Raw genomic sequence first — 50,342 nt, forward strand, 5'->3', positions numbered from 1 at the left:
CGCCGGGGTCCCCGAGTTCCTCGACACGGCGCGCCTGTTCGACATGGACAGCCTCCTGGAGGCGGGATCCACGGGCGTCGACATCCTCACGGGAATGCACGCGAACCAGCACCTGCCGCAGCTCATCGGCTACGTGCGCGAGTATGAGATCACGGGGGAGCGGCGCAGCCTGGACGCGGCGACGGGACTCTGGGAGCAGATCGTGCCCGGCCGCACCTTCGCGCACGGCGGCACGGGCCAGAGCGAGCTCTGGGGGCCGCCCGATACCGAGGCCGGCAACATCGGTCACCGCAACGCCGAGACGTGCGCGACCTACAACCTGCGGAAGCTGGCGCGCGCCCTCTTCGCGCACACACTCGACGCCCGGTACATGGCGTACGTCGAGCGCGCCTCGCTCAACCACATCCTCGCGTCGCGTCGGGCCGTCGACTCCGACACGAGCCCCGAGGTGACCTACATGTTCCCCGTCGACCCGGGCGCGCTGCCCGAGTTCGACAACATCGGCACCTGCTGCGGCGGCACGGGCCTCGAGAACCACGTCACGCACCACGACACGATCTTCTTCCGTGCCGCGAACGGCAACCCTGAGCTGTGGGTCAACCTGCTCGTGCCCGCTCGGCTGTCCTGGGTGGAGCACGCCGTCGACGTGGCGATCGACGGCGACCACCCGTGGGTCGGGCGGACGACGCTGCGTGTGGATCCTCGCAATCCGGAGGGGCTCGAGGCCGCGATCCACGTGCGGATCCCGGCGTGGTCGAGCGGTCCGGCGTCGGTGACGGTCGCCGGCGCGACATGGGCCGCCGACGCCGCTCCGGGCGAGTACGTCGCGATCCGGCGCACGTGGCGGCGCGGCGACACCGTCGAGATCGATGCGCCGATGTCCCTCCGCGCCGAGGGCGCGATCGACGACCCCACGCTGCAGAGCGTGCATCTGGGGCCGAGCCTCCTCGTGGCCCGAGACGAGGCGACCACGACGCGCGAGCTTCCCCTGCTCGGGAGGCGCCGCGTCGACGGATCCGTGCGGGCGGATGACGCCGGCGACCCGGGAGAGCGGCTGCGGGAGCACGGCGCGATCGACATCGCCGGTATCCGGTACGAGCCGGTCTGGACGGGCTCCGACGCCCGGTACCACATGTACGTGCGCGACCGTTCGGACGAGATCGCCTTCGTGGGAGTGTCGACCGGGGTCCCCGCACGCCCCCGCGCGGACGGGCGCACGCTGCTCGACGACGTGTGGGCGGAGCCGGCGCCGCGCACGCGAGAGGCGTTCCTCGACCGCGTCCTGTCGTGCGTCGTGGCGGCCAGAAGCGAGGGGCTCCTGACGCGCGACGAACGCGAGCGCGTCCTCGACGGCGCGGCGCGCGCCGAGGTGGCCGGGCCGCTCGACGTGGGCGAGGTCCGCGTCGTCGCCGGAGCCGACGCGGCCTGGCGCTCCATCGGCGATCGCGGCGTCGAGTGGGTTCTCCCCGAGGGAGCCGGCGACGCGGCGATTCCGCCGGCCGTGCGCATCGACGCCGATGCGCCGCCCGCGACCACGGGGTGGCACACGAGCGAGCCGACCGTGCGCGTCGATGCGCTCGACCTCACGGGGGTCGGGTCGGAGACTCCTCGTGTGGAGGTGCGTATCGACGACGGCCCGTGGCGCGCGTACGACGGCCCCTTCGTCGTATCGGCGGAGGGCGCGATCCGCGTCGAGGCGCGGGCCACGTCCGGGTCGGGGTCCGTCGGGTACGCGGCGCGCGACTTCGCCGTCGACACGCACGCCCCCGCCGTGGAGCCGCGCGTGCGGGTGCTGGGCGCGAGTGCGGAGATCGACTTCCGCGCGCACGACGACGTCTCGGGCGTCGAGAGGATCCAGTGGGGCGGCGAGGGGACCTTCTGGGCGACGTTCCAGGAGGCGTTCGTGCGCAGCCTGTCCGACCGTGAGCAGATCATCGAGTTCTCGGCCACCGACCGCGCCGGGAACGAGGGCGCCCGAGAGCGTCTCGTCCTGCCGCCGCGCGGCGCGGCGGGCGCGGATTCGGGTGGGTAGCGCGCATCGCGCGCACCTGTGACTACAATTGCAATTGTACTTAACGACAACGGCGCCTCGGCGCCAGGAGAAGGGGAAGTCATGACCAGCAACAAGCCGTGGCTCGGGGTCAACCTCGCGACGACGCTGCCGTTCCACGAGGACTACTCGGTGGCCTACGACGCGTACGCCGATCACGTCCAGGCCATGTCCGCGGCCGGCGTGAACGGGATCATCCCGAACGGCTCGCTCGGCGAGTACCAGACGCTGACCGAGGAGGAGCGTCAGCGTGTCGTGACCACGGCGTTCGAGGCGGCCCCCGAGGGCGTCAACGTCATCCCCGGCGTCGGCGCGTACGGCGCGTTCGAGAGCGTCCGTCACGCCGAGCACGCGGCAGAGAACGGGGCGCCCGCCGTCATGCTGCTTCCCCCCAACGCGTATCGCGCGAGCGACGACGAGGTCATGGACCACTTCCGTCGCGTCGCGGCCGTGGGCCTGCCGGTCCTCGCCTACAACAACCCGATCGACACCAAGGTCGACCTGCGCCCCGACCTGCTGGCGCGCCTGTACGACGAGGGCCTCATCGTCTCGGTCAAGGAGTTCTCGGGTGACGTGCGCAACGCGTACGCGATCCGCGAGCAGGCGCCCGGCCTCGACGTCTCGATCGGGTCCGACGACGTCGTGCTCGAGCTCGGGATCAACGGCGCCGTGGGCTGGGTGGCCGGCTACACCAACGCGATCCCGCACTCGACGATCGAGCTCTACGAGCTGTCGACCTCGGGCGACCCCGAGAAGTGGAAGCGCGCGCACGAGATCTACCGCGACCTCCACGCGCTGCTGCGCTGGGATTCGAAGCACCTCTTCGTGCAGGCGATCAAGCTCTCGCAGCAGGTCGCCGGAACCGCGCCCGCCGGCATCACGACCCGTCCGCCCCGCCTGGCGCTGCCGGAGCAGATCCGCGCGCAGATCATCGCCGACACCGAGGCCGTCCTGGCCAAGGGCTACCGCTGAGCGACACTGACCACCATGCGAACGACACACCTCTACCACGCCGTCGACTCCCACACGGAGGGCATGCCCACCCGTGTGATCGTCGGCGGCGTGGGGACCTTCCCCGGCGACACGATGGAGGAGCGCCGGCAGTGGTTCATGGCGAACAGCGACGACCTGCGCACGCTGATCGTCACCGAGCCGCGCGGCCACAGCGCGATGAGCGGCGCGATCCTGCAGCCGCCCACGCGCCCTGACGCCGACTTCGGCGTGCTGTACATCGAGGTGTCGGGGTGCCTGCCGATGTGCGGCCACGGCACGATCGGAGTCGCCACCGTCCTCGTCGAGACCGGCATGGTGCCCGTCGTCGAGCCCGTCACCACGATTCGCCTCGACACCCCGGCGGGCCTCGTCGTCGCCGAAGTGGCCGTATCGGACGGACACGCGGAGAACGTGACGATCCGCAACGTGCCGTCGTTCGTCGTCGGGCTCGACCGCACGGTCGACGTGCCCGGCCTCGGCGAGGTCGCCTACGACCTCGCCTTCGGCGGCAACTTCTACGCGATCGTCGAGCTCGAGGCGCTCGGTCTGCCGTTCGACCGCGCGCGCAAGGACGATCTCCTGCGGGCGGGGCTCGACATCATGGCCGCGGTGAACGCGGCGGGCGCCCCGGTGCACCCGACGGATCCGGGGATCCGCGGATGCCGTCACGTGCACCTCGTCGCGCCCGGCTCGACGGCGGCGCACTCGCGTCACGCCATGGCCATCTCACCGGGCTGGTTCGATCGGTCGCCGTGCGGCACGGGCACGAGCGCGCGCATGGCGCAGCTGCACGCGCGGGGAGAGCTCGCGCTCGGCAGCGACTTCGTGAACGAGTCGTTCATCGGCACCTCGTTCACCGGAAGGCTGATCGAGGAGACGATCGTCGCCGGGATCCCCGCGGTCGTCCCGACCATCACGGGTCGCGCCTGGGTGACCGGCACGGCGCAGTACATGCTCGACCCCACCGACCCGTTCCCGCACGGTTTCGAGCTGTGACCGCCATTGCGGTGTCGCGCGTCACATCCTGGAAGGATCGATGTGACGGGGGAAAGCCGGCCGGCACCCGCCGCTCGTCTACGTTCGGGGAGGACCAGTCATGACCACCACAGCAGGTCGCAACGTCGTTCGTCTGCCCAAGCAGCCGAACATCCGCGAGACGGTGAAGATGGCGCTGCAGTCGGCCATCATCAGTGGCGAGATGGAGCCGGGGCGGGTGTACTCCGCGCCGAGCCTGGCGGAGGAGTTCGGAGTGTCGGCCACGCCGATCCGCGAGGCGATGCTCGACCTCGCGCGGCAGGGCCTCGTCGTCGCGATGCCCAACCGGGGCTTCCAGATCACGCAGCTGTCGGAGAAGGACCTCGTCGAGGTCACTCAGCTGCGCCTGATGCTCGAGCCGCCCGCGGTCGAGGCGGCGACCGCGAACGTGCCCGCCGAGGCGCTCGTCGGGCTCCGCGAGCAGTGCGACGCCATCCTGCGCCACGCCGAGTCGGGTGACCTCGTCGCGTACCTCACGGCGGATCGCGAGTTCCACCTCGCGCTGCTGGCCTACGCGCAGAACGATCGTCTCGTCGATCTCGTCGCCTCCCTGCGCTCGCAGACGCGCCTGTTCGGGCTGTCCGAGCTCTACGCAGAGGGGCGCCTGCCGGCCTCTGCCCGCGAGCATCACGCGATGATCGACGCCATCGAGGCGGGCGACGGCGCCCGCGCACGCGAGATCACCCACGCGCACATCGAACACGTGCTCACCGACTGGTCGGACCGCGACCGGCGATGACGCAGGGGCAGACCACATACGACCTCGTCGTCATCGGCGCGGGAATCATGGGCGCGGCGACCGCGTACTTCGCCGCCCGCGCCGGGCTCTCGGTCGTCGTCATCGAGCGCGGATCCATCGCCTCGGGCACGAGCAGCAGGTGCGAGGGCAACATCCTCGTCTCGGACAAGGAGCGCGGCCCCGAGCTCGAGCTCGCGCTCTACTCCCGGCAGGTGTGGCGCGAGGACCTCGCGGAGCACGCCGACGACTGGGAGTACCAGGACAAGGGCGGCATGATCGTCGCCGAGACCGACGCGAGCATGCAGAACCTGCTCGCGCTCGTCGAACACCAGCGCGCACTCGGCATCGACGCCGACGTGCTGCACGGCGAGCGCGAGCTGCACGCGCTCGAGCCGTACCTCGCCCCCGACCTCGTCGGCGGCGCGTTCTATCCCGGCGACGCCCAGGTGCAGCCGATTCTCGCGACGCATCATCTCCTGCGCCTCGCGCGTGACGCGGGCGCGGAACTGCGCACCCACACGCCGGTTCTCGCGATCGAGACCGGTCGGGGGCGCGTGACGGGCGTGCGCACGCCCGACGGCGTCATCGGCGCGGAGGCCGTCATCAACTGCGGCGGTGCGTGGAGCGCCGACGTGGCCGCCCTCGCGGGGGTCGAGCTGCCGGTGCTGCCGCGGCGCGGCTTCGTGCTCGTCACCGAGCCGGTGCCCATCACGATCCATCACAAGGTGTACTCGGCGGGATACGTGGGCGACGTCGCCAGCTCGGATCCGTCGCTGCAGGTCTCGCCTGTCGTCGAGGGCACCCCGAGCGGCACCATCCTGCTCGGCGCGAGCCGCGAGCGCGTCGGCTTCGACGAGTCGTTCTCGATCGAGGCGGTCTCCCGCATCGCGCGGGCCGGGGTCAGCCTCTTCCCGGCCCTCGCCGACCTCAAGCTCCTCCGCGCGTACTCCGGCTTCCGCCCGTACTGCCCCGACCACCTCCCGGTCATCGGGCCCGACGCCCGTCTCCCGGGGCTGTGGCACTCGGCGGGGCAGGAGGGCGCGGGCATCGGGCTGTCGGTCGGCGTCGCCAAGGTGCTCGCCCAGGCGCTCGTCGGCGCGCAGACCGACCTCGACCTCACCCCCTTCCGGCCTGAGCGATTCGAAGGAGACGCCGCCGCATGAGTCCACAGGAAGAGCGGGCGACGTCGCTCACGTTCGACGGGCGCCGCGTGCCGTTCCGCCCGGGGCAGACGATCGGCGCCGCGCTCATGGCGCACGGCATCTCGTCCTGGCGCACCACACGTCGCGAGCGCACCGAACGCGGTCTCTTCTGCGGCATCGGCGTGTGCTTCGACTGCCTCGTGACCGTCGACGGCGCACGGGCCGAGCGCGCGTGCATCACACCGGCTGCGGGCGGGCAGGTCGTGACGAGCGAGGATCCCGATCGCCCCGTGCGGCGGCCGGAGGCTCGCCATGACTGAGGCGGGAGCGGCGGATCTCGCGATCGTCGGAGCCGGTCCCGCGGGGCTCAGCGCCGCCGTGACGGCCGCCGACGCGGGGCTCGCCGTCACCGTCGTCGACTCCGCGCGGCAGACCGGCGGCCAGTTCTGGCGGCACCCGGACGAGCGCCATCTCGACAGCTTCGAGCGACCGGAGTCGACGGGCCACCACCACTGGTCGACGTATCGCACTCTGCGCGATCGGTTCGACACGGCCGTCCGCGAGGGACGGATCCGCCACGTCCGCGAACGCCAGGTCTGGCGCGTCGAGCGGGCGGAGGGCGGGGGAGCGGTGCTGCACACGACCGCCGTCGCCGGCACCGAGCAGTGGGCGCCGGCGCAGCGCGCGATCGCCGCACGCCGCGTCCTGCTCGCCACGGGCGCCTCCGACCGGCAGCTGCCGGTTCCCGGGTGGACGCTCCCCGGCGTCATGGCCGCGGGCGGCGTGCAGGCGCTGCTGAAGGCCCATCAGGTCTCGGCGGGCCGACGCGCGGTGGTCGCCGGCACCGGCCCCTTTCTGCTGTCGGTCGCGGCGGGGCTCGCCGAGGCGGGCGTGGAGGTCGTCGCGGTCTGCGATGCCAACGCCCTCACGCGCTGGGCGCGGACGCCGCTGCGCGCCCTGCAGGAACCCGGCAAGCTGCTCGAGGGAGCCGGCTACGCCGCGACGTTCGTGCGCAGGCGCATCCCCCTCCGCACCCGCACGATCGTCGCCGAGGTGCGCGGGTCGGGGCGCGCGAGCGAGGTCGTCCTGCAGAAGGTCGACGCGACGGGTCGCACCGTGGACGGCACGGCCCGCACCGTGGCCGCAGACCTGGTGGCGCTCGGGTGGGGCTTCACCCCGCAGCTGGAGCTCGCCGTCGGACTCGGGGTCGACACGCAGGTGGATGTCGACGGATCCCTGGTGGTCGCGGTCGACGACGCGCAGCGCACCTCGATGCCCGAGGTGTACGCCGCGGGCGAGGCCACGGGCATCGGCGGCGCCGTGCAGTCGTGCGCCGAGGGCGAGCTGGCGGCGCTCGCCGTGGCGAACGACCTCATCGCCTCCGAGCCCGGCAGGCGCGCCGCACGCCTGCGCCGTCGCATCGCACGCGGACGCCGGTTCTCCGTCGGGATGCATCGCGCCAGCCCCGTCCCCGCGGGTTGGGCCACCTGGCTGCGCCCCCAGACCACCGTCTGCCGCTGTGAGGAGGTGTCCGCCGCCGAGGTGAGCGAGACCGTCTCGTGCCTGGCGGCCGACGACCCCCGCGACGTGCGCGTCACGGCCCGCCCTGGCATGGGATGGTGCCAGGGGCGCATCTGCGGATTCGCCCTCGCGAAGCTCGTCGGGCACCACACCCATGCCGAGCCCGACGCACACGACCTGGCGCCGCTCGCGAAGCGACCGATCGGGATCCCCGTGCGCCTGGGCGACATCGCCGACCTGACCTGAACGCATCACCAGAAGAGGAGCACACCACGTGAGCACCGACCAGACTCCGTCCGCCGACGTCGACCGGATCGTCGCCGACGCGGCGATCGCCTCCGCCGAGTGGAAGAAGACCCCCTCTGACGCGCGCGCCGCGGCCCTCGTCGCCGTCGGCGATGCGCTCGACGCGCGCGCCGACGAGCTCGTCGCCCTCGCCCAGCACGAGACCCACCTCGCCGAAGCGCGCCTCCGCGGCGAGCTGAAGCGCACCACCTTCCAGCTGCGTCTGTTCGGCGAGGTGCTCGCGGAGGGCAGCTGGCTCGACGCCCGCATCGATCACGCCGACCCCGAGTGGCCCATGGGGGCGCCTCGCCCCGACCTGCGCCGGCAGCTCGAGTCGATCGGCCCCGTGCTGGTCTTCGCGGCGAGCAACTTCCCCTTCGCGTTCTCCGTCGCCGGCGGCGACAGCGCGAGCGCGCTCGCCGCGGGCAGCGCCGTCGTCCTCAAGGCGCATCCCGGGCACCCCGAGCTCTCGGCGCTCACCACGCGTGTCGTGAGCGAGGCACTGGCCGCGGCCGGGGCGCCGCCGGCACTGTTCCAGACCATCTTCGGAACCGACGCCGGGGTGCGGGCGCTCCGCGCGAGCGAGATCAAGGCGGCCGCCTTCACCGGATCGATCGCCGGAGGGCGCGCCCTGCTCGACATCGCGAACGCGCGCGACGAGCCGATCCCCTTCTTCGGCGAGCTCGGCAGCGTCAACCCCGTGTTCGTGACGAGGGCGGCCGCCGACGCCCGGGGAGAGGCGCTCGCAGGGGACTTCCTCGCCTCGGTCATGGGAAGCGCCGGGCAGCTCTGCACCAAGCCGGGAGTGCTGTTCGTCCCCGAGGGAGCCGTCGCGGTCGAGCGCCTGACCGACGCCAGCGCGCTTCCGAGCGCGGGTCCCCTTCTGAACGACAGCATCGCGCAGGGCTTCGCCCGCTCCGTCGCACGCACGCGCGACCACGAGGGCGTCGCGGTGGCCGCCGCCGCGGACGACGCAGGCGGCACGGCGCCCGTCGTGTTCCGCACGACGATCGATCGGGTCCTCGCCGACGCCGATGCGCTCCTGGCCGAGATGTTCGGGCCGGCGGCGCTCGTCGTCGAATACGCCGACGAGGCCGACCTGATCGCGGTCGCCGGACGCCTCGAAGGGCAGCTCACGGCGACGATCATCGCGGAGGACGGCGACGAGATCGCCCCGACGCTGATCGGCGCCCTCGCACAGCGCGCGGGGCGCGTGCTCTGGAACCAGTGGCCGACGGGCGTCTCCGTCACCTGGGCGCAGCAGCACGGCGGCCCCTATCCCGCGACGACGGCCGTGGGCACGACCTCGGTCGGCACGGCCGCGATGGGGCGCTTCCTGCGGCCCGTCGCCTACCAGGGGCTTCCCGATCACCTGCTGCCGGATGCGCTGAAGGAATCCAATCCGCTCCGCATCCCGCGGCGGGTCGACGGTGCGATGCAGCTGGCAGATCGCTGAGGGCTCGTGCCGGACGACGCGCCCGGGTTGATCCACCCGGGCGCGTCGTCTAACATGGATCTTTGGTGTCTTGCGCCTGCGTACGAGCGCGCTCAGACGCCGATCCACTCATTCACCGCAGACCGGTCGGTCTGCTCAGAAGGTAAGCGAGTCTATGGCTAAAGACGGTGTCATCGAGATCGAAGGCACGGTGTCCGAGGTTCTGCCCAACGCGATGTTCCGCGTCGAGCTGAGCAACGGTCACAAGGTGCTCGCCACGATCTCCGGCAAGATGCGACAGAACTACATCCGCATCATCCCCGAGGATCGCGTCGTTGTAGAGCTCAGCCCCTACGACCTCACGCGCGGGCGCATCGTCTACCGCTACCGCTGATCGGCCCGACCGAGAAGTAACGGCCCTGCGGATCACCAGGATCCGCGAGGCACGAAGACAGCGATAGGAACATCATGAAGGTTCAGCCCAGCGTCAAGCGCATCTGTGAGCACTGCAAGACGATCCGCCGCCACGGCGTCGTGATGGTCATCTGCAAGTCGAACCCGCGTCACAAGCAGCGTCAGGGCTGACGCGCACCCGCGGTTCCGCGGGTGCCGTCACGACGGCTTCACAACTCCATATTTCGGCAGGATCAGAACCCGCATCGTCCGTGAAGGACGCGCGGGGGACACCTCGGGGCGGAGGCCCGGGCACCGATCCTGCTCCACACCTCCACTATCAAATAGGAGAGACCGCATGGCACGTCTTGCCGGCGTCGACATCCCGCGCGACAAGCGCGTGGTGATCGCACTCACGTACATCTACGGCGTGGGACGCACCCGCTCGAACGAAATTCTCGCTGCCACGGGCATCGACGAGAACATCCGCGTCAAGGACCTCACTGACGACCAGCTCATCGCTCTGCGCGACCACATCGAGGGCGCCTACAAGGTGGAGGGTGACCTCCGTCGCGAGGTCGCCGCCGACATCCGCCGCAAGGTCGAGATCGGCTCCTACGAGGGCATCCGCCACCGTCGCGGCCTGCCCGTGCGCGGCCAGCGCACCAAGACCAACGCGCGTACCCGCAAGGGCCCCAAGCGCACGGTCGCAGGTAAGAAGAAGGCTCGCTGAGGCGCGTAAAGGTTTAGGAGAACACCATGGCTGCACCGAAGTCCGCAGCGCGCAAGCCGCGCCGCAAGGAGAAGAAGAACGTCGCGCTGGGCCAGGCCCACATCAAGTCGACGTTCAACAACACGATCGTCTCGATCACCGACCCGAAGGGCGCCGTGCTGAGCTGGGCGTCGTCGGGTGGCGTCGGGTTCAAGGGTTCGCGCAAGTCGACCCCGTACGCCGCTGGCATGGCCGCCGAGTCGGCTGCCCGTCAGGCGCAGGACCACGGCGTCAAGAAGGTCGACGTCTTCGTCAAGGGTCCGGGCTCGGGCCGCGAGACCGCGATCCGCTCGCTTCAGGCCGCTGGCCTCGAGGTCGGCTCGATCCAGGACGTCACGCCGCAGGCGCACAACGGCTGCCGCCCGCCGAAGCGTCGCCGCGTCTGAGCTACTAGCCGCCGGGGTGCTGCAGATACCTGCAGCACCTCGGCGCACAGTCGTTCCACCTGCGCGCGCCGAGCGCGCGCACGAGTCACAACTCAAGACCTCATTCACCAAGTGTCAAATAGCGGGCACTTGATCGAAAGGAACACATAGTGCTCATCGCACAGCGTCCTACTCTGACCGAGGAGAAGATCTCCGAGTTCCGCAGCCGGTTCGTCATCGAGCCGCTCGAGCCCGGTTTCGGCTACACGATCGGCAACTCGCTGCGCCGCAGCCTGCTGTCGTCGATCCCCGGCGCTGCCGTCACGAGCATCCGCATCGACGGCGTTCTGCACGAGTTCAGCACGATCCCCGGTGTCGTCGAGGACGTCACGCAGATCATCCTCAACGTCAAGCAGCTCGTCGTCTCGAGCGAGCGCGACGAGCCCATCACCGCCTACCTTCGCAAGACGGGCGCGGGCGAGGTCACGGCAGCCGACATCTCGGCTCCCGCGGGCGTGGAGATCCACAACACCGAGCTCGTCATCGCGACGCTCAACGACAACGCCAAGTTCGAGCTCGAGATCACGATCGAGCGCGGCCGCGGCTACGTGTCGGCGGGCCAGAACCGCAACGAGTACGCCGAGGCCGGCCAGATCCCGGTCGACTCGATCTACTCGCCGGTCGTCAAGGTCGCATACCGCGTCGAGGCGACTCGTGCCGGTGAGCGCACCGACTTCGACAAGCTCGTGCTCGACGTCGAGACCAAGGACTCGATCCTTCCTCGCGACGCCGTCGCGTCGGCCGGCCGCACGCTGGTCGAGCTGTTCGGTCTCGCTCGCGAGCTGAACGAGGAGTCCGAGGGAATCGAGATCGGCCCCGCGCCGGTCGAGCAGGTCCTCTCGAACGAGCTGTCCATGCCGATCGAGGACCTCGATCTGTCGGTTCGCTCGTACAACTGCCTCAAGCGCGAGGGAATCAACACGGTCAGCGAGCTCGTCGCCCTCTCGGAGACGCAGCTCATGAACATCCGCAATTTCGGACAGAAGTCGGTGGACGAGGTGCGCGACAAGCTCACCTCGCTCGGACTGTCGCTCAAGGATGCTGTTCCCGGTTTCGACGGGTCCAACTTCTACGGCGGCTACGACGACGAGACGCTCTGATCCATCCGACTCTCTTCGATACTGGAGTAAATCGAAATGCCTAAGCCCACGAAGGGTGCCCGCCTCGGTGGCGGAGCCGCACACGAGCGTCTGATCCTCGCGAACCTCGCGTCGGCGCTGTTCACCAACAAGTCGATCAAGACCACCGAGACGAAGGCCAAGCGCCTCCGTCCCGTGGCTGAGCGACTGATCACGTTCGGCAAGCGCGGCGACCGCGCCGCTCACCGCCGCGCGATGTCGATCCTCCGCAACTCGGACGCCCTGTACGCGCTCTTCAACGAGATCGCTCCCCAGGTCGCCGACCGCGAGGGCGGCTACACCCGCATCACGAAGATCGGTCCCCGCAAGGGTGACAACGCCCCCATGGCCGTCATCGAGCTCGTCCTCGAGCCCGTGACGCCGAAGTCGAAGGCCGCTCCGAAGGCCGACGAGGCGCCCGCGGAGGAGCCCGTCGTCGACGAGACCGTCGCCGAGGAGACCGAGGTCGTCGAGGAGACGACCGCGGCTCCCGCAGAGGAGGCCCCCGCGGCCGAGGCCGGCGACGACGTCGCCGAGCCCCTCGAGGACGGCTCGGCGCCCGAGGGCTTCGAGATCAAGGGCAAGAAGGCCACGAAGAAGTTCTACGAGCCCGGTGCCGGCGGTTACGCGCAGGTCAAGGCCGACGTGTACTTCCGTACGGCTGAGGCGGCCCAGGCCGCCGGCTACGCGAACTGACGCGACGCCCCACACGAAAGGCCCCCGGATTTCCGGGGGCCTTTCGCGTGCACCGGGAAGTGTCGCATCCCCGGTTCAGGCGCTGTCGGTGAGAGGCGCCGAGGTGCTGCGGCGTGCGCAGTTCGCGCAGCAGAAGGACTCGTCAGAGACTTCTACGCCGTGGCCGATGATGACGCAACCGCACCGGGCGCATCGCGGAGCGGTCGCCTGGATGGCGCATTCGAAGCTGTCGAACGTGCCGGTCTGCTCTCCACGCGTGATCGTGAAGGTCTTGTCGTAGTCGTTTCCGCAGGTGTCGCAGGTCGCCATGATGCTCCGATCCGTTGAGAGTGTCGTGTGGTGCGCGCGCTTCCCCGGGGAGGGGCCGCCGGTCTGCACGGGCATCGTGCGCGCATCAGCCCGCGGGGCCCGTCTGCCGTGAGGTCACTCCTGCGACCAGCGCAGCAGCGCGAGCGGTTCGTCTGCCGCGCTGCTCGGCCGGTGCTCATCGTCGGCGAGCGGTTCCTCTTCGACGATGAGCACCCGCGCGTCCGTGAGGACGGCGGCGCGCGCCAGACCCTCGGCGAGCGGAACGCTGCCGAGCTGCGTGGTGCCCGCCGTATCGCCCTCGCCGGCGGAGACCCACGGAGGACCGTCCAGAGCCTCGATGGTGCGTTCGGACTCGCCGAGTCGCGCGTCCAGCACGAGCGTCGCGACGCGCGATTCCCGCAGCGCGTCGCGCACCGCGTCTGCCCCGCGGGCGCCGTCGGCGCCGTCGTTCGCGGACGCGAGATCCACCGCCTCCGCGATCTCACCGCGCAGCCTCTCGCCGATGGCCTCGGCGACGGCGTCGTCCACGACCGTGTCATCTGCGCCGTCCGGGCGGGTGTGGGCGGCGACGTCCACCACCCGCTCGCGCGCCGGGACGGAGAGCTGCTCGAGAAGCAGCTGGCGCGCTCGCACGTCGCCGGCGATGACGACGAACCGCGGTTCGTGTTCGCGCACCATTCGGTCGACGGCGTCAGCGATCTCGGACTGGTTGTGCTTCCAGACCTCCTCGGCGTGCGCCTGGATCCGGCGGTGCGACCACCCTCCGCCTCTCACCTTCTGCAGGTGGTGGGGCTCGCGTCCCTCGACATCCGCTTCATGCAGGTCACCGGTCCGGTGCGCGCGGCGCAGCCGCATCTCCCCACCGTCTCGCCCGGTTTCGACGAGCAGGTAGGGGACGTCCGCGGCGCGATGGCGCAGGAGCGGCAGGACCTCCGGCACGTGCCCATGCCGGAGCAGCGGTGCCCCGAGCCTCGCTCCGGTGAACTGCTCGTCGACCTCGATCGTGCCGTGCCGCACCAGGAGGTAGTGCGCGGAGGGTGCGGGCACGCCCTGGTCTGCCTGAAGCGCGCGGTCGACGCTCTCGATATCCTCTTCCGGCGCGCCGGCGGCGCTCAGGCCCTCGCGCACCGCGCGGCGGTGTCCTTCTTCCTCTGGTCGCGGTCGGTCTCCGTGTCCGTCGACGTAGGCGACCGTCCAGGGACCGGGTTCTGCCAGCAGGCGCGCAAGTGGGTCACTCATCCTCGTTCCCTTCGTCGTCGGTCATCTCTTTCCAGAACGCGCGTTCCACCTCGTCGTCGGGGTCGTTCGGCGACGGCGCCGCATCGCGAAGCGGCGCCGCCTGCGGCGGATCCCCGTGATCATGGACGAGCCCGCGCGACTCCTGCTCCATCTCGTCGTCGAGAGTCGTTCCGTGGGTCGTGTCTCTTCGTTCGTCGTCGCTCATCCTCGGCTCCTTTCCACGCGGCTACCGTAGGGGCGAGTGGTGGATCTTCCGAAGGGGTTGACAGGCGAATTCGTGAGCTGGTACCCGGTCTGCGCGGTCGTTCTCACGCCGTACTGAGACGCGCGTACTTCCCTCGAAGCATCAGAAACAGGCCGTACGCGATGAGTCCGACACCCACCACGGCCACCGCAAGCGGCCCGAAACGCCTGTCCCGGAGGGCCTGGAGCGCGCCGTCGATGCTGCCCGCGGCATCCGGGTCGACCGTGATCGCCGCCACGACCAGCAGGATGCCGACGACGAGGAGCGCTGCGCCCTTCGCGCAGTACCCGACGACTCCCAGCATCATGACGGTCGTGCCCGTCGCGCCTCCCGGCATCTTCAGCCTCTTGCGGAAGCCGCCCCGCACGCCGATCACGCCGAATCCGACGCCGACTCCGGCGATCACCAGACCCCCGAGCCCGAGCAGGATCGGCCCGCCGGGCAGTCCCAGGACCCCGCGGCTGGCCGACTCCGCGGACGACTCCCCGCTGCCGCGCGCACCCACCGCGACGACCGCGGCGAGCACCCCGAGCGACGCGTAGACGATCGCGAGGATCCACGCGCCGAGCCGGCGCCCCCACTTCTTCGCCTGCGCCGTGGCGTCGCGACCGCCGTACGTGAGGATCCCGTCGAAGAGACTCCAGGCGGCGAGGCCGCACAGGGCGATCGCCGCGATCCAGAGCGCGGCGAAGCCGAACGGCGCCTCCGCCACGACCTTCAGGGCACCGCGCTGATCGCTCGACCCACTGCTCTCGCCGAAGGCGATCGTGAGCGCGATGGCGCCCATCAGGCCATGAACGACGCCGTTCGCGACGAATCCGGCGCGGGCGAGCACCCGCATGACCGGGTTCCGCGTCACCTCCTCGGCGGCATCTTCCGCGATGTCGTCCGGATCGTTCACCGCGTCACCTCGTCGCCGAGGCCGAACGGGTGTGCGCAGTCCATTGCAGAATCATGGCAGGGAGGGCTCCCGGTCGACGCCAGAATCCTCCGCGCGCCCCTCGGGCTCGCGAACGACGTAGAGCCCCGTCGATGAGTTCGCCACGTGAGCGAGTGCGTCGATCCACGCGATGTTGAGCCGCGGGTTGCGACTGCCGTGATACGCGAAGACGAGCGAGCAGCCGGGGTGCATCCAGATCGTGGTGCGCCCCTTGCCGGTGCCGGGTGCGGCCTTCCACGTGAAGAAGAACGACTCTCCGCGCCGCAGCTTCGAGCCGATCACGACCTGCAGATGCGCGAGCGTCCGGTCCTCGAACTCCGTCTCCACGTCGTGGTTGTATCTGAATCTTCCCAACACGGCTCCGATCGTTCCGCTCATCGATATCGATGACAGCTCCCTGACGAGCACACCAGCACCGTATCCCAGCGCGTCGCGTGCACAGCCGCTCACATCGGCAGATGCTGCGCCCCCGCACGGACATGGACAGGGCTCCGCGGCCACGGAGCAGGTCGTCCGATGCACGGAACTCTGATCCCTCGCGGGCCGTAGGGTGTGGAACGTGGGAACTCTCTTCTACGGCGGCTCGTCGCCGATCGACATCGAAGATCGCATGCTCGCGCACCTGAAGGTCGTGATCGTGACGAAGCTGCGCCGGTCCGAGAGCTTCACGGTGTCGTGGCGGCATTTCGAGGACGCTCCTGCTGGCCGCTCGACGATCTGGCTGCATCCCTCCATTCCCCTGCGCTTCACCTTCGACGAGCCAGAGCCGACGGAGCTCGATCGCGCGTGGATCGAGTCGCTGGCCCTGTCCGCGAACTCGACGGGCGGGATCCTGCTGACCCGCTGGCACGAGGACAGCTCGACCCTCGACACGAGCAAGGACGTCGCGCAGCGCGGCTGACCGAGCGGCGCAACCTACCACTTCTCTGATGGACGATCCACCCCGTTGTGATTCGAAGGCGCGGGCTTCAGGCTCGATCCCGCCTGACGCCATCCTGGCGGCAGGACGGATCGGAAGGAGTCGAGCACATGGCGAATCTCTCGGGAAAGCAGGTCGCGTTCCTGGCCACGAACGGCTATGAGGACAGCGAGCTGAGCAGCCCATGGAGTGCAGTGACCGGCGCGGGGGCGACAGCCACCATGGTCGCTCCTGACGGGGAGGACATCACGGGGAAGAACGGGCACGTGCAGAGCGTCGACGTCACCGCCGACCGTGCCTCCGTCGGCGATTTCGATGCGCTGGTGCTGCCCGGCGGCGTCGTGAACGCCGATCACCTGCGTATGGATCACGCGTCAGTCGAGTTCGCGCGCGGATTCTTCTCGCAGCACAAGCCGGTCGGGGTGATCTGTCACGGTGCGTGGATTCTGATCGAGGCGGATGTCGTCGACGGCCGCACGATGACGAGCTATCCCAGCCTGCGCACCGACCTCAGCAATGCCGGAGCGGAATGGGTCGATGAGGAGGTCGTGGTCGATCAGGGGCTGGTCTCCAGCCGAACGCCCGACGATCTGCCGGCGTTCAACGCGAAGGTCATCGAGGAGATCGGCGAGGGCGCGCACTCCGGGCAGACGACGTAGCAGGGCGCGTGCTCGTGCGCGGGGCCTGACCCGCCCGGCACCGGGGTCCTTCAGATCGCTGGAGGACGCCGGTGCCGGCGAGGTCTACGCGCGGATCGGCATCACACGATCGATGCCGTCGCGCTCGAACCTGGGAACGCGGTGCTCCGGTGCCGCGCCGCGGCCGTTCGCATCGCCCGAGAGGTCTCCGCAGTGCCGCTCGACGTTGGACGCCAGCGGGATCTGATGGGAGGCGCTCTCGAGGATGTGCATCAGGTAGCCCGCCGTATTGGGCAAGGCGATGACGTCACCGACCGCGACCCCGTACGGGAATGCGAGGCGTCGGCGCAGGATCAGCTCTTCTTCGATGCAGTACGCGCCCACGAGGAAGCCCTCGAGCGGAGTGGATGGATCCGAGGGAGAGCCGCCGCCGGTGCGCACCAGGATCGGGTCGACCAGGAAGTCGTCCGAGGTGGAGCGGCACTGGGTGCGGTTCATCTCCAGCCCGACCAGCGGCACTCCGTCGCTGGCGGTGGTGCGCTGGATGACGCGGGCGAGGGTCATGCCGCAGCCGTCCATCATGGACCGACCGGGCTCACATCGCAGCTGCACCCCACGTTCGCGAAGCGCCTGCGCCACGGTGGTCCCGGGGCGGATCTCGTGGTGGAGGAGCGCCCGCAGCCATGGTCCGCGGACGACCTGCTGATGATAGGGGTAGACGCGGGTCAGCGGATCCCCGCGCCACGTGAGCGGCAGGTCGCGCGTATCGGCTGCAGCCTGGTCGTGAGCTTGCCAGAAGGCGTCCCACTGGTCGGCGGAATCCAGGTAGCTCATCGGCACACCGCCTCCGATGTCCACGAACGCGTCCTTCTCGGCCAGACCCCGTTCTCGCAGCCGGTCGATCAGGTCCAGGGCCTCTCCGAGCGCGGCGGCGCGCGCGATCGCGTCGTAGCCGTGCAGGTGGAAGTGCACGCCGTCGACGCGGAGCATCCCTCCGAGCATGCCGCCGTCGATGAGCTCGAGCCAGGTGCGGGCCGATTCACCGAACCGGGTGGGAGGGATCAGGTCGGTGGGCTCTGGCGCGAGGCGCAGCGCCACCGGAAACGACTCGTCGCGGGCCGCCGTCGCTCCCGCTCGGGCGGCAGCGATCTCCTCCGCCACGCGTCGTGCGGCGGCGACCTCGTCGAGGTTGTCCAGCACCAGGAGGGATCCTGACTCGAGTGCGAGACGGAGGACCGCCGCGGGCTTGATGGCGGCGCTGACCACCACATCCTGCGGAGGCACGCCGACATCGAGCACCTGCAGCAGCTCCCGCTCGCTGCCGACGTCCACCCCGAGCTCGGCGCGGTGCGCGGCGCGCACCATCCCCAGCGTCTTGTTGGCCTTGCGGGCGACGAAGATCCGCAGATCCACCCCGGACGCCTCGGCGACCTCGGTGAGCTCCGCGGCGTTGCGCGGAAGGGCGGCGAAGTCGTGCACGTTCAGCGGACTCCCGTACTGCTCCAGCAGGGCGGAGCAGGTGTCGGGATCCGCGAGCAGCTCGCGCATCCACGGCTCGAGCCGGGCGGAGAGAGGAGGGGTGCCCTGGCACCCCTCGCGCAGGGTGAGATCCTCGGTCATGGCACGTCCTCCTGTTCGGCGGTGTCGGTGAGGGGGCGTTCGCCGGCAGGAGGTGCCGGGCGAGACTCCGGCCGTCCGCGGGCGTGCGGGGGAGCGGAGATGAGGCCCGCGATCCGCTGCGCCCAGCGGCGCCCCTCCTGGTGCAGGTGGCGGTTCAGCGAGTCGTGCCCGATCACATGGTCTTCCGTCGGACGGCCGATCAGCGCCAACCCGTCAGACGTTTCGGCGCCGGGACGGTGATCGCGGTGGACGGGGGCGCCTGCCTCGTCGACCATCGCTCCCCGCCTGCCCGGTCGCACTTGCACGAACCCGCGGCGCAACAGCGCGCCGGTCAGCTCGTCGGTGATGTCGACGAGGCCGGGCGGGGTGAGCACCGCATCGATCACGACGTCGACATCCGGGATCCGGTGGCCGGAGGCGTCGTGGGGGCCCCGGCCGTCGATCTGGACGTCGTCGTCCATCCAGGACAGGTCGACGGCGCCGGAATCGATCATCGCCAGCAGCTTCCGGGCGTTCACAAGCGGCGGACCGAAGGCGAACCGCTCCAGCACCTGGGCGGCGTGCCGGAAGCGAAGCCACTCCGTCTCACTGGCGTCGCAGCCGCGCAGGCTCGCGGAGATCTGGTGAGAGAGCGCCTGCCAGAGACGCCCCAGAACCCAGGCCGGGCCCGGCTGGCGGGTGCCCTCCGCGGTCTCGATGCTGCGTCGCAGCGCGGTCTCGGATCGACCCGCCTCGTGGGGGAGGTCCGGTTCCGCGCCGGTGCGCAGGGTGCTCTCGACGGCTTCTCGCCCGTCGTCGCCGAGCACGGCGACGGCCGCATCGACCAGGATCTCCCGCACCGCGTCCGGGCCGAACGGGATCCCGGTCGCGTGGGCATCACCGGCACGGGAGCCGGAGGGGAATCGCGTGCCCGCGCGTTCCGCGGCGCGCCTGATCTCCTCGGACACCGGCATGCTCGGGTCCGGCTTGGCGTCGAGCAGCAGACCGTGCCGGGTGACCGGTCGGATCGTGGCGGGCTCCGCGTCGCCACGGCGGTGCACCAGCCGGCAGGAGCCGTCGGCATCGGGGGCGAAGGCGCCGCCGCGGCCCTCGGTGAGGAACAGGCACGCGTCGATGAACGTCAGCGCGCCACCGCGCACCGCCACCCGCGAACCGGGCGGCACGCGCTCGGTCGTCAGCATCCGCTCCACGGGGAGCGTCGCGGGCACGAGAGGGACGGGCGAGCGCCAGTGGCGGGCGAGGGCTCCCGCGTGACCCGCGGCATGTCCGCTGGCGATGAGCACCTCATCCACGGGGCGCATCGCGGCCGCGGTGGTCGCATCGGTGACCAGCTGCCAGGCGTCACCGACTCGTCGCACGTCCGTCACGCGAGCGGAGACGACGAATACGCGGGCGTGCGGGGAGAGGTCCTGGAGCATCCGCTGCCAGCGCTGCGCGAGGTACTCGCCCACGACGGCACGCGGAGGATACGGCTCGCCCGCCAGCCGCGGATGCGCGCCGCGCACCCAGGCCGGAAAGCCGGGGAAGGCGCCGGTCGCCGGTGCGTCGAGGATCGTCGCGGTCACGTTCAGTCGCAGGTGATGGGGCTGATCCGGATCATAGGCGGTGCCGGTGCCGGGCACTCGTATCGAGTCGATCACCGTGACGTCCAGGCGAGGCGCGGCATCGCCGTGTTTCAGGGCCGCCGCGAGCTCCTCGAGGGCGTACAGCGCCTTCGGTCCGGCGCCCACGACGGCGACACGCAGGGACGGCAGGGCGGTGCGGAGCGCGTCCTCGGAGCCGGGCCGCGGTCGGGTGAGCCGCTCAGCCACGCCGGGCTGTCCTGCGCAGCTGGTCGAGCCCCTCCGCGATCGCCGCCGCGTCGGCATCGAGGTTGTCGCGCACCCATTCGTCGTCGTACACCGTCTCCAAGTAGGGCACGCCGCCATCGTGCACCATGAACACCACGCGCGTGCCGGGCGCGAGATCCGGGATCAGGTCGCCCAGCGCGCTGACGACGCCGCCGGTCGAGGCGCCGGCGAGGATCCCCTCCGAGCGCGCGAGATGTCGGGCGCCCACCACGCAGTCGAGGGCTCTCATGCGGATCACCTGATCGGGGTCGACCTGGGTGGACAGCTCGGTGACCACGCCGGCCCCCATGCCCGGCAGGAGGCGGGGCGCGGCGGTGCCGCCGAACAGCACGCTGCCGACCGCATCCACCGCGACCACGCGGGTGTCCATGCGGTGGTCGCGGATGTACGCGGCGCATCCGCCGATCGTGCCGGTGGTGGACACCGCCGCCATCAGCACGTCGACCTGGTGTCCCGTCGCCTCGGCGATCTCTCGCATGGTGCCGTCGTAGTGGGCGCGGGGGTTCGCGGGGTTGCCGTACTGGTAGAGATTGACCGCACCGGGGATCTCCGCGAGCAGCTCCTCGACGCGGTGGAACCGCGCCGTGAGGAGATCCCCCGTCTCGGGATCGGGCTCGGTGACCACATCGACCTCCCCACCGAGGGCCGTGATGAGTCGCACGGTGGTGGCGTTGGTTCTGGCATCGACGACGCACACGAACCTCACGTCGTGGGCGTTGCACGCGCGGGCCAGGGCCACGCCGAGGTTCCCGGAAGACGACTCGACGACTGTGCCGCCGCGAGTGAGACGACCGGTCTTCAGGGCGTCGCGCACCATCCCCCTCGCGGGCCGGTCCTTCGTGGATCCGCCGGGATTCACCGACTCGAGCTTCGCGAGGATCTCTATACCGGAATCGGGGAACAGCGCATCCAGGCGCACGAGGGGCGTGCTCCCGACGGCCTCGTCGATGCCATCGACGATCAGCGACATGGGCATGGAGTCACTCTACGGAGGCGTCTGGCGCAGTGATAGCGCCACGTGATCCCGCGTCGGACACGACGAGACCGCCAGGCTCCCTGGGAGCTTCGCTGTCGTGAATCTTCCTGAGGAATTGCCCGCGCCCGGTGGTGACAGGCTCCCAGTGGCGGCGAGACCTGGGCAGATTCCACTCGACCATCGCCGATCCCTACAGCAGCATCTGGTTGAGCGGGTGGACGAGGTAGCGCAGCGAGTACGCCTCCCAGAGCGCGCCGATGACGAGCAGCATGAGGGCGGGAAGGGCGAGTAGTCCGGTCTCTCGCAGTCCGCGCAGGTAGCCCTGCCGCCGGGTCGGCGCACCTGAGGAGTGCGGGAACAGCCAGTGCGCTCCGAGGCGGTACGCGCCAAGCGCGAGCAGGATGTACGCCTGGAACTCGATGAGGATGGTGAGCGCGTGCGGGATGAGTGCTACCCACCCTGCGGCGTCGGTCGGCGCCAGGGTGATGCCGGTCTGGACGCTCCAGTAGCCGAAGAGCACCAGTCCCGCGAACGGAATGATCAGTGAGGGCAGCACGATGGTCAGGAGGCTGAGTCGGAGCACGTTGACGGCCAGGATGGTCACTGCGAACAGTGGGGGGAAGTTCACGAGCCGGGTCACGAGGTCGGCGGTGCCGTCGTCCACCATCGCGGTGGTCCGTGCCGCGACGAGCTCGGGGAAGGCCAGGCCGAGTGCGAACCCGAGGAGCCCCAGGCCGTAGGCGGCCGCGTTGATGAGGAGATAGGCGCGCCGGTTCTCGCCGATGAGCCGGAACGGCCGTCGCCATACAGGCACGCGCAGATGCTGGGTCGAAGGAGTCGTTTCGGAGGTCATGACAACATCCGACGCCCACTGGCCTCTTCCCGCCAGTGCCCCTGGATCACCGGTGGAGATGACGCTGCGTCACTGTCCCATCGTGCGGGGCCCTGGCATCGTGAGGCGCATGAAGATGCTCGATGCGCTGCTGAACCTCCTCCTCGTGGTGTCCGTGACGGTGTTCCTCGCGTACGTCGGGCTGCGGTTCTTCGATCATGGGCTCTTCACGGTTCTTCCCGACGGCATCGTCGAGTTCTTCACGAGAAATCCGGCGCTGGGCTACGTGGCGCTCGTCCTCGTGATCGCGACGATGATCGCCAAGGTTCCTCTGGGCCGCGCCATCGCGCGCGAGGACAGTGAGAGACGGAGCTGACCATCACGGACGACGCGCCGGGCGGCGCTGCGAGCGATCTGACGATGCGGCGGGTGGCGATGGCCACCGCCGTCGCCGCGATCGCGCCTGTGAGCGTGCTTGGCGTTGCCCTGACGGCGACGTCCTGGTGGGAGGGGCTGACGATGGCGATCGGCTACCTGCTGACTCTCGGGGTGCTGCGCGAGTGGAACCTGGACGGCTACCCGCGGCGCGCGGTCTTCGCACTCATGTTCACCGCAGCGTCGTGGGCGGTCGGTGCGCTGACGGCCGAGAGCCCGATCAGCTTCGTCCCGCTGTCGCTGGTGGGTGCGCTGCTCGTGGCCCGCTCCGGGCACCGGGCGCTGTGGATCGGCGTCCTCGCGCTCGGTGTCGCGGCGATCGGGACCTGCGCCTTCGCCGCCCATCCGGTCAGCTGGGAGCTCGCCGCAACCTACCTTCTGACCCCGTTCCTCGGCACGCTCTTCATCGCCGGAGTGATTCTCGTGAGCGAGCACGCCTGGCAGATCGTGCGCCGACTCGAACGGGCGACGGAGACGGAGCGGGAGCTCGCCGTCGCCCGTGAGCGAATGCGCTTCGCCAGCGATCTGCACGACATCCAGGGCCAGTCACTTCACGTGATCAAGCTCAGGACCATGCTCGCCCGACGCATGGTGCGCACCGACCCCGACCGCGCCGAGAGCGAGCTCGACGAGATCCGCCGACTTGCCGACGAGACCATCACGGAGACCCGTTCCCTGGCATATGCCCGACGCGAGCTGAATCTGACAGCGGAGGTCGAGAACGCGAAGCGGCTGTGTGAAGCTGCCGGCATCGCCGTCGAGACGCGACTCGAGGAGCAGACCGCCGCCGCTCATCCTCTGCTGGCACAGGTGCTCCGCGAGGCCACGACCAACCTGCTCCGGCACGCGCGCCCCGCAACCGTCACGATCACCGTCTCCTCACGCATAGTTGAGGTCGTCAACGACGGCGTGCGGGAGCACGGCGCGGGTGCTCTGAGCGGCCTCGCGCGGCTGCGCCAGCGAGTGGAGGAAGCCGGCGGCGAACTGCGGATCGACCGCCCACCGGGACAGTTCATCATCGAAGCGCGGATCGATCCCATCCGTGTTCGTCCGGCGGTCCAGGAGGCACGATGAGCGACCCGAACCCCGTGAGGATCCTGTTGGCCGATGACGAGCACCTGCTGCGCACGGCGCTCGCAGCGCTGCTGCCGATGGACGGGACGATCGAGGTCGTCGCGCAGGCACAGAGTGGCTCCGAGGCCGTGGCCGCGACCCTGCAGCACCAGCCCGACGTCCTGGTCATCGACCTCGAGATGCCCGAGATGGACGGTCTCGAGGCTGTCGCCGCGATCCTGGCGGAGCGCCCGGGACAACCGGTGCTGATGCTCACCCGGCACGCCCGACCTGGCGTCCTGCGCCGCGCGTTGGGACTCGGCGTGCAGGGCTTCATGTCCAAGGGCGCCGACCCGGACGAGATCGTCGGCGTGGTCCGCACACTGCACGACGGGGGTCGCTGGATTGCCCACGACGTGCTCGAAGCGTCCGTCATGGATGACTCGCCGCTCACCGACCGTGAGACCGACACCCTCCGCGAGACCCGCGAGGGCTACTCCGTCAAGGACATCGCCCGACGCCTGCACCTCGCGCCCGGCACCGTTCGCAACTACCTCTCCAGCGCTCTGCACAAGACCGGCACGAGCACGCGGCATGACGCGGCACGGGTAGCCCGCGACCGCGGCTGGCTCTGACACCATCGTCGAGGCGCTCTGGAATGTCCGTCTGAGATGGCGATACGGGCGATCTGGCCCGGCTTTCGTCATGTCCGGTCACGGTGATGTCGGCGCGATCCGTCCCGCGGATGCCCGCGCATCGGTGCGGGATATCTCCTGCGACTCGGCGACCCGGGCGGAGTCCGTGGGATCTTCGCGCGCGCGCCGGTATGCCTGGCGCAGAACCTCCACCTGGGCGGGGTTGTAGAGGTCGGTGACCGCCTGGGCGAGGTCTTCCATCGAGGTGCGTCTGCTGATGTCGAGCGGCGGGGTCCGCGTGTGCGGGTACTGCTCGTGGATCGTTCGGAGCACGGGAGCCAGACGAGCGGCGACAGCCCGGATCTCGTCGGCCGTCGCATCCGAAGCCAGCTCGTCGAAGGCATCGTCGGCCTCCCGGTGGTGCGCAACGATGGCCCGCATATCCTGGTGGCCCTGCTCGTCATAGATTCGAGCGCTGATCATGACCATCGCGCGGTCGGCAGGTGTGAGATCGTCCGCGAGGTCGGCGAACCCGGCAGGGACGTCGGGGTCGGCGCGATGGCGCAGGAGCTCCGCGATCGCGATCCGCAGCTGCTGCTGGTGGTCGATGGAGGCGGCGAGCTGGGAATCGAGGGCGCGCAGCGTCCGTGTGAACGCCTCCCCGGTTTCATCGAGCTCCGCGATGCTCGACAACGGCATGCCCAGCTCTCGCAGGCGTCCGATCTGCAGCAACCGCACGAGGTGGGGCGTGCCGTACTGCTTGTAGCCGTTCCCGGCCCGGGCGGGCTCTTCGAGGAGGCCGATCGCGTGGTAATGCCTGACCGTCTTGACGGTGGTGCCCGCGAGGTCGGCGAGTCGGCGCGTGCTCCAGGCCATCAGACGTCGCTCAACGGGTCGTGCATGAGGCCATCTTCTCGGCTGTGGCGGGGAATCGGAAGTCGGGCCTTGACTCTGCCCCCAGGGCATCGTTTCGGCTGAGGGCACCGCTTCCATCTCCCTGAAGGAGCCCATGACCGTGCGTGCTGCGTCTGTCCCCCACCGATTCGAGGCCGAGGACCTGTTCTGCGATCCCGCCTTCTCCCACCCTGTGATCTCCCCTGACGGCACCACGCTCGCCTATCTGGCACCGTCAGGTGGACGGAGGAACGTCTGGGTGCGGGGGATCGATCAGGAGCACGAGGGCGCCCGCTGCGTCACCCACGACTCCCGACGCGGAATCCTCACCTTCTTCTGGTGCGACGACCCCCGCTGGCTGCTCTACCTCCAGGACACTGATGGGAACGAGGATTGGCACCTGTTCCGCGTGGACCTCGATCATCCCGAGGCCGCACCGCGCGACCTGACTCCCTTGGAGCCGGGGTCGCGGGTGTTCTTCGCCGAGCCGATGCCCTCCCGGCCCGGGACGGTGCTGGCCACGATGAACCAGCGGCCCGCGCGCCTGGACATCTTCCTGATCGACGTGAGCACCGGCGAGATCTCCCTGCTGCACGAGCAGGCCGAGGCCGGGGTCGACCTGCTGCTGGACCGGGATGGCGAACCGGCATTCGTCTCCCGGGTCACCGAGGACGGGAGCACCGAGTTCTTCGCGCTCGACGCTGCTACCGGCCAGAAACGCCCTCTGCTGCGCGCCGGCGGAGCCGAGCAGCCCATGGGGATCGAGGTGCAGCGCTCCACGCCCGATGGCAGGGGCCTCATCCTGAGCCTCTATCTCGAGGACGATGACCTGCAGCTGGTACGCGTCGACCGGGAAACTGCGGAGGCGGCCGTGCTGGCGGCCGTCCCGGGGCGGAGCCTGGACATCATGGGCATGCTGGCCCCCGGCGTGCTGCCACCCACCCTGTTCACCGATCGGGCGACCGGAAATATCCTCGCCGCACGCTTCACGGGGCCCCGCCCGCACATCGAAGTGATCGACCCGGGATTCGCCGCGGTGCACACGGCTCTGAGCGCGCTCTCGGACGGCGTCCTCGGCTCCCTGAGCTCGGACGCATCCGGGGCACGCTGGGTCGCGACCTTTCTTCACGACCGCGAACCGGAGGCCTGGCTGTACGACCACGACACCGGCCGCAGCCGCCGCCTGTTCCAGCCTCATCCGCACCTGGACCCCGCGCATCTCGCCCCCATGGAACCGGTCCGGATCCTCGCCCGCGACGGGTTGGCCCTGGACTCCTACCTCACCCTTCCTGTCGGTATCCCCGCCAGGAAGCTGCCGTTGGTGCTCGTGGTTCACGGCGGGCCGTGGGCGCACGACAGCTGGGGTTTCAGCGCACAGGCCCAGTTCCTGGCCGACCGCGGGTACGCAGTGCTGCAGGTGAACTTCCGCGGCTCCACCGGCTGCGGCAGGCGCCACACCCTCGCCGCGCGTGGCGAGTTCGCCGGCGCCATGCAGACAGATCTCCTGGACGCGGTGGACTGGGCCGTCGACCGCGACATCGCCGACCCGGATCGAGTGGGGATCATCGGCGGCTCCTACGGCGGGTACGCCGCTCTCGTCGGAGCGGCGTTCACCCCGGAGCGCTTCGCGGCGGCCGTGGATCTCGTCGGTATCGCGGACCTGTCGAGCTTCCTGCGCAGTCTCCCGCCCGTGAGTCGTCCGTACATCGCCAGCAGCTGGCTTGCCTATGTCGGCGACCCGGAGAACCCCGCGCAGGAGGCGGACATGCTCGCCCGTTCCCCGATCAGCAGGGTGGATGAGATCACCGCTCCACTGCTGATCGCGCACGGCGCGAACGATGCCCGGGTGCGGCGCGAGGAGTCGGAACGGATCGTCACCTCGCTGCGCGATCGCGGGATCCCGGTCGAGTACCTGCTGGCCGACGACGAGGGCCACGGCTTCGGCAATCCCGAGAACGAGATCCGCTTGCAGCGCGCGATCGCCGCGCACTTCGCCCGGCACCTGACCTGAGCCGGGATCCACCCTGCGCTCGCCGCCCAGGGGCTGTAGCAGGAACACGGGATAGTCCTCCTTCTCGTGCGGATGCAAACGCACCGAGAGCGATTCATGTTAGGTTACGACACGTGCCGTATCGTAAAGATGATGAAAGGTCGCGCCCACCGGGTCGGCCACGAGATCCAGTCCGCGAGGCTGAGATCCTCCGAACCGTTCTCGATGTCATGAGTGATGTGGGTGTTGAGGGAGTGACGTTCGAGGAAGTTGCGCGACGGGCTCAGGCGTCCAAGCGGACGTTGTATCGGAGGTGGGCAACGAAGCAGGAGATGGTCGTGGCCGCCATCAAGGCGGGGCCCGCGGCTCAGAACAATCCGGAACCCATCGACACAGGGTCGCTGCGCGGGGATCTGCTCGCACTCCTCGAGCGGCTGGAATCCACGATGGACGCCGGCGAACCCGTCAGCCTGGCGATCATGCAGGCGGGATTGCGAGATCCGGAGCTGTGCGAGTTCATCGAAGCATCCGCCGGGCCCACCGGAGCGCGTCTGACGGAGGCGGTGCGTCAGGCGGCCATCGCTCGCGGGGAGCTCCCCGAGTCAGCGGATCCGTTCGCGTACGAAGAGATCGCTGCGGCCACCCTGATCATTCGCAAACTCAATGGCTTGTCGACTGACGCTTCCTACCGTGCGGCACTCGTCGATGCGGTCCTCATTCCCGCTCTGCGCAGCGGCATACCTGCCGGACAGCACGGCATCTTCTCCGGGAGCCCAACACCTTCCACCCACCGACCCACTGAGAGCAGGACCCCTCGATGACCGAGTTCGCCATCCCCGAGTTCGCCTACGATCGCATCCACGGGCCGGACGGGGTAGCGCTCAACGTTGCGCATGCTGGCGTCGGGCCCGCCGTGGTGCTGCTCCATGGCTTCCCGCAGACACATCTGATGTGGAACGCCGTCGCGCGTGACCTCGCGCGCGACTTCACCGTGATCGCACCAGACCTCCGCGGTTACGGCGACAGCGACAAGCCCGACGCCGACAGCGTCGACGTGTACTCGAAGCGAACGATGGCCGCCGACGTCGTTGCGACCGCCTCTCAACTGGGACACGAACGGTTCGCCGTCGTCGGCCATGATCGGGGTGCACTCGTCGCCGTCCGTGCAGGACTCGACCATCCAGACCGGGTTTCGCACATCGGGGTACTGGACGTCCTGCCCACGCTGGATACCTGGGATGTGTTGCGCGGCGTCGACGCGAAGGTCGCGTGGCATCTCTACCTCATGGCGCAGCCCCAGGGGCTTCCGGAGAAGATGATCGCTGCGGTGGCAGAGGAGTTCTTCTCGTCGTTTCTCGACGCCTGGGACCCCTCGGGGGCGACGTTCTCGCCCGAGTTGCGTGATCACTACATCAAGGCCTCTGTCGCTGCGGTGCCCTCGATCGTCGCCGACTATCGAGCAACTGCCAGTGTCGACCTCGACATGGACCGCGCTGATCGAGACGCGGGCCGGGCGCTCACGATGCCCGTTGCCGCGATCTCGCAGGACTGGGGCAGCCAACTCGGATTCGACCCGACGCAGATCTGGAGCGCATGGGCACCGGACTTCACATTCGAGTCGATCGACGCTGGACACTTCATGGCCGAGGAGCGCCCTGGCGCTGTCGCGAACTTCGCCCGCAAGCTGCTGGCACGGGGTCAAGTCTCGTGGAGTGGTGTAACGCTCGAGTGATCGATCGAGCTCGGGTGGTCGGGCAGTCAGGGCGAGGACGGGATCGTCGGCATCGGTTTCCTGTCCGGCGTCGGGGACGTGATTCGCTCTGAGTTTCGTTCCGTCCTTTCCTTGTGGAGGGCGGAGCTATGCCTGAACCGTATCCGGCCGAGTTCCGTCAGCGTGCGCTGCGGATGTTGAGCGAGGCTCGCCCCGATCAGCAGACCGATCACGCCGCGATCAAGCACGTCGCCGCGAAGCTCGGCGTCCACCCTGAGACGCTCCGATTGCGGAAGGAGCGCCTCGACGTCGACGAGAGCCGTCAGCCGGGGACCTCGACGGGCTCGTTCATCACGCCGATCACGGATCGAACTACCTTGCCGTGGTCTACACGGACCGGATCGAGGAACTCGGCGCGAAGCCGTCGACGGGAACCGTCGGCGACAATTTCGATAACGCGATGGCCGAGGCCGTCAACGGGCTCTGCAAGACCGAGCTGATTCGCCGCCGCGGCCCGTGGCGCACGGTCGAGCAGGACGAACTCTGGAACACGTGTGGTGGGGAACAACCAGCGCCTCCACGGAGAGCTCGACATGCGCACGCCTGCCGAGGTCGAAGCCGACTACTACGCTGACCTCGATACACCCTTGGGTGCACATGTCTCCCAAACCGCCCGATAGGAACGAAAATCAGGGTGAATCACTGCCCGATCGACATCCTCAGACAGTCGGGGTTCTGCAGTCTTGGCAACAGGTCGGAGCGAGCTGACAGTACGCTACTGGACCGCCTGGGAGAGCGCATCGAACTCCGAACCTCGGAGGTCGATGGTCGCGGCGCGGAGATTCTCTTCGAGATGGGTGACGCTCGCCGTGCCCGGAATGGGGAGGACGACGGGACTCCTCTTCAATAGCCAGGCGAGCGCTAGCTGCGCGGGCGACGCACTTCGGGTCGTTGCGAGCGTTGTGAGCGGGCTGTGCTCGCCGGTGAGTCCGCCGGTCGCCAGCGGGAACCAGGGGATGAACCCGATGTTCCTTTCCGTGGCCCAGTCGAGCAGCGCTTCGGCGTTGCGCTGGGCTAGATTGTAGAGATTTTGGACGGACACGATGGGGGCGACTTTTAGGGCAGCCTCGGCCTCGGCAACTGTGACCTCGCTGAGGCCGATGTGCCGGATCTTCCCTTCCTCCTGGAGGAGCTTCAGTGTGCCGATCTGATCCTCCAGTGCAACGGCCGGATCGATGCGGTGTAGCTGGAGCAGATCGATCCGGTCGACGTCGAGGTGTCGGAGCTCCCCCTCGACTTGCTGTCGCAGGTGAGCCGGCGTGCCGTTCGGACGCCATTGGTCAGGGCCTTGGCGGGTCTGGCCGACCTTCGTCGCGAGGACGATGTTGCCGGCGTAGGGGTAGAGCGCGTCGCGGAGAATGCCGCTCGTGACATCCGGTCCGTAGGCGTCTGCACTGTCGAAGAAGGTCACACCGAGCTCGGCCGCCCGGCGAACCACCCGGATGGCGTTGTCGCGGTCCGCGGGCCCGCCCCACGTACCCGGACCGGTGAGTTGCATGGTGCCATAGCCGAGTCGCGAGACGGCGAGGTCGCCGCCCAGGAGGAAGGTGGCGGGGGCCTTGTCGGGGAGGGGGGTCTGTTCGATCATGGGAGTCCTTCTGTTGGCAGGGGCGAGAGACGTGCGTTCACGTCACGCGAATCGGTGTCGGTGAGGTGGCGGAGATGTCGTCATCTCTGCCGTACTGGTGCGGCGCACCAAGGTGGTCTCGGAGGGTGTCTCCTTCGTAGTCGTGGTGGAAGAGGCCTCGTTGCTGGAGCAGAGGCACGACCCCGTCGACGAACGCGTCGATTCCGTCCTCGTAGACATCCGGGTTGAGCCAGAATCCGTCGCAGGCGCCAGCCTCGAACCACTCCTGCATGTGGTCGGCAGTGATCTGCGCGGGGCCAACGGGAGCGGGGTGGTAGTCGATGACACCGTGGTAAAGGATGTCGCGAACGCTCCATCCTTCTCGCGCAATCTCCAGGGCGGTCATCGATCGTGGGTCCGACGGAGTTGCGCGGGCCGCTGCGAGCTCCGTTGCGCTCAGGGACCTGTCGAGGTCGGCCGTAGTCAGGGGGATCCCCAGCATCATCCCGAGGTAGCCGATTTGCTGGTGGATCCGCGGTTCGACGAAGAGGCCGCGCCGGTCGAGCGCCTCACGCTTCGTGGGTGCGATGGTCGGGCTGATCCCTGCGAAGTACTTGATTTCGTCGGGGTTGCGGCCCGCTTGCTCAGCCGCCCGCCGAACGTTGGAGCGCTGGCGGATCGAGTCTGCGATGGAATGGGTGTTCCCGATCACCCCATTCGCGAAACCGCCCGCGAGTGCCAGGCTGTGAGGACTTTGGCCGGCGTGAAAGACGACAGGCTGTCCTTGCTTGGACGGAGGGATCTCCAGAGGACCGCGGGAGGCGACGTATCGGCCTTGAAGATTGATGGGCTGGATCTTCGTCAGGTCGGCGAAGATCCCCGACTCCTGATCCGCGATCCACGCGTCCTTTTGCCAGCTGCCCCAGAGGGCCTGGACGATCTGAACGACCTCTTGAGCGCGACCGTAGCGCTCGTCGCGGCCGGCGATCGATGTACCGAAGTTGGCTGCAGAGCCCTCATCGGACGTGGTGATCGCATTCCAGCCGATGCGGCCGCCGCTGATCACATCGAGAGTTTTCAGCTGGCGCGCAAGGTTGTACGGCTCGTAGAACGTCGTCGACGCGGTCGACACGAAGCCGATCTTCTGAGTATCCCGAGCCATTATCGCCATCGTGATGAACGGGTCCATCGTCAGCATGGGCGAGTCCTGATCGGAACCCTGGCTCTGCGTAAGCATGTCCGGCAGGAACAGGAACTGGAACTTGCCCCGCTCCGCTGCCTGCGCGTACCGCACATACGCGTCGAGGTTCGTGTAGTTGCGCGGGTCAACATGGGGTGCACGCCAGGCCAGCGTTGGGGCACCGTACCCGTTGCCCAGCTGCATGCTTATCAGCATCTTCTTCTCAGCAGTCATCTCTGGGCCCCTTTCCTGTGGGCAGTACATTCGTCATCCAGGGGTGGGACCCGGTCACGACTGATCTGTCAGGTGCGGAGCGGGAAACGCGTGCCTTCGTCCCGCGGCGACGATGACGAGAACGAGCACGAGCAGCGTCAATGTCGCAAAGGGCAGGGCGCCGGCCCCGAAACCGGTCAGGACGAGCCCGCCAAGGACCCCGCCCACCGCGATCCCCAGGTTCAAACCAGTGACAAGGACCGACTGTGCGGCGTCGACGGCGGTGCCGGACGCGTTCGTCAGAGCTGTCTGCTGAAGACTTCCCGACCCGCCGAAGGCAACTCCCCACGCGACAATGCTGATGATGATCGCATTGGGCGCACTCGTGGCCAGTCCGAGCACGAGGACCGCGAGCGCGAACACAGCGGTAGTGACCAGCATGAGTACGCGTAGATGCCGATCGATCAAGAGTCCGGTCACCCAGAGGCCGACAAGGGCCGATACGCCGAACACGAGGAGCACGACGCTAACCGTGTCGCCCATGCCTGCGAGGGCGAGGAACGGTGCGATGTAGGTATAGAGCAGGGCGTGACCCGAGAAGAAGAACAGAGCGACGGCGATGATCGGCAGAACCCCGGGGATTCGGAGCGCCTGGAGTGCAGTCGTGCGCTCGTGCCGTTCCTGCCCCGGGAGGGGAGGAACCACTGCCAGGACCCAGACCAGCACGCCTGCGGTGATGACGGCCATGGTCACGAAAGTGAGTCGCCAGCCGATGGCTGAAGCGAGCAGGGTCCCTGCGGGCGTGCCGAACGCGAGGGCGATCGGGGTCCCGGAGAGTCCGATCGTCAGGGCGCGGCCTCGTTGTGTTGGATCGACGATGCGACCGACGTATCCCGCCAGGATTCCCCAGAGGGCTCCGGCGAAGACGCCCGCGATGAACCTCGCGGCCAGCGTCACTGCGAATACCGGTGACGCCGCGACGATCAGGCTGGTGAGGACGTAGCCGCTCAACGCGATGACGAGCAGCCGCCGACGGGGCCATCCCATCGTTGCGCTGATGATTGGAATGGCACCTAGGAGTGCTCCGAGCGCATAAAGGGTGACCGTCTGTCCGGCAGTCCCCTCCGAGACGCCCAAGTCACTGCTCATGGCGGGCAGGACACCCGCCGGAAGTGTCTCGAGCATGACGGTTAAGAATCCGCTCGTGGCGAGTGCTAACAGGGCACCGAGGGGGAGCCGCGCAGGAGCGGAAGATCGTGCAGGGGGCAAGGAGGTCTTCGACATCTCGCCAGTCTCCAACCTTGACATTAGTGTCAAGGTCAAATCGGGTTAAATGCCTGCGCCTCGGGCCTGCTCTCCAATGACGGGATTTCCGCTGCGGACGGCTCCTCATTAGCCGTCGGCGGCTCAGGCCGATCGAGCGCTGAGTGCGTCGTCGATGGAGGTGATGTACCGATCAATTGCCGCGCGGTTCTCGGACAGAACGCGGATGTTCTCGGACATGCGCTCGCGCTGCCGCACCAGTGTCTCCCGGAGCCTCGGGTCCGGATCGACGGGGACCACGGAGTTGGGCTTGTCGAAGCAGGGCAGGATCTCACCGATGATCCGAGTGGGTATCCCGGCGTCGAGCAGCCCGCGGATCTTGATGACTCGATCGACAAGATAGTCGTCGTAGTCTCGGTACCCGTTGTGCAGACGCACCGGCTGGATGAGGCCCTGTGCTTCGTAGTACCGCAGCATCCGGGCGGGTGCTCCGGTGCGGGCAGCGAGTTCCCCGATCTTCATTCAGTACTCCTCTTGACCTTGACACTGATGTCATGGTTGAGGCTACAGGAGAGCATCGAGAGAAAGGCTCTACCCATGAGAATCGGAATCCTCGGCGCCGGCGCGATCGGCTCCATCCTGTCCGAGCGGCTGCCTATGGGCGGTCACGACGTGATGATCGCGAACTCGCGAGGACCGGGGGCGATCAGCCCCGCAGCCCTCCGTAGTGCCGCCCGCGCCGTCAAAGCTGTCGACGCCGTCGGCGACTTCGCGGCACGACCGCGCAGTCGTTCCTCATGGTGCTCGTCGTCGCGGCGGCCAGTATCAGCAAGATTCGCGACTTCCTCCTGAAGGAACGCAAATCATGGGTGCGGCGCCCGAGGTGCCCGCCTCCCGCACCCGCGGCTACCGGCGTACACGCAAGAGCACATCGACGGCACGCATGGCCCACCGCGAACGCAGCGCTCGGCGGCGCCGTCCATCAGAAGGCGACGTGCTCCGCACGTAGCGGCTCCACCGCGCCTGACACGACAAAGCCCCCAGATCTCTCTGGGGGCTTCGCTGTCGTGCGGTTTCCTGGACTCTCTTCGCGAGAACCCTGCACAACCCAACGTGGGGTGTGCAGGGAACTCGTTGTCCCGCGGAATGCCGGGAGGTGCTTTCCTTCCTGTGACGGCGCATCCTCCGGGGAGACCTGCTTAATCCTCCGAGCTGCTTAGTTTGCCTCGGCATCCGTCGCGGGTTCACGCGCCGGGACCGGTCTTTACAGCAGCCCCGGTCTCCGCTCTCGGGGGGGAACTGGACACCCGATCGTGTCAGGCTCCCCGAGGGAGGGGGGTCCCTGGCGTTGCAGGGGGCAACGCGTTCTTGCATAGTCGGGCGGTATGGGTGAGAGAGACATCGAGATCCGCCTCGGCAACGAAGAGATCGTGATCCGGCACCGCTACGAGGTGCTGAGCATCATCAACGACATCCTCGTCGCGGTGTGGTTCATCGTCGGCAGCTTCCTGTTCTTCTCGCCCGAGACATCCACCGCCGGCACCTGGCTGTTCGTGATCGGCAGCTTCCAGCTGCTCCTGCGACCCGCCATCCGGCTCGTGCGACACATTCATGTGCAACGAGTGTCAGGAGGACCCACAGACGCTGGTGGCGACTACTGACGAGGCTTGGCGGCGAATTCCTCGGGAGGCGCGTTCGGGGCGTCTCAGTGCGTTCGTGGAATCGACGGACCGACGCCGTAGTGCCGAGCGCTACCCGATGGATACCGGGCTCTTCATGCCTCATCTGGCTCTGCCGAGCGAGTGGGTGACATCTGAGATGGCGTATCGGAAGAGTGCGCCAGAGGGGATGTCCCCATGCCTGCTCCGTAGACCCAACACGATCGGTCGTCACCGTGTTGGCAAGAGGGCGAATGAGGCCCTTTCGTAGTCTGCTGGAAAGAACTCCAGCGCCGTGGCCTCTTCGATCGGCGCCTCGCAGCATCAGAATCCACATGCCGCCCAGAAGTCGCTCGAGTTTGACGCCCGAACACGTGACAGTTCGTGGTTAGGGCCGAGAGGGCCATGGGCGTGTTGATGACGGACTCGTGCACGAGCGGGGTCAACGTCCCGGGCAGCGCGTACAGACGACGCCGGGTGATACCTCGACTCGATTCGGGTCGCGATCGTGATACGCAGCTCCTCCCGCATCAACCCGTGTAATGCCCTGAGGATGATGCCCGTGTCGGACAGAACCTGCCGATGATCGAGTGCATCGGGACGCATGCAGGCAGGACGAGAACGCCATTGCTCGTCAAGCCCAGGCTCTGGCCCCGCGCCATGCGCGCGATTCCCTGGTTCTCGTAGCGATGGGACCCGCTCTCAGCGCGGCTGTCGTGCAGGTCGCCTGGCACTTCTGGCGCTCGCGCGCGCAGACTGCGGCTGGGCTAAATCATAACGCGGGTCGCACGTTCAAAGTTGGAGCAGGGGGTAAATCGGGGGTAGATCCCGGACGCGCGTCATTGGCGTGTCCGCCTCCGGGCGACAGTAGGGGACGGAGAACACGGCGCGTTCTCCGGCTCCATCGCGCGGGCGAGGAGTTGACCGCACGCCGTGCACCGTCTACGCCACACGGCGACCCGATAGACGAGTGAGCTCACACGATGACCGCCTGAGCGGCGTCTCACGACGGAGCCCCGGGGCGCCTTCGTGCGCCTGCGGAGCGCGGCAGCGACATCACCAACCCGGAGAGGATCTCTTGAGATCAGATACTGACCCCGGCGGCGTCCTCACACGCTCGCCTCTCATCCATCGCGCCCTCGCGGGCTTCCTCGCACTGCTCCTCGCCGTGACGGGTCTCGTCGGCGCCGGAGCATCCGCGGCGTCGGCGGCGACGCCGGGCGTCACCACGACGGTCACCCTCAATGGCGACACTTACGACGGCACGGAAGTCGTCTCCGAGGGCGACACCGTCACGATGCGGGTGCAGTACAGCAGCGATGTCGCGCCCGGTTCGACCGCGAGGATCGATCTCGGTGCCGGCCTCACCCTCGGAGACCTCCCTGCGGGCAACTCGGCGGTCACGAGCATCGAGCCGGCGCCCGATGACCCGAACTCGGTCATCCTCACCTTCGCCGACCCGTGGCCGTCGGACGTGAACCAGGGCGTTCTCCAGCTCGACTTCGTGGTCGACGAGGTCGAGCACAGCTCGCACGAGACGATCTCGTGGAGCCTCGACGGCGAAGAACAGGGCATCGACGTGATCGTCCGAGACAATGGAGATCGGTTCGCCGACGTCACGGACGGCGTCAGCAAGGCGGTCGCTGATAACGGCAACCTCGGCCAGTACGTGTCCTACGACGCCGAGACCGGCGACGTCACCCTCTCCGAGGACATCATCGGCGCGCCCGTCGCGTACCGCCTGAACATCGACACGAACGACGCGCAGCCCGGATACGCGGTCGCGGACCAGCTCCCCGACGGCTTCGCCTATGTCGACGGCTCGTTCCGCGCCACTCAGACGACGTGGGACGAGGACGGTCTAAACGAGGAGACGGCCGAGGTCGCGTTCGATCCCGAGATCGTCGGCGGCACGTTCGCCGGCGCCATCGATCTTCCCGGAACGTCGCGCACAGCGATCACGTACGAGGCCGCCGTCGCGGACGAGGCCGCGCGCGCGGCGCTCGAGGACGCGCTGCAGGCCGAAGCCGATGCCGTGAACACGGACGATGGCGGCTCGTACGAGGTGGCTCTCACGAACACCGCGATCTTCGGATCGAGCGAGTCCCGTGACGCGAGTTTCCGATTCGGCGGTTCGATCGCCGGGATTCCGGGACCGAACGTCGGAGAGGCCTTCCAGAAGTCCGCCGACTGGAAGGAGCGCGCGGTCGAACCGGGCGAGGACGGCACGATCTTCGAGGACGTCACGTACACGCTCTCGGTCGACCTCGGCACCTTCGATGGCAGCAACGCCAAGAAGACCCTCGACCGCAACGTCGTCGTGACCGACACGCTGCCCGAGCAGATCGCGTTCGCCGCGGAGGATCCTGTCACGAGCACCGGATTCGACCTCACAGAGGTCGCCGCGCCGGCCGACGGTGAGGACTTCGCCGCCGACGCGCACGTCGGCGAGTACTACATCGACGGCCAGACGCTCGTGATCAACCTCGGTCGCGACTCCGAGACGACGGCTGAGATCACCGTGGCGGCCGAGATCACCACGATCAACGGACTCGCGGAGAAGTGGACGGATGTCCCCGGCGAGACGAAGTACGGCGTGACGAACGTCGCGCGCTACACGTACGGCGACGACGTGTTCCACGATGCGCGTTACGAGAACATCCTCACGACGACGGAGGAGAACGAGGACGGCTGGAACGCGTCGGACTACTTCAACAAGACGGCGGAGCCGTCCGTGGTCGAAGTGGATCCGGGTGAGTCCGCGACGGTCACGTACACCTTCACAGTGGGCGCAGGGAAAGGCATCGACCTGACCCAGAGCACGATCGTCGATCACATCGACACCAACGTGTTCGACATCAGCGACCTCGACGCCATCCAGTCCGGACTGACCGCCACCTACGACTGGTGGCGCGAGATGGGCACCGATGACTTCGCCCTCTCCGTGAACGCGGACGGCGACCTGGAGATCGCGCTCAGCGAGGCCGGCATCGAGAAGATCGACGCCTGGGGCGCAGACAAGCAGTTCGTCCTCGACATTCCTCTGTCGACCAAGCCGCTCGTCGGCAAGGAGACGGTCGAGATCGCCAACAAGGCGTCCTTGTTCGGCGCGGATGACCAGGTGCTGTACTGGTCCGAGGTGACGACCGACGCGACGTCGTACGGCGACGAGGCAGAGGTCCGCAAAGAGGTGCGCGACACCCCGAACCAGGAGTGGACGAGCAACCTCCGCGCGGAAGTCGACCCTGACGGAAACCTGATCCGCGACGAGTACGTCTACAACATCACGCTGATCCCGCACGGCGACTATGACGGCGTGCCGATTCTCGATGTCGTGGACACGCTCCCGGAAGGTGTCGAGTTCGTCGGCTTCGTGAGCGACGAGAACGTCGACGACGGCGCGAACCCGTCGATCGAGGTGCAGGATCTCGTGGGCAACGTCCAGGCGCGCTACGACGCCCCGACGGACGGTGCTCCGGCAGGATCTGTCACCTTGTTCCAGAAGGAGGGCACGGTTCTCGATGCCAGCCAGGGCGCACCCTCGGTGAACCTTCTGGTGCGCATCGCCGACTACGACGTCGATGAGCCCATCGTGAACACGATCGGGACCACCTCGGCGACCATCACACCGTCCGACGGGTACCCGCTGAGCATCAAGAAGGTCGACGCGGAGGACAGCACGGTCGTCATCACCGATGAGGACGCGCACTTCCAGATCCTGGATGCCGATGGCGCCGTCGTGGTCGACGATGTCATGGTGGTCGACGGCGCGCTGCGCGTGTTCGACGCCGACGGCGCGATCAAGAACGTGAAGGTCGATGAGCCGGGCGCCTACACAGTAAAGGAGCTCGACGCTCCGGCGGGGTACCTGACCACGACGGAGACGGTCGACGTCGACGTCGCTGAGAACGGTGCATCCGACGAAGTCACCTTCTACAACACGCCGGGCGAGGACCCGACGCCGGATCCTGAGCCGACGCCGGACCCGACGCCGGATCCTGAGCCGACGCCGGACCCGACGCCGGATCCTGAGCCGACGCCGGAACCCACGCCGGATCCTGAGCCGACGCCGGAACCCACGCCGGATCCTGAGCCGACGCCGGAACCCACGCCGGATCCTGAGCCGACGCCGGAACCCACGCCGGATCCTGAGCCCACGCCGGAACCCACGCCGGATCCTGAGCCCACGCCGGACCCGACACCGGATCCTGAGCCCACTCCGGACCCCGAGCCCGAGTCGACGGAGCCGCCGAGCGCCCCGTCGCCGGACCCCTCAGATCCGTCCGAGCCGCCGAGCGCCCCGTCGCCGGACCCCTCAGATCCGTCCGAGCCGTCCGAGCCTGCCGCGCCGCCGGCTCCCCGGGAGGACCTCCCCGCAACGGGTGGCGAGATCAGCGGTGTCGCGATCGGAGCCGCGCTGCTGGCGCTGCTCACGGGGGTCGGGCTGCTCCTGACGCGCCGCTTCCGAGACGAGCGAGTGGAGAGCCCGTCGTCCTGAGGTTGACGCCCGTCTCGCACAGAGCCTGTCGATGACCGAGTGCATCGGCAGACGGGGCGGATGAGAACCCCATTTCTCATCCGCCCCCAGGCTGCGAGGGCTCTGCGCAATTCGCGCAGAGCCCTCGCAGCCGAGGCATGGTTGTGCTCGCATCGGCTGCGCGAGAAGAAGGATCTGCACCTCTTCTCGGGCCGGATCGAGGGTGTCACCTGCCCGCGCATCGCGGTGCTCGGCACCGACGGCGCGATCGGCAAGCGCACCACCGCGACGCTCGTCGTGCAGGCGCTCGTCGACCGCGGGATCCGCGCTGTCATGGTCGGCACCGGGCAGACGACGATCATTCAGGGAGGCCGCTACGGCGTCGCTCTCGACGCGCTCGTGCCGCAGTTCTGCTCCGGCGAGGTGGAGAACCAGATCGTCGCCGCCTTCGAGGGCGAGGATCCCGACATCATCATCGTGGAGGGGCAGGGCGCGCTGAGTCATCCCGCCTACCTGACCTCGGCGCACATCCTGCGCGACAGCCGGGTCGCACGAGCGACATGACCCGGAGCAGGTTAGCTCGTGCTGCTCGCGGAGATCATCCACGACTCAGAGACGGTCGGCGTCGTCTAAAGCTGGGGGATGTCAGGGCCTCAGTGCCGCAGGCGACGCAGACACTGGGCGCAGCAGCCGATCGGGGTCTATGGCGCTTGGCCCGCGGCTGGCCGTGCTGATGCGCCGGCAGTAGGACCAGCAGAAGGTGCCCGGCCACTGATCTGAGCGCCTGCGAAGCAGTCGCATCGCCATTGCGCCAGTCACGACGGCTATCGCTCCGAGAACGTCTGCTCGACGATCAAACCCGCTGCCGCGGCCTTGAATATCGCTTCCGCCTGGCTGTGGGCGTCGAGCTTCTTGTAGATCGTGCGGAGGTGTGCCTTCACAGTTGCCGGAGACAGGTAAAGCTCCTGAGCAACCTTCTGCCTATCGCCATGTCGGGCGAGCTGCGTGATGATCGTGAGCTGCTTTGGCGTGAGTGCCAGATCGGCGAACGACGTGGATTGGTCTTTGAACGGGCGCAGAGCGGCGAACGCCTCGGCGAGCGGGCCAGCGTTCGTCGTCGTTGCGAGAACTGATTCCTTCTCCTCAACAGAGAGGAGAGTGAATCCGATGCGCAGTCCGTGCTCCTGGAGAAGCACGTGCAGATGGCTCGCAGCGCTGCGTACGCTCTCCATGTCTTGTCTCGCGATCCCCAGCCGCGCGAGCATTGTGAACGCCAGGTGCTGTTCTACGGGCGTGCGGGCATAGACCGTGGCCCTCCCCAACTTCTCCGATGCGGCCGCGATTCGACGCCTGTCGAGGTCGAAGGCAGCACGGAGGGCGAGGTTGATCGGGTACTCGGAGTCACGCGCTGCCGTCTGCGGCACCATGATGGGCCGTTCACCTACGAGGGTGAGGACTCTTCGAAGAGTGGTCAGCCGCCGAAGGATGCCCGGGTGGATCATGGCGTCTACGTTCGACCGCACCGTCGTCTCGAACCGCACTCGCGCCGCGCCGGTGTTCCCTTCGGCGAGGAGCAGCAGAACCTCACCGGTGAGGAAAATGTCCCAATGTTCGGTTGTCCCCGCAGTGGGGCGGAAATCCTCCACCGCGTTTCGAAGGGCTACGAAGTCGGCCCGGTGGGCAGCGCGAACGATCGCGGAGAGTAGGAAGTACGTCTTGATGTTGCCGCCACGCCAGACTCGCGGCCAATCCTCGTCCGAGACACGCACGGCGAGCGCTTCTGAGTCGTGCGTGCGTCCCGCGATGGCTTCCAGATAGGAGCGCGCTGCGATCGCAGAGTTCCGGCCGTAGGCGATCCCTCGTGTGTGACAGAACCGCTCGCTGGCCGTGAGGAGTTCCATCGCCTTGGCGTGCTGATCTCCGTACATCAAGGACACGCATGCCTGGTAGGTGAAGTGTGCGAAGGCGTGGTCGAGATCGGGGTCGCTGCCATCGGCTGCCATGCTTGTGATGGCACGGGCGTGGAATCGCATCGCAGCGGCAGCGCTGCGTCGCGCCTCGCCGGTCCTCCGCAGCGCGTATGCCTCGATTCCAACGAAGAGCAGTCGTTCGGTATCGCTGAGGCCGCGGGGGCGCACCCGCGCGGCGTCGATCGCGGCACGGAAGAACTCTTCCGAATTGAGGTGCGACCGAGGTGAGAGCTCGATCTGAATGCCCATCCACATGGAGAGAAGAGCGTTTTCCTTCACCCGTCCGATAGGGAGAGCGGCGATTCGGTCAAGCGTGAGCTCCGCGAGCCTCATCGAGAGTGGAAACGCTCTCAGTGCGATGTGCCCGACGAGGTCGATCTCCTCGCCGTCAATGGCATACTCCAGGGCGAGTTCGGGGTGCCCGTGTGCGAGGTACCACCGGGCCAGTTCTCGGGACGCGGCGCGCCAGTCCTCGCTCCACTGCCGTCGAAGGAAGCTCAGAGCTTCCCGGCGGATCGCGCCCCGGTACTCGAAGCTCGCATGCTGCAGTTCGTTCTTCACCCAGGAACCCAGACCGAGCCGTTCGAAGTCGTCGAGCAGCTCCGCGCTGCGCTCGTTCCCCGTGAGTATCACTGCGAGATGCCTGTCGACGCTCGGAGGGAGCGCAGTGATGCACAGGTGCTTGAGCAGGTTCGGGTCTCGGATCTCCTGGAGGGCGCCGACCGTCGCCCCAGACGTTGGCAGGTCGTGTGAGCGAATATCCACGCGTCGGATGTGCGCCGTCTGGACGCTGTCGATCGCGCTCGTGTCGCTTTCGCTGACGACGATCTTCACCTGTGGGGCGCGGTCGATCAGCCGCACGATGTCGTCCACAGCTTGCTGATAGAGAGACTGGTCAACGAGCGCCTGCAGGTCATCGATGACGAGAACAGGCTGGTCATCGATTATCGAGATGGCCTCTCCGAGACCTGTGAGTACCGCGTCATCCGCCTGGCTGGCTTCGGCGGTCGTGCGGTAGAGGAACTCATCCGAGACGAGGCCGCGTGAGTGGAGCAGTGTGATTGCGCGCATCCAGAAGCTGGCAGCCGATGTCGGAGGCGGCGTTGTGTCGGGCCAAATGACGACGCTGCGGGGGAGGCACGATGCCCAGCTGCGAAGGAGGCTGGTTTTCCCCTGCCCGCTGGACGCACGAACGACCACGAGCTGCGCATCGGCGGACAACTCTTTCGCCAGCCGATCCCACCGATCGTCTGCCAAACCCTCTCCTCCCGTCGCCGTCGATGAGTACCCAGGGACGCTGTGGGTACCCGGGTAAGCGTCCGCGCTAACCCGATCGACCTTACTGAGAGACCGAGCGAACTCGCGGGTGTCGAGCCTCTGGGGCTGGGGCACAAGGAGGTTCGTGCCTCTCACGGGCGCGGAAACGGGCCGCTTATGAGGCGGAATACCCGGGCCCTTCGCGATGAGGGGGTAACTCGGGGGTAATTTGTCGATGCACCCTCCCCAGCGGGCATGTCACCGCGAGAGCCTCAACCGCGGGCCGCTCACCTCGAGTGACCGAGTGCGACACCGGTGCGTCTGCAGGACGAGGCCGGCGGAGAATTCTGGAGGGGTATATGTCCTTTGCCGACATGAGGTGCGATTGCGCGCCGGGACGCACACTGGGCGGGATCACATGAATCGCCGGAGTCGCCCGATGATGGGAGCGCGACGTGAACCGCGTCGTTCGATTGCGGCCACGATCGCAGCGACGATGGTCGGTGGTCTGCTCGGGGCTGCGGGTGTACTCGGAGTGGCACAGCCTGCGTTGGCGGTGGCGGGGGATCCGTTCCTGCCAGATTCACCGACAGTCCTGGTCGCTCAGGAGTCGCCATCGCAGCTTTATCGTGCCGAGACCACCGGGGATGGGTCGTTCGATTTCACTCCTGAAGGAACGCTGGAGCCTGGTGTCGAATACAACGCCATCGGATTCAATCCCGCAGACAACTACCTGTACGGGATCGTTCAAGGAGGTGACGAGTACCCGATCGGCACCCTCGTCCGAGTAGGTCAGGATGGCACCGAGCCCGTGCGCACAGCGCCCTACCAGCATCCGAATGGGTCGACTCGCTTCTTCGTCGGAGCTTTCAATCCCGCGGACGGGCTCTACTACGTGGCCGACTCCGGTGTGCCGGACAGCACCGCGCCGCAGACGACTGTGCTCGCGATCAATGTGGTGACGGGTGCCGTCGTCAACACGATCGATCTCGGTGTCGGCACGGGTGTGCAGGATTTCGCTTTCAAGGATGGCTACGCATGGGGCGCGGCCTCTGACGGGAGCCTCCATCGAATCGACGTGATCACTGGTGCGCTTGACATCTTCCCCGGTGTGCTCCCTGCCTCGGGCGGTGGATACGGCGCAGCATGGACCTTCGGCAACGGGAATCTCGGAGTGTCAGCGAACGATTCGGGAGTAGTTACACAGCTCGTCATCGAGGACGGCGCATCCGCGAATCCCTCGTTCTTCACCGGGCAGACCGTGCCCGGGCCGAGCTCCAATCGCAATGACGGCACGTCGATTCCCGGTCTTCCTGCGGACCTTTCGATCGAGAAGACCGGCGCTGCGACATTCACCAGCGGCGACTCGGTCACCTACGACATCACGGTGACGAACAACGGTCCTGGTGTCTCGAGTGGCTGGCAGATGACCGACACCATCCCCGATGGTCTCAGCAATCCGGTCTTCGAGGGGGACGTCCAGGAGGATCCTGATTCTTTTCCAGGGGAGCTGCGCCTCAACGGAGGGCGGCTGGAGGCCGGCACCTCGACGACCATCAGCATCACCTTCGATACCGAGACTGCGCCCGGTGAATGTGTCGAGAACAATGTGAGCATCTTCGGGAACGAAGAAGATGACAACGCCGACAACAACCAGGACTCGGCGATCGCGTGTGACCCGGTCCTCGACATCGAGAAGACCTCGAACGCGACGCCCGACTCTCGTCCGGGCGACATCATCGAGTACACGGTGACCGCCACCAACAACGGCGAGGGAGACTACACCGCGGAGAACCCGGCGTTCGTCTTCGACGACCTGTCGGCCGTCATCGAAGATGGCGCGTACCAGGGGGATGTCACGGCAGATCGTCCCGGCGTTCCCTCTGTCGACGGCGACCTGCTCTCCTGGAGCGGTCCGCTCGCATCCACCGAGTCCGTGGAGATCACGTACTCCGTGGAGCTAATGGCCGGCGGCGACGGCGACGTGACGAACGTCGCCTGGGAGCCGAACGATCCCGAGGAGACGGAATCGCCGGAGTGCGATCCCGCGGACGAGAACGGCCGCGACCCCGTGACGGGGGAGCCGTGTGCTGTCGTCCAGTACGAGCTTCCGCGTCTGACGATCGAGAAGGCGGCCGACACCACGGAGCTCCCGCTCGATGGTCAGCAGGTCGAGTACACCGTGCGGGTCACCAATGAGGGCCCGGGAAACTTCACCGCGGATGCGCCGGCGACGCTGACCGACGATCTGACGGACGTGCTGGACTCCGCGACGTTCAACGGCGATGAGGCCGCGACCGTCGGAGAGGTCGGCTACGCCGAGCCGGAGCTGACCTGGGAAGGCGTGCTCGCCGCAGGCGAGTTCGCGGAGATCACGTACTCGGTCGATTACTCTGCCGAGGGCGACAACGAGCTCATCAACACGGCGTGCGTGCCCGAGACTCTCGTCCTTCCGGGAGCCGAGGCATGCGACACCGTGCGCATCCCCGGCGCGGATCTCGAGCAGTGGAAGACCGCCGAGACGACGGATTCGCCCGCGGTCGCGGGGTCGGTGCTCACGTACACGCTGCACTTCAGCAACGACGGGCAGTCGACGGCCGCGGTCGATGCGGTCGACGACCTGACGCACGTCCTGGACGACGCGGAGGTGACCCTCGCGCCGGAATCTTCGGACGGGCTGACTGCCGAGCTCGACGGAAACCGCATCGCGGTGACGGGAGATGTTCCCGCAGGCGAGACGTACACCGTCGTGTACGAGGTGACGGTGAAGGCCGATGGCGAGCGCGGCGATGACCTCGCGGCGAACTTCCTCTTCGAGGGCCCGCCGCCCGAGACGCCGCCGGAGCCGGTATGCGAGCCGACCGACAGCGAACTGCCGGACTGCACACTCACGCCGATCGCGGCGGTCGAGTACAGCAAGCAGGTCGAGGCGTCGACGGATCCTGTCGAGGCCGGGACGGTCCTGACATACACGATCACGATCGACAGCATCGGCGAAGCAACCACCCCCGTGTCTCGCGAGGACGTCCTCACGTCGGTTCTCGACGATGCCGAGCTGCTCACGCAGCCGGCCTCCGACACGGATTCGGTGACGGTCACGGATGTGGTCGACGGACGGTTCGAGATCGCCGGCGAGCTCGCCGGCGGCGAATCGGCGACGGTGACCTACGAGGTCACCGTGCTTCCCGATGACGAGCGCGGGAACAACAGCGCTGACAACTTCCTTGTGCCGCCGGGAGAGGACCCGCCTCCGCGGGGAAGCTGTGAGGAAGCCGACCCGGAGTGCACGTCGACTCCGATCCCACTGATCACCGCTGCGAAGTCGGTCGACCCCGAGTCGGGTTCGATGGTCGTCGCGGGCCAGGAGGTCACGTACACGCTGACGTTCGCGAATGACGGCACGGCGACAGGCTCGGTCGACTACGTCGACGACCTGACGGGCGTGCTGGACGACGCGGCGCTCACTGCGGGACCGACGGTCTCCGATGACGCCCTTGGCGTGGAGCGTTCGGGCGATGCTTTCGTCGTCGAGGGAGACCTGCAGGCCGGTCAGACGGTGACGGTGGTGTACACGGTGACAGTTCTGCCCGACTTCGAACGCGGGGACAACCGGCTCGGCAACGTGCTCGCCGACAGCGACACTCCCGATCCGGAGTGCGGTGATGACGGTGTGTCCTGCACGGAGAACCCGATTCCGCAGCTGGACGCGTGGAAGTCCGTTGAAGCGGACAGCACGCCGGTCGCGGAGGGCACCACGCTCACCTACACGCTGTTCTTCGAGAACAGCGGGCAGGCGCCGGCGGCGGTCGACTTCACCGACGACCTCACGCACGTCGTCGACGACGCGGACGTGACCGTCGAGCCGACGTCGACGAACGGTCTCGAGGTCGAGCGCGACGGTGTCCACATCTTCGTCTCGGGCGAGGTTCCTGCGGGGGACACCCGCACGGTGACTTACGAGGTGACGATGAAGGCGGATGAGGAGCGCGGTGATGACATCGCCGCGAACTTCCTGCTGGAGGGGCCGCCTCCCGAGGAACCGCCCCTGCCCGTGTGTCAGCCGACGGACGCCGAGCACCCCGATTGCACGATGACGCCCGTCGGACACCTGCTCACCTCCAAGGCCGTCGAGGCCTCGTCCGACCCCGTCACGGAGGGGACGGAGCTCACCTACACCCTGACCTTCGACAACCAGGGCGAGGGTGCGGCGATCGTCGACCACGAGGATGACCTCTCGGGTGTCCTCGACGATGCGGAGCTTTCTGCCGCACCTGAGGCGTCCGCCGATGCGCTGAGCGTCTCGGATGTCGAGAACGGAACCTTCGGAGTGACGGGAGAACTGGCCGCCGGGCAAACTGTGACTGTGACCTACACCGTCACGGTGCTGCCGGAGTCTGAGCGTGGTGACAACGTCGCGGACAACTTCCTCGTGCCGGAAGGGGAGGAACCTCCCTCCGGTGGCTGTGAGGAGAGCGACCCGAACTGCACGACGACGCCCATGCCGGTCACTAATGCACAGAAGGCGTCGGATCCGGACTCGGGCGAGACAGTTCAGCCGGGTCAGGACGTGACGTACACGCTGACGTTCTCCAACACCGGGCAGGCCCCGGGCGAGGTGGACTACACCGACGACCTGACGAACGTGCTCGACGATGCCGTGCTCACGTCGGCGCCCGAAACAAGTGATTCTGCGCTCGCGGCGACGTCCGGTGAAGACGGTGCGATTCGTGTGACGGGCTCGCTGGAGGCGGGACAGACCGTCACGGTCACCTACGTCGTGACGATCGGCGCCGATGGTGAGCGCGGTGATGACCGACTTGCCAATGTGGTGCTGCCGTCAGGCGAAGAGCCCGACGCAGAGTGCGCGCCGGAGGACGACAACTGCACGGTCCACTACGTGCCGGAGATCAGCGACGAGAAGTCCGTGGACCCAGTGTCCGGGACACCCGTCGTGACCGGTCAGGAGCTGACCTACACGCTGACGTTCCGAAACGACGGCGCGGCAATCGGGACGGTGGAGAAGGTCGACGACCTCAGCCACCTGCTCGACGATGCCGAGGTCATCTCGGAACCGCGCACATCTGACGACGCTCTGACGGCTGTTCGCGACGGCGCACGGATCATGATCGATGGCGCACTCGAGCCCGGGCAGGTCGTCACGGTCTCGTACACGGTGCTCGTGAAGGAGTCGGGAGAACGCGGGGACGATATTCTCGCGAACTTCCTCATCCGACCGGACGTCGAGGAAGTGCCCACGCCCGAGTGCGTACCCGGAGAGGGCGAGTTCGCGGACTGCACGACCAACCCCATCGGAGACATCGTGCCGTCGAAGTCGGTCGACCCGGAATCGGGGACGACGGTGATTGCGGGCGATGAGCTGACGTACACGCTGTCGTTCGAGAACACGGGTCAGGCGCCCGCGGCTGTGGACTACACCGACCACATGGACGGCGTGCTCGACGACGCCGCCCTCTCAGGAGAGATTGCGGCCGACGACGGCCTGACCGTCGCCGGTCCTGAGAACGGGAAGCTCCACGTCACGGGCGAGGTGCCGGCTGGCGCAACGCTCAGCGTGACGTACACGATCGTCGTGAACGCATACGACGACCAGGGCGATCACCAGCTGGCGAACTTCCTCACGCTCGCTTCTGAAGATCCTCAGGATGAGTGCGGGGATGCCGATCCGCTGTGCACCGAAAACCCGATCGATCCCGCTCCCGTGGTGGATCCTCCGGCTCCGGGGCCGGATCTGCCGAACACGGGCGGGACGGTCGCGTTCGGCGCGATCGGCGCGGCGGTACTCGCGCTCCTGCTCGGCGGTGGACTGATGCTGATCAGCAGGCGTCGCAGCGCTGAGGCGCACGACATCATCTGATCGACTGGGATCCGACCCAGAGAGCGCCGCGCCACCGCGCGGCGCTCTCTGGCGTTGCAGCGTGCGAATGTCTGCGCGATGGCTCGCTTCAGGTCAGCCGCGGGCTTTCTGACGTGAAGGCTGCTGTCGGGTCAGCGATTCATGGCCCCTCGTCTGCACGGCAGCGAACAGTCAGCGTGCATCGGTACCCAAATGGGCTGACGCTCCATACACAGAAGCCTGGGACGTGCGTCCCACGACGGGACAGATGCGAATCCGCGCTTCCGGTACAGCCGGATGGCATCGTCTCGTCCGTCCCACACCGTGAGTCGCATAGGCTCGTTCTCCACGCGCAGGGCGGCGTCGAGCAGCGCCGATCCGACTCGGTGGCCGCGCGCTGGGCTCGACCTATACGCGTTTGACCTCGCGTGCCCACGACTTCTCCTGCACCACGATGACGCCGACAGTCGTAGCATTCAGGTCCGCCACCTAGACCGTCGCATGCGCGTAGGCGTGCTGGGGGTTCTCGGCCTCGACGCGATAGCGCTCCGGCAACTCGTCGATCGTCCCGGTTCCCAGGTGAAGGGCCTTCTCACGCTCGGTCTGAGCCAGGTATGCGCCGACGAGCTGGCCGACAGCTTCGTCGTCGCGCCCGAGCCGCTCTCAGAACCGCCTCCGACACGACAAAGCCCCCAGGTCTCCCTGGGGGCTTCGCTGTCGCGCGGTTTCCTGGACTCTCAGCACGAGAACCCTGCACAACCCAACGTGGCGAGTGAGGGATTCGAACCCCCGAAGCATTCCGCGGCTGATTTACAGTCAGCTCCCTTTGGCCGCTCGGGCAACTCGCCAAGTGCGCACCCGCCCAACTTACTCAGCCGACCGGAGACGCAATAGGAAAGCATACGCGCGAACGGACCCCGACGAAAATCGAGAGGCTCGGGCGTGCCTGTGGATCCGCGGGGAGGGCTCTCCTCCCGCCGAGCGGGTGCGGAGTGGAAGGATGTGAACACATCATCACTCAGGGGGACACATCATGACGACACCTGCTCAGCCGCAGCCGCCGCAGCCCGGACAGCCGCCTGCCGAGGATCCGGGGATGCCCCTCCTTCTGCGGGGCGCGATGTGGGTCGCGATCGGCGCGCTCATCGCCGCCGCGATCGTGTGCGTGATCTGGGTCCTCGTGTCTCCGGAAGGAGACGTGATCCCGAAGGCGTTCCTCACGATCATGCTGCTGGCGGCGTTCGCCGGGGTCTCGCTGCTCGACGCGCATCTCGCGCAGAGTCGCGCGCCGTGGCTGGTGCTCGCGAGCATGGCGTCGTGGGTCATCGCGATGCTCTGCGGCCTCACGCTCATCTGGATGGCCTGGGACGACTGGGACGCCTTCTTCAAGGTGTGGAACTTCATTCTCATCGTCGCCTGCCTGCAGCTGACGGTGCTGCATCAGCGCCTCCTGTGGAAGGCGCATGCGCGCTACGTCACGACGTTCACGCGGATCCTCATGTACGCGACCACGGCGATCGTGCTCGCGCTGCTGCTGATGGTGCTCGTGACGCTGACGCTTCCCGACCTGTTCGACTATCCCGACATGTACGGGCGCATCATGGTGTCGCTCGCGATCCTCGGCGCCGTCGGCACCGCGCTGATCCCGCTCATCACGGCGCTGTTCCGGCCGCGCTCCCCGCGTGCCGCCGCTCCCGCCGCGGAACCGCTGCCGTGGCCGACGTACGGAGACGGCGTCACGCCGCTCCCGATGCTGCCGAACGGCCAGCCCGACTTCGCGGCGCAGATGTCGGGGGTCCGCTCGCCCGGTGCTCACGAGTTCGCACCGGCGCCCGGCGCGCCGCCGCTGCAGCCCGCGCAGGCGGCTCCGAGCGTCCCGCAGGCGCCGCCCGTCCCGCAGGCGCCGCCTGTCCCGCCGGCTCCCGCGGCCCCGCCGCAGCCTCCCGCCCCGCCG

At 68.1% G+C, this 50,342-nt stretch carries 45 protein-coding genes, 1 tRNA gene and 1 pseudogene (1 of these 47 only partly in view); 29 read left to right on the forward strand and 18 right to left on the reverse strand.

Translation table 11 applies throughout. The features are described from left to right. From KOL93_RS02955 to rplQ, 14 genes are all read left to right on the forward strand, one after another. Nucleotides 1-2,032, forward strand: the 3' portion of a protein-coding gene (locus KOL93_RS02955; protein WP_308291521.1) for a beta-L-arabinofuranosidase domain-containing protein. Its footprint begins 719 nt before the window's first position; only the last 2,032 of its 2,751 coding nucleotides appear in the window; the start codon falls outside the window, past its left edge; it ends in the stop codon at nucleotides 2,030-2,032. 81 nt (nucleotides 2,033-2,113) lie between these two features. Continuing rightward, entirely contained in the window at nucleotides 2,114-3,022 is a 909-nt protein-coding gene (locus KOL93_RS02960) for a dihydrodipicolinate synthase family protein (RefSeq protein ID WP_221583798.1), read from the forward strand. A gap of 15 nt (nucleotides 3,023-3,037) precedes the next feature. Continuing rightward, nucleotides 3,038-4,039: a proline racemase family protein gene (locus tag KOL93_RS02965; protein WP_221583799.1), complete on the forward strand. Its 1,002-nt coding sequence runs from the start codon at nucleotides 3,038-3,040 to the stop codon at nucleotides 4,037-4,039. A gap of 100 nt (nucleotides 4,040-4,139) precedes the next feature. Further along, nucleotides 4,140-4,817 (forward strand): GntR family transcriptional regulator, encoded by a 678-nt coding sequence (locus tag KOL93_RS02970; protein ID WP_221583800.1) that lies wholly within the window; start codon nucleotides 4,140-4,142, stop codon nucleotides 4,815-4,817. After that, a complete protein-coding gene (locus KOL93_RS02975; RefSeq protein WP_221583801.1) occupies nucleotides 4,814-5,980 on the forward strand; it encodes an NAD(P)/FAD-dependent oxidoreductase in 1,167 nt (388 codons plus the stop codon). The genes KOL93_RS02970 and KOL93_RS02975 overlap by 4 nt, the downstream gene beginning before the upstream one ends. Next, nucleotides 5,977-6,279 (forward strand): (2Fe-2S)-binding protein, encoded by a 303-nt coding sequence (locus KOL93_RS02980; RefSeq protein WP_221583802.1) that lies wholly within the window; start codon nucleotides 5,977-5,979, stop codon nucleotides 6,277-6,279. The genes KOL93_RS02975 and KOL93_RS02980 overlap by 4 nt, the downstream gene beginning before the upstream one ends. Continuing rightward, complete coding sequence (locus KOL93_RS02985; RefSeq protein ID WP_221583803.1) at nucleotides 6,272-7,726, forward strand: FAD-dependent oxidoreductase; 1,455 nt, start codon at nucleotides 6,272-6,274, stop codon at nucleotides 7,724-7,726. The genes KOL93_RS02980 and KOL93_RS02985 overlap by 8 nt, the downstream gene beginning before the upstream one ends. A gap of 28 nt (nucleotides 7,727-7,754) precedes the next feature. Further along, nucleotides 7,755-9,221, forward strand: a complete 1,467-nt coding sequence (locus tag KOL93_RS02990; protein WP_221583804.1) for an aldehyde dehydrogenase (NADP(+)) — start codon at nucleotides 7,755-7,757, stop codon at nucleotides 9,219-9,221. A gap of 154 nt (nucleotides 9,222-9,375) precedes the next feature. Next, nucleotides 9,376-9,594, forward strand: a complete 219-nt coding sequence (gene infA, locus KOL93_RS02995; protein ID WP_221583805.1) for a translation initiation factor IF-1 — start codon at nucleotides 9,376-9,378, stop codon at nucleotides 9,592-9,594. 74 nt (nucleotides 9,595-9,668) lie between these two features. Next, the gene (rpmJ, locus tag KOL93_RS03000; protein ID WP_221583806.1) at nucleotides 9,669-9,785 is read left to right on the forward strand and encodes a 50S ribosomal protein L36; all 117 of its coding nucleotides are present in this window, start codon (nucleotides 9,669-9,671) and stop codon (nucleotides 9,783-9,785) included. A gap of 166 nt (nucleotides 9,786-9,951) precedes the next feature. Then, on the forward strand, nucleotides 9,952-10,326 hold the full coding sequence (gene rpsM / locus KOL93_RS03005) for a 30S ribosomal protein S13 (protein WP_221583807.1): 375 nt from the start codon (nucleotides 9,952-9,954) through the stop codon (nucleotides 10,324-10,326). Nucleotides 10,327-10,352: 26 nt separating this feature from the next. Beyond that, the gene (gene rpsK / locus KOL93_RS03010; RefSeq protein WP_221583808.1) at nucleotides 10,353-10,751 is read left to right on the forward strand and encodes a 30S ribosomal protein S11; all 399 of its coding nucleotides are present in this window, start codon (nucleotides 10,353-10,355) and stop codon (nucleotides 10,749-10,751) included. 149 nt (nucleotides 10,752-10,900) lie between these two features. Further along, a complete protein-coding gene (locus KOL93_RS03015; protein ID WP_221583809.1) occupies nucleotides 10,901-11,890 on the forward strand; it encodes a DNA-directed RNA polymerase subunit alpha in 990 nt (329 codons plus the stop codon). A gap of 36 nt (nucleotides 11,891-11,926) precedes the next feature. After that, complete coding sequence (gene rplQ, locus KOL93_RS03020) at nucleotides 11,927-12,604, forward strand: 50S ribosomal protein L17, sunset domain variant (protein WP_221583810.1); 678 nt, start codon at nucleotides 11,927-11,929, stop codon at nucleotides 12,602-12,604. A 75-nt stretch (nucleotides 12,605-12,679) separates the two neighbouring features. Here rplQ and KOL93_RS03025 read toward each other — a convergent pair whose 3' ends face one another. From KOL93_RS03025 to KOL93_RS03045, 5 genes are all read right to left on the reverse strand, one after another. Next, on the reverse strand, nucleotides 12,680-12,988 hold the full coding sequence (locus KOL93_RS03025) for a hypothetical protein (RefSeq protein WP_260405839.1): 309 nt from the start codon (nucleotides 12,986-12,988) through the stop codon (nucleotides 12,680-12,682). 39 nt (nucleotides 12,989-13,027) lie between these two features. Continuing rightward, complete coding sequence (locus tag KOL93_RS03030; RefSeq protein ID WP_221583811.1) at nucleotides 13,028-14,152, reverse strand: baeRF2 domain-containing protein; 1,125 nt, start codon at nucleotides 14,150-14,152, stop codon at nucleotides 13,028-13,030. Next, nucleotides 14,145-14,357: a hypothetical protein gene (locus KOL93_RS03035; RefSeq protein WP_221583812.1), complete on the reverse strand. Its 213-nt coding sequence runs from the start codon at nucleotides 14,355-14,357 to the stop codon at nucleotides 14,145-14,147. Before KOL93_RS03035 ends, KOL93_RS03030 begins: the two co-directional genes overlap by 8 nt. A gap of 103 nt (nucleotides 14,358-14,460) precedes the next feature. Next, entirely contained in the window at nucleotides 14,461-15,297 is an 837-nt protein-coding gene (locus KOL93_RS03040) for a DUF1206 domain-containing protein (RefSeq protein WP_221583813.1), read from the reverse strand. A gap of 51 nt (nucleotides 15,298-15,348) precedes the next feature. Next, a complete protein-coding gene (locus KOL93_RS03045) occupies nucleotides 15,349-15,714 on the reverse strand; it encodes a DUF7882 family protein (protein ID WP_459558707.1) in 366 nt (121 codons plus the stop codon). A 181-nt stretch (nucleotides 15,715-15,895) separates the two neighbouring features. Between KOL93_RS03045 and KOL93_RS03050 the strand changes: the two genes are divergently transcribed. Both KOL93_RS03050 and KOL93_RS03055 read left to right on the forward strand, forming a co-directional pair. Beyond that, entirely contained in the window at nucleotides 15,896-16,237 is a 342-nt protein-coding gene (locus tag KOL93_RS03050) for a DUF7882 family protein (RefSeq protein WP_221583815.1), read from the forward strand. 128 nt (nucleotides 16,238-16,365) lie between these two features. Further along, on the forward strand, nucleotides 16,366-16,914 hold the full coding sequence (locus KOL93_RS03055; protein ID WP_221583816.1) for a type 1 glutamine amidotransferase domain-containing protein: 549 nt from the start codon (nucleotides 16,366-16,368) through the stop codon (nucleotides 16,912-16,914). Between the two features lie 84 nt (nucleotides 16,915-16,998). Here the strand turns inward: KOL93_RS03055 and KOL93_RS03060 are convergent, their stop codons facing one another. From KOL93_RS03060 to KOL93_RS03075, 4 genes are all read right to left on the reverse strand, one after another. Continuing rightward, nucleotides 16,999-18,513, reverse strand: coding sequence for a type III PLP-dependent enzyme domain-containing protein (locus KOL93_RS03060; protein WP_221583817.1), 1,515 nt, complete (start codon nucleotides 18,511-18,513; stop codon nucleotides 16,999-17,001). Next, nucleotides 18,510-20,324: an FAD/NAD(P)-binding protein gene (locus KOL93_RS03065; protein WP_308291522.1), complete on the reverse strand. Its 1,815-nt coding sequence runs from the start codon at nucleotides 20,322-20,324 to the stop codon at nucleotides 18,510-18,512. The genes KOL93_RS03060 and KOL93_RS03065 overlap by 4 nt, the downstream gene beginning before the upstream one ends. After that, nucleotides 20,317-21,339 (reverse strand): 2,3-diaminopropionate biosynthesis protein SbnA, encoded by a 1,023-nt coding sequence (gene sbnA / locus KOL93_RS03070; RefSeq protein WP_221583819.1) that lies wholly within the window; start codon nucleotides 21,337-21,339, stop codon nucleotides 20,317-20,319. Before sbnA ends, KOL93_RS03065 begins: the two co-directional genes overlap by 8 nt. 190 nt (nucleotides 21,340-21,529) lie before the next feature. Next, nucleotides 21,530-22,192 (reverse strand): stage II sporulation protein M, encoded by a 663-nt coding sequence (locus KOL93_RS03075; protein WP_221583820.1) that lies wholly within the window; start codon nucleotides 22,190-22,192, stop codon nucleotides 21,530-21,532. Nucleotides 22,193-22,301: 109 nt separating this feature from the next. On the opposite strand from KOL93_RS03075, the gene KOL93_RS03080 reads away from it, so the two are divergent. From KOL93_RS03080 to KOL93_RS03090, 3 genes are read left to right on the forward strand one after another with little or no spacing between them, the layout of a single operon-like run. After that, nucleotides 22,302-22,547 carry a hypothetical protein gene (locus KOL93_RS03080; protein ID WP_221583821.1) on the forward strand — a complete coding sequence of 82 codons (246 nt, stop codon included), beginning with the start codon at nucleotides 22,302-22,304 and terminating at the stop codon, nucleotides 22,545-22,547. Nucleotides 22,548-22,606: 59 nt separating this feature from the next. After that, nucleotides 22,607-23,680, forward strand: coding sequence for a sensor histidine kinase (locus KOL93_RS03085; RefSeq protein WP_260405917.1), 1,074 nt, complete (start codon nucleotides 22,607-22,609; stop codon nucleotides 23,678-23,680). Continuing rightward, a complete protein-coding gene (locus KOL93_RS03090) occupies nucleotides 23,677-24,294 on the forward strand; it encodes a response regulator transcription factor (RefSeq protein ID WP_221583823.1) in 618 nt (205 codons plus the stop codon). Before KOL93_RS03085 ends, KOL93_RS03090 begins: the two co-directional genes overlap by 4 nt. A gap of 78 nt (nucleotides 24,295-24,372) precedes the next feature. Here KOL93_RS03090 and KOL93_RS03095 read toward each other — a convergent pair whose 3' ends face one another. Continuing rightward, entirely contained in the window at nucleotides 24,373-25,170 is a 798-nt protein-coding gene (locus KOL93_RS03095) for a MerR family transcriptional regulator (protein WP_221583824.1), read from the reverse strand. A 133-nt stretch (nucleotides 25,171-25,303) separates the two neighbouring features. On the opposite strand from KOL93_RS03095, the gene KOL93_RS03100 reads away from it, so the two are divergent. From KOL93_RS03100 to KOL93_RS03115, 4 genes and pseudogenes are all read left to right on the forward strand, one after another. Continuing rightward, nucleotides 25,304-27,199: a S9 family peptidase gene (locus KOL93_RS03100; RefSeq protein WP_221583825.1), complete on the forward strand. Its 1,896-nt coding sequence runs from the start codon at nucleotides 25,304-25,306 to the stop codon at nucleotides 27,197-27,199. Between the two features lie 113 nt (nucleotides 27,200-27,312). Beyond that, nucleotides 27,313-27,510 (forward strand): annotated as a pseudogene (locus tag KOL93_RS16420) (helix-turn-helix domain-containing protein); the annotation flags it as partial. A 6-nt stretch (nucleotides 27,511-27,516) separates the two neighbouring features. Further along, the gene (locus tag KOL93_RS16310; RefSeq protein ID WP_221583888.1) at nucleotides 27,517-27,999 is read left to right on the forward strand and encodes a TetR-like C-terminal domain-containing protein; all 483 of its coding nucleotides are present in this window, start codon (nucleotides 27,517-27,519) and stop codon (nucleotides 27,997-27,999) included. Then, nucleotides 27,996-28,910 carry an alpha/beta fold hydrolase gene (locus KOL93_RS03115; protein WP_221583826.1) on the forward strand — a complete coding sequence of 305 codons (915 nt, stop codon included), beginning with the start codon at nucleotides 27,996-27,998 and terminating at the stop codon, nucleotides 28,908-28,910. The genes KOL93_RS16310 and KOL93_RS03115 overlap by 4 nt, the downstream gene beginning before the upstream one ends. Nucleotides 28,911-28,936: 26 nt before the next feature. Here the strand turns inward: KOL93_RS03115 and KOL93_RS03120 are convergent, their stop codons facing one another. The 6 genes from KOL93_RS03120 to KOL93_RS03145 all read right to left on the reverse strand — a co-directional run bounded on the left by KOL93_RS03120 (nucleotide 28,937) and on the right by KOL93_RS03145 (nucleotide 33,694). Further along, nucleotides 28,937-29,161, reverse strand: a complete 225-nt coding sequence (locus KOL93_RS03120) for a hypothetical protein (RefSeq protein ID WP_221583827.1) — start codon at nucleotides 29,159-29,161, stop codon at nucleotides 28,937-28,939. 50 nt (nucleotides 29,162-29,211) lie between these two features. After that, the gene (locus KOL93_RS03125) at nucleotides 29,212-29,457 is read right to left on the reverse strand and encodes a hypothetical protein (RefSeq protein ID WP_221583828.1); all 246 of its coding nucleotides are present in this window, start codon (nucleotides 29,455-29,457) and stop codon (nucleotides 29,212-29,214) included. A gap of 207 nt (nucleotides 29,458-29,664) precedes the next feature. Then, entirely contained in the window at nucleotides 29,665-30,537 is an 873-nt protein-coding gene (locus KOL93_RS03130) for an aldo/keto reductase (RefSeq protein ID WP_221583829.1), read from the reverse strand. Between the two features lie 37 nt (nucleotides 30,538-30,574). Next, the gene (locus tag KOL93_RS03135; RefSeq protein ID WP_221583830.1) at nucleotides 30,575-31,930 is read right to left on the reverse strand and encodes an NtaA/DmoA family FMN-dependent monooxygenase; all 1,356 of its coding nucleotides are present in this window, start codon (nucleotides 31,928-31,930) and stop codon (nucleotides 30,575-30,577) included. Between the two features lie 54 nt (nucleotides 31,931-31,984). Beyond that, nucleotides 31,985-33,217, reverse strand: coding sequence for an MFS transporter (locus KOL93_RS03140; RefSeq protein WP_374107099.1), 1,233 nt, complete (start codon nucleotides 33,215-33,217; stop codon nucleotides 31,985-31,987). Between the two features lie 99 nt (nucleotides 33,218-33,316). Further along, nucleotides 33,317-33,694 (reverse strand): MerR family transcriptional regulator, encoded by a 378-nt coding sequence (locus KOL93_RS03145; protein ID WP_221583832.1) that lies wholly within the window; start codon nucleotides 33,692-33,694, stop codon nucleotides 33,317-33,319. A gap of 75 nt (nucleotides 33,695-33,769) precedes the next feature. On the opposite strand from KOL93_RS03145, the gene KOL93_RS03150 reads away from it, so the two are divergent. The 4 genes from KOL93_RS03150 (at nucleotide 33,770) to KOL93_RS03165 (ending at nucleotide 39,871) form a co-directional block, all read left to right on the forward strand. Next, complete coding sequence (locus KOL93_RS03150; RefSeq protein ID WP_221583887.1) at nucleotides 33,770-34,024, forward strand: NAD(P)-binding domain-containing protein; 255 nt, start codon at nucleotides 33,770-33,772, stop codon at nucleotides 34,022-34,024. 533 nt (nucleotides 34,025-34,557) lie between these two features. Further along, nucleotides 34,558-34,833 carry a YrhK family protein gene (locus tag KOL93_RS03155; protein ID WP_221583833.1) on the forward strand — a complete coding sequence of 92 codons (276 nt, stop codon included), beginning with the start codon at nucleotides 34,558-34,560 and terminating at the stop codon, nucleotides 34,831-34,833. 1,075 nt (nucleotides 34,834-35,908) lie between these two features. Next, nucleotides 35,909-39,328, forward strand: coding sequence for a prealbumin-like fold domain-containing protein (locus KOL93_RS03160; RefSeq protein WP_221583834.1), 3,420 nt, complete (start codon nucleotides 35,909-35,911; stop codon nucleotides 39,326-39,328). 60 nt (nucleotides 39,329-39,388) lie between these two features. Further along, the gene (locus KOL93_RS03165) at nucleotides 39,389-39,871 is read left to right on the forward strand and encodes an NAD-dependent epimerase/dehydratase family protein (protein WP_260405840.1); all 483 of its coding nucleotides are present in this window, start codon (nucleotides 39,389-39,391) and stop codon (nucleotides 39,869-39,871) included. Between the two features lie 260 nt (nucleotides 39,872-40,131). Here the strand turns inward: KOL93_RS03165 and KOL93_RS03170 are convergent, their stop codons facing one another. Beyond that, the gene (locus KOL93_RS03170) at nucleotides 40,132-42,534 is read right to left on the reverse strand and encodes a helix-turn-helix transcriptional regulator (protein ID WP_221583835.1); all 2,403 of its coding nucleotides are present in this window, start codon (nucleotides 42,532-42,534) and stop codon (nucleotides 40,132-40,134) included. Nucleotides 42,535-43,030: 496 nt separating this feature from the next. Between KOL93_RS03170 and KOL93_RS03175 the strand changes: the two genes are divergently transcribed. Next, nucleotides 43,031-48,409: a DUF7927 domain-containing protein gene (locus KOL93_RS03175; RefSeq protein ID WP_260405841.1), complete on the forward strand. Its 5,379-nt coding sequence runs from the start codon at nucleotides 43,031-43,033 to the stop codon at nucleotides 48,407-48,409. A 745-nt stretch (nucleotides 48,410-49,154) separates the two neighbouring features. On the opposite strand, the gene KOL93_RS03180 is transcribed toward KOL93_RS03175, so the two are convergent. Continuing rightward, nucleotides 49,155-49,236: transfer RNA gene (locus KOL93_RS03180), tRNA-Tyr, on the reverse strand. A gap of 185 nt (nucleotides 49,237-49,421) precedes the next feature. Between KOL93_RS03180 and KOL93_RS03185 the strand changes: the two genes are divergently transcribed. Then, nucleotides 49,422-50,342: hypothetical protein (locus tag KOL93_RS03185; protein WP_221583837.1), on the forward strand; the 921-nt coding region annotated here is incomplete at its 3' end.

The sequence above is a fragment of the Microbacterium salitolerans genome (assembly GCF_019720895.1).
Taxonomy (GTDB): domain Bacteria; phylum Actinomycetota; class Actinomycetes; order Actinomycetales; family Microbacteriaceae; genus Microbacterium.

Excerpts from the sequence above, each read along its gene's own strand:
- KOL93_RS02960 (WP_221583798.1), top strand. The coding sequence starts at position 2,114 with ATGACCAGCAACAAGCCGTGGCTCGGGGTCAACCTCGCGACGACGCTG.
- KOL93_RS02965 (WP_221583799.1), top strand. The coding sequence starts at position 3,038 with ATGCGAACGACACACCTCTACCACGCCGTCGACTCCCACACGGAGGGC.
- KOL93_RS02970 (WP_221583800.1), top strand. The coding sequence starts at position 4,140 with ATGACCACCACAGCAGGTCGCAACGTCGTTCGTCTGCCCAAGCAGCCG.
- KOL93_RS02975 (WP_221583801.1), top strand. The coding sequence starts at position 4,814 with ATGACGCAGGGGCAGACCACATACGACCTCGTCGTCATCGGCGCGGGA.
- KOL93_RS02980 (WP_221583802.1), top strand. The coding sequence starts at position 5,977 with ATGAGTCCACAGGAAGAGCGGGCGACGTCGCTCACGTTCGACGGGCGC.
- KOL93_RS02985 (WP_221583803.1), top strand. The coding sequence starts at position 6,272 with ATGACTGAGGCGGGAGCGGCGGATCTCGCGATCGTCGGAGCCGGTCCC.
- infA (WP_221583805.1), top strand. The coding sequence starts at position 9,376 with ATGGCTAAAGACGGTGTCATCGAGATCGAAGGCACGGTGTCCGAGGTT.
- rpmJ (WP_221583806.1), top strand. The coding sequence starts at position 9,669 with ATGAAGGTTCAGCCCAGCGTCAAGCGCATCTGTGAGCACTGCAAGACG.
- rpsM (WP_221583807.1), top strand. The coding sequence starts at position 9,952 with ATGGCACGTCTTGCCGGCGTCGACATCCCGCGCGACAAGCGCGTGGTG.
- rpsK (WP_221583808.1), top strand. The coding sequence starts at position 10,353 with ATGGCTGCACCGAAGTCCGCAGCGCGCAAGCCGCGCCGCAAGGAGAAG.
- rplQ (WP_221583810.1), top strand. The coding sequence starts at position 11,927 with ATGCCTAAGCCCACGAAGGGTGCCCGCCTCGGTGGCGGAGCCGCACAC.
- KOL93_RS03025 (WP_260405839.1), bottom strand. The coding sequence starts at position 12,988 with ATGCCCGTGCAGACCGGCGGCCCCTCCCCGGGGAAGCGCGCGCACCAC.
- KOL93_RS03030 (WP_221583811.1), bottom strand. The coding sequence starts at position 14,152 with ATGAGTGACCCACTTGCGCGCCTGCTGGCAGAACCCGGTCCCTGGACG.
- KOL93_RS03035 (WP_221583812.1), bottom strand. The coding sequence starts at position 14,357 with ATGAGCGACGACGAACGAAGAGACACGACCCACGGAACGACTCTCGAC.
- KOL93_RS03045 (WP_459558707.1), bottom strand. The coding sequence starts at position 15,714 with ATGAGCGGAACGATCGGAGCCGTGTTGGGAAGATTCAGATACAACCAC.
- KOL93_RS03055 (WP_221583816.1), top strand. The coding sequence starts at position 16,366 with ATGGCGAATCTCTCGGGAAAGCAGGTCGCGTTCCTGGCCACGAACGGC.
- KOL93_RS03060 (WP_221583817.1), bottom strand. The coding sequence starts at position 18,513 with ATGACCGAGGATCTCACCCTGCGCGAGGGGTGCCAGGGCACCCCTCCT.
- sbnA (WP_221583819.1), bottom strand. The coding sequence starts at position 21,339 with ATGCCCATGTCGCTGATCGTCGATGGCATCGACGAGGCCGTCGGGAGC.
- KOL93_RS03075 (WP_221583820.1), bottom strand. The coding sequence starts at position 22,192 with ATGACCTCCGAAACGACTCCTTCGACCCAGCATCTGCGCGTGCCTGTA.
- KOL93_RS03080 (WP_221583821.1), top strand. The coding sequence starts at position 22,302 with ATGAAGATGCTCGATGCGCTGCTGAACCTCCTCCTCGTGGTGTCCGTG.
- KOL93_RS03085 (WP_260405917.1), top strand. The coding sequence starts at position 22,607 with ATGGCCACCGCCGTCGCCGCGATCGCGCCTGTGAGCGTGCTTGGCGTT.
- KOL93_RS03090 (WP_221583823.1), top strand. The coding sequence starts at position 23,677 with ATGAGCGACCCGAACCCCGTGAGGATCCTGTTGGCCGATGACGAGCAC.
- KOL93_RS03095 (WP_221583824.1), bottom strand. The coding sequence starts at position 25,170 with ATGGCCTGGAGCACGCGCCGACTCGCCGACCTCGCGGGCACCACCGTC.
- KOL93_RS03100 (WP_221583825.1), top strand. The coding sequence starts at position 25,304 with ATGACCGTGCGTGCTGCGTCTGTCCCCCACCGATTCGAGGCCGAGGAC.
- KOL93_RS03115 (WP_221583826.1), top strand. The coding sequence starts at position 27,996 with ATGACCGAGTTCGCCATCCCCGAGTTCGCCTACGATCGCATCCACGGG.
- KOL93_RS03130 (WP_221583829.1), bottom strand. The coding sequence starts at position 30,537 with ATGATCGAACAGACCCCCCTCCCCGACAAGGCCCCCGCCACCTTCCTC.
- KOL93_RS03135 (WP_221583830.1), bottom strand. The coding sequence starts at position 31,930 with ATGACTGCTGAGAAGAAGATGCTGATAAGCATGCAGCTGGGCAACGGG.
- KOL93_RS03140 (WP_374107099.1), bottom strand. The coding sequence starts at position 33,217 with ATGTCAAGGTTGGAGACTGGCGAGATGTCGAAGACCTCCTTGCCCCCT.
- KOL93_RS03145 (WP_221583832.1), bottom strand. The coding sequence starts at position 33,694 with ATGAAGATCGGGGAACTCGCTGCCCGCACCGGAGCACCCGCCCGGATG.
- KOL93_RS03150 (WP_221583887.1), top strand. The coding sequence starts at position 33,770 with ATGAGAATCGGAATCCTCGGCGCCGGCGCGATCGGCTCCATCCTGTCC.
- KOL93_RS03155 (WP_221583833.1), top strand. The coding sequence starts at position 34,558 with ATGGGTGAGAGAGACATCGAGATCCGCCTCGGCAACGAAGAGATCGTG.
- KOL93_RS03165 (WP_260405840.1), top strand. The coding sequence starts at position 39,389 with ATGAGAACCCCATTTCTCATCCGCCCCCAGGCTGCGAGGGCTCTGCGC.
- KOL93_RS03175 (WP_260405841.1), top strand. The coding sequence starts at position 43,031 with ATGGTCGGTGGTCTGCTCGGGGCTGCGGGTGTACTCGGAGTGGCACAG.